Below are 54,395 nucleotides of genomic sequence, written 5' to 3'. Positions count from 1 at the left end.
TAGAGGTAGCCCCACATGATCGCGGCGATGACGCCGGGCACCGCGTACGGCGCGAAGAACGCCAGGCGGAAGAACCGCTTGCCGCGCAGCAGCGGGGAGTCGAGCAGCAGGGCGAACAGGAGCGCGAGCCCGAGCATCACCGGCACCTGCACGACGCCGAACAGCAGCACGCGGAGCACGGAGCTCCAGAACTCGCCGTCCTGGAACACCAGGGCGTACTGGCTCAGGCCGCCGAAGACCTGCGTCGGGGCGCCGAACGTGCCCTGCCGCTCGATCTTCTGCAGCGACTCCCACACGGCGTAGAGGATGGGGACCAGGTAGAACGCCGTGAACAGGACGGCGAACGGCAGGACGAAGATCGCGATGGCGCGGCGGTAGCGGAACCCGCCGCCCCGGCGTCGTCGGGTCGCGCTGGGCGACTGTGCGGTGGTGGTCATGAGCGGTTCCTGTCGGTGCGGATGATCTGGGTCCCGCCGGGGGCGATGGCGGTGGTCCCGGTGACGGGGCGGTCGGCGACGAGCTCGTGGCCGGCCTCGTGGTGCTCGACGGGGCGGTCGGAGTGGTTCAGCAGGAAGACCCACTCGTGGGTGTCGTCCCGGCGACGCACGACCTCGAGTCCGGGGCGGACTGCGGGGTCGGCGCGCACCCCGGCCTCGTCGAGGACGCGGTGGACGAAGCCGCCCAGCGCCCCGGCGTCGAGCACCGTGGACGTGTACCAGGCGGTCCCGGCGCCGTGCTCGTTGCGGGTCACCGCGGGGCGCCCGGCGAGCGAGCCCTCGGCGTAGTCGACGATGCTCGTCGCACCGCGCAGCTCGACCGGCTCCGACCAGACGCTGCCGGTCGTGCCGTCGGACAGCGCGATCGTGGCGTCGGCGGCGAGCGGGAGGAACTCGTCCACCCGCACGCCGAGCAGGTCACGGAAGGCGCCGGGGTAGCCGCCGGTGCGGACCCGGTCGCGCTCGTCGACGATGCCGCTGAAGCAGCTGACGATCGCGTGCCCGCCGCCGGCGACGTGGTCGGCGATGACGGCCGCGTGCTCGTCGCGCACCAGGTACAGCTCGGGGACGACGACGAGCGCGTACCCGTCGAGCGGTGCCCCGGGGGCGACGACGTCGACGGTCACGCCGAGGTCCCAGAGCGCGGCGTGGAAGGCGTGGACCTGCTCCAGGTAGCGGAGCGCGGTGCTGGGGTGGGCCTCCAGGTCGGCCGCCCACTGGTTCTCCCAGCTGAAGACGAGCGCGACGTCGGCGACCACGCGGGAGCCGCGCAGCTCGCCGAGCCGCTCGACCAGGGCGCCGAGCGCGACCACGTCGTGCCACGTCCCCGACTCGGTGCCGGCGTGCGGCAGCAGCGCGGAGTGGAACTTCTCGCTGCCCTGCACGGACGCGCGCCACTGGAAGAAGCAGACCCCGTCGGCGCCGCGGGCGATGTGCGCCGCGGTGTTCCGGAGCATCTCCCCCGGGGCCTTCGCGACGTTGTGCGGCTGCCAGTTGACGGCACCCGTCGAGTGCTCCATCAGCAGCCAGGGGGCACCGCCGGCCAGGCCACGGGTGGTGTCGGCGGCGAAGGCGAGCTCGACGTGCGGCCGGGGCAGGCGGTGGTCCAGGTAGTGGTCGTTCGCGATGACGTCCATGTCGCCGGCCCACGACCAGTAGTCGAGTGCCGTGATGTGCGCGGCGACCATGAAGTTCGTCGTGACGGGCTTGTCGCTCAGCTCGCGCAGGACGGCGGCCTCGGCACGGTGATGGCCGAGGAGCTCGTCGGACGAGAACCGGTCGAAGTCGATGGTCTGCGCCGGGTTCGTGAACGACAGCGTCGCGCGGGGCGGCAGCACCTGCTCCCACGCCGAGTAGCGCTGGCTCCAGAACGAGGTGCCCCAGGCGGCGTTGAGCGCGTCGACCGTGCCGTACCGGGCCTGCAACCAACCGCGGAACGCCTGGGCGGAGACGTCGCAGTAGCAGTGCGCGTTGTGGCAGCCGAGCTCGTTCGACACGTGCCAGAGCCGCACGGCGGGATGGTCGCCGTAGCGCTCGGCGGTGGCGCGGACCAGGGCGAGGGCGTGCTCGCGGTAGATCGGGGAACTCGGGCAGAACGCCTGGCGGCCACCGGGCCAGCGGGTGGTGCCGTCGGCGACGACGGGCAGGACCTCGGGGTACCGGGTGGTGAGCCACGGTGGGGTCGACGCGGTGCCGGTGCCGAGGTCGACCCCGATGCCCGCGCCGTGCAGCAGCTCGATGACGGTGTCGAGCGCGGCGAAGTCGTACTCGCCCTGGCGGGGTTCGACGTGCGACCAGCCGAAGACGTTGATCGCGACGAGGTTCACGCCGGCCTCGCGCATGAGCCGGACGTCCTCGACCCACACCTCGGGGTCCCACTGCTCGGGGTTGTAGTCGCACCCGAACGCGAGGCCCGTCGAGCCGAGGCCGAGCGCGCCGGTGGCGGTCGTCGGCAGGGTGGTGGTCGTCACGGGGATCCTCGCTGATCGGGGCGACCCCGGCCGCCTCGGTCGCGTGCGACCCCTTCGACGGCGAAGGCCACCCAGTGTTCTGGGAGCGCTCCCAGTCCACACCGGCCGATCGGGACCGGATGTTTCTGGGAGCGCTCCCAGATCAAACACCAGCGGCTGCACCCTGTCAACTGCGAGGCGTTCCGAGGGCTCCTCAGCGGCGGATATGGTTGCCCCATGTCCGAGGTCCGATCCGCTCGTCAGCGCGCCACGATCCAGGACGTCGCCGACGAAGCGGGGATGTCCCGCGGCACCGTCTCACGGGTGCTCAACGACGAGCCGTACGTGTCACCGAAGGCGCGCGAGGCCGTGCAGGACGCCGTCCGACGTGTCGGCTACGTGCGCAGTGCCGCCGCCCGCAGCCTGGTCACCCGGCGGTCCGGGGCGATCGCGCTCATCGTCCACGAACCCTCGGTCGTGGTGCTCGACGACCCCAACATCGGCAACATCCTGATCGGCACGAACGCCGTGCTGTCCGACGCCGACCAGCAGCTCGTCACGATCATGGTCGACTCCGCCCGCGACAGCGAGCGCGTGGTCGAGTACCTGCGCGGCGGGTTCGTCGACGGCGCCATCGTGCTGTCCGCCCGCGACGGCGACCCGATCACCGGCGCGATCGAGGAGATCGGCATGCCCGCGTGCTTCGTCGGGCACCCGTCCGACGCCGCGAACATCTCGTACATCGGCATCGACAACCGCGCCGCCGCCGAGCAGATCACCCGGCGCCTGGTCGACACCGGTCGACGCCGGATCGGGATGCTCGCGTCCGGGCTCGACCGCGACTCCGGCCAGGACCGTCTGGCGGGGTTCACCGCGGCACTCGGCGAGCGCTTCGACCCCGATCTCGTCGCCCGGAACCCCCTGTTCAGCTACACCGCCGGCGCCGAGGGCATGCGCGAACTGCTCGAGCGAGCCCCGGACATCGACGGGGTGTTCGCCGCGTCGGACGCGGTCGCCGCCGGTGCGATGGACGTCCTGCAGCGCAGCGGCCGGAGCGTGCCGGGTGACGTCGGTGTGGTCGGGTTCGACGACAGTGCCTGGGCCCTGCGGTGCGACCCGCAGCTGTCGACGGTGCGGCAGCCGGCGCGCCTGCTCGGCGAGCAGGCGGCGCACCAGGTGCTCGAGCAGATCGGCGGCACCGACGACGGTCCACGCGGTCTGCTGTTGCCGACGGAGGTCGTCTGGCGCGGGTCCGCGTAGCCGGCCGCGGACGGACGGGAGGCCCGTGGCGGCGTCGCCACGGGCCTCCCGTCCGTCCATGGGTGCGTCCCGCACCCGGGCGGGTCAGCCCTGCGGCGGCGAGTAGAGCTGCAGGTCGTTGCCCTCGCTGTCCTTGAAGGGGATGATCTTGCCCCACGGGTGCTCGCTGATCTCGCCCTGGATGTCCGCGCCGCGCTCCTTGAGCGCGGCGACCTCGTCCTCGATGCTGCCGTCCGGCTGGAACGACACGACGGCGCCGCCGTCGCTCGCCTGGCTGGCGGACTCGCGCCCGTTCAGGCCGATCATCAGGCCACCGGCATCGATCTCGCTCCAGTCGTCGGACTGGTCCTTGACGGTGAGACCGAGCGTGTCGCGGTAGAACGCGACGGCGCGTTCCATGTCGCTGACCGGGACCCAGACTGCTGCGACTCCACTTGCCATGGTGTTTCCTCTCGTCGTGGTGTGCCGTGGACGGTAGGCAGCGCTCGTGCACGCCGGTACAGGGTCCGTGTCCCCCGAACCCGCGCAGTCGGCACGCTGCAAACCGACCGGGGATCCGCTCCGAATGTCATGTGTGCCGCACACTGCGGCGCGTACAGAAAAGAGGGCTGATCATGACCAGCAGCGCAGCAACCGCACGCACCGCCTCCGGTTCGACGTGGACCCAGCGGGGCGCGTTCGTCTTCGGTGTCGTCTTCCTGATCGTCGGCATCGCCGGGTTCATCCCCGGACTCACCATGGACATGGGCTCGATGTCCATGGCCGGCCACGGCTCCATGGCCCTGCTCCTGGGCCTGTTCCAGGTGTCCGTCCTGCACAACATCGTGCACCTGCTCTTCGGCATCGTCGGGCTGCTCGCCGCCCGCCGTGCAGCCTCCGCACGCCTGTACCTGGTCGCCGGCGGCATCGTCTACGCGGTGCTCTTCGTCTACGGGCTCTTCACCGCGGGCATGGCCGGTGGCGCGAACTTCGTGCCGCTGAACAGCGCGGACAACGTGCTGCACGCCTTCCTGGCCGTCGCGATGATCGTGCTCGGCTTCGTCCTGCCGCGGATCGGGACGCGCACCGCGCGCTGAACCGCACCACATGACGGACGGGAGGCCCGTGGCGACACCGCCACGGGCCTCCCGTCCGTCATCAGGGGCGTCCGTCGTCCGCGTCGACGACGCCCGGGGTCGGGGTCGTGCCCGTGAAGGCGTCGCGCATCGTGCCGACACCGCGCTGCGGGTGGGCGCGGTCCAGGTACTTGGCCCGCGACTCCTTGCGCGGTTCCGGATCGGTGCGCATCGCGTGGTTCCGGTCCTGCTGCAGCGCGCTGTCCACCTCACCCTCGCGGTTGAACGACCACATGAGCATCGGGTCGCCGACCGGCAGGTCGTGTGCGGGCTGCGAACCCATCGGGGTGCTGTGCCAGGTGTGCCAGGTCTTGCCGTACGAGTTCACCAGGTGCCCCATCAGCTCGGTCTCCACCGCGATCGGCAGGCCCGGAGCGACGAGTTCACCGGAGAACACCTCGTGGTTGTGCGGGTGCCACGACGCCTGCTCGTCCTCGGGCAGGGAGTCGAAGAGCCGCTCGGACACGATGTACTCGATGCCGATCAGGTTCGCGTCGGCGGTGTTGCCGTCGAAGAGCACGCACTGCAGCATCTCGGCGTTCACCACCTTGCAGAAGTGGTGCGCCTCCATCTGCACGTCGGGCTCGCCCTTCACGCAGTGGAACCCGACCACGTAGACGTCGAAGCCCCGCAGCGGCGCCGAGGTCTGCAACACGGCGGCGCCGCGGTCGAGCAGGGCGAGCTCGAAGCCGCCGGGCTCTCCGGGCGGGGTGACACCGGTCTTCCGGTCGTGCACGGTGGGGTTCAGGGGCATGGGGGCGTCCTTCCGTCCGTTCGAGGGTGGGCGCCATGCAACCCGGAACACCCTCCCTGTCGTCGGAGGCCAGGTAACGACTTCGCATCGAAGTTTGATGTTCTACATATTCCGCCGGTTCTCCGCCAGGCTCACCGTTCATGAAGACCTCCGTCAAGAGCGCCCTCGTAGCTGCCGCCACCATCTCCCTGCTGCTCGCCAGCGGCACCGCAGCCGAAGCGAAGCAACCGCGCGAACCTCGAGCTGCGTGGGGGTACTACAACGAAGTGGTCAACAAGTCGAAGAAGTCCCACCACACCGGTTCGCAAATCCTCGCATCCTGCGGGTCCCGCACGTCCTCGATGAACTGCGGCCTCACGAAGGGCCGGGCAGCAACACGAACGATCGGTCTGGAGTTCGGTGCGACGAGGAAGTGGGCCGCGGGCAAGCTCAAGTTCAGCGCTTCCCGCACACAGAGCGTCTCGGTGACCTGCAGCAGGCAGCGTGTCCCCAAGGGACGGATGCTCGTCGCCTACCCGGTCGGCAACCGCTACAAGTACAAGATCGAGAAGCACATGACCGGCGTTGGGAAGGACTACGTCACAGGTCGTTCCGGCTGGTTGTACGCCTTCAACCCGGGCAGTGCAGGCGTGACGTGCGACATCATCCGGTACCGCTGAACATGTCCGCCCTGCGCCTGAGTATCAGCGCGGTCAGCATTGCCGTCGGCGCCTTGCTGCTGGCGGGATGTTCCACAGCAGGTCACCCGGCCCGTGTGGACGTCACGGTCGGGATGACGGTCACCGAAGCCGGTGCCCTCGTCCCGGACGGTGACGCGTTCGTCTGGTACGACCTGTCTCCACAGGTGCTCCATCGCCCAGCGACACTGTCTCAGGCCGACGGAGCGGACGGCGTCATCGTCGCCGTCTGCGATGGGAGTGGCCACGGGGACGTCGCGGTCGGGGTTGTTCCGGAGACCGACTTCGACGGCGCAGTGAGCACCGCTGCCCGCAAGGAGGAGTACCGGCGCTTCCTCCCCGAGTGCGCGCAAGCCCAAGGACACCCGCGTTCCGCACCGTGACCGTGGCTGAACCCGACCGGCGTACTGTCCGCTGCATGCCCGCACTCATCGACACGTTCACCCTGTCCAACGGTCTGCACATCCCGAAGATCGGCTTCGGCACCTGGCAGATCCCGTCCGGCTCCGACGCGTACGACGCCACGAAGACCGCGCTCGACCTCGGCTACCGCCACATCGACACCGCCCTGGCGTACGGCAACGAGGCGAGCGTCGGCGAGGCCGTCCGCGACAGCGGTATCCCCCGCGACGAACTCTTCATCACCACGAAGCTTCCGGCCGAGATCAAGACGGCCTCGGGCGCCCGCGACGCCTTCGAGGAGTCGAGCCGCAACCTCGACCTCGGACACGTCGACCTGTACCTGATCCACGCGCCGTGGCCCTGGAGCGACATGGGCTCCGACCACCGCGACGGGAACGTCGAGGTGTGGAAGGTCTTCGAGGAGCTCTACGACGCCGGCCGCACCAAGAGCATCGGTGTCTCGAACTTCGCCGTCGCCGACCTCGAGGACCTGCTCGGCCGCACGGACGTCGTCCCGCACGCCAACCAGATCCGCTGGTTCATCGGCAACACCCAGGACGAGACGACCGCCTTCGACCGCGAGCACGACATCCTGACCGAGGGCTACTCCCCGCTCGCCACCGGAGGCCTGCTCGAGAACGAGCAGATCGCCGAGATCGCGGCGAAGTACGACAAGACCGTCGCCCAGGTCGCGATCCGCTACCTGCTCGAGAAGGACGTCCTGCCCCTGCCGAAGTCCACGACCCCGTCGCGCATCGCCGAGAACGCCGACGTCGACTTCGTGCTCGCCGCCGAGGACGTGGCCGCGCTCGACGCGCTCGAGGACACTGCGAGCTGACGCGGCCCCACCCCGGACTGGAGGCGCGGTGCCAGCTGGCACGGCGCCTCCGGTCGGTACACGGCCGAGTCACGGGCGAGGCTCCGCCACCGTGCGGACGCACCGTGATTTCGCTACGAAGTTCCGGCCCTCGTGCTCAAGGTTGTCGTCGGGGCGCGTCCGCGACCGTCACGGCCATGCCGGTGTCGAGAAGGATGTTGGCGCGGGTTCCTTGGCCTTCGTCGCCCGGGGTGGCGTGGAGCGTTTGGTACCCCTTCACCGGGCATTTTTGCGGGACAGGTATACGGGAATACCCCTGGTCAGACGGCAGTAGGCAACGGAAGGTGTCGAAGGTGACAGCTGTCGTGTAGCGGTGATCCACCGGCTACCGGGACTCCATGGTTCGATCAGTCGTGCGCTCGCAAGTGCGCGAAGTTCGAGGATGGGAACGCGTCGGATGGCCAAGTTCTTCAACTCGCCTCATCCAGTCGCAGAGATGGGGCTCGGGGCGGTTTTCGTCATCATGGGCGTCGTCGTCGGACCGGTGGTTGCCGCTCCGGAAGATCGCGTGAATCAAGGGCCTCTGAACATGATTCCGACGCCGGTGCTGGTCGGTGTGCTCGTCGTGTGTGGGGTCGTCGTGTTCGCGCAAGGGCTCGGCACTTGGATCAAGCGGAAGCGCGAGAGGACCGAGGCAAGATCACAAGAACCTGAGAACTGATTGCCTTTTCGGGCCTGAGTAGACGCACAGGTCTACCGTCTTGAAAGAGGGCCGAGGGAGTCCGAGATCGGGGGATCAGACCATGCAGGAGACGTACGGTCAGCAGTTCGCGGCGATCTACGATGACGTGTTCCCGCCCGATCCGGACCTCGTCGGCTTGCTGACGCAGTCCCAGCCGACCACGGCACTCGAGCTCGGGGTGGGGACCGGTCGTATCGCTGTTCCGCTTGCTCATGCCGGAGTTGCGGTCACCGGGGTGGACCTGTCGCCGGAGATGCTCGAACGGTGCCGCCGAGGTGCGCAGGACGCCGTCGTCGACGTCGAGCTCATCCAGGGGTCATGACGGATGTGCGTCTCGAGCGGCGTTTCGATCTGGTCTTCAGCGTGTGTGCGTCGCTCTCGATGCTGTTGAGCCGCGACGAACAGCGGGCCACCTTCGCGACCGCGCGTGAACACCTCGCAGACGATGGTCGGCTGGTGGTTGAGACGCACAATCCCGAGGTGGTGCTGGGACTACACGAAGGCCGCCGCCGAGCGAGCTGGTTCGTTCCCTATCCGGGCAGAGGACGGGGCCTGCAGACCTACTCGATGCTCGACGAGGAGGCCGGGCTGTGGCAGGTGAGCCATCTGTGGCACGACTGTGGACGGACGATCATCGGGACCGAGACGAGTCTCCTGACTCCGGTTGACGTCCTGACTGACATGGCAGCCGAGGTCGGTCTCGATGTCCGTTCGGTGACCGGAGACCGGGCCGGTGGTCCGGTCACCGCGGAGTCGCCCACCTACACAATCGAGTTCGAGGTGGCGCGGTGATGCGCATCGTCGATCGCGTCGTGCGCGGCGTACTGGATCGCGCAACCGACCGCACCGCTGTGGTCGAGGCGACCGAACGCGCCTCAGCGCTCGTGGTGCTGCTCGGCAGCCTGGAACACCTCGCGAACGCGGAGAACCGACGATGGGGCGGCTTGAACGACTGGGCTGTCTTGCGAGGGTCGGCGCTGGTCCGGAACGAACCACTCAAGCGCGTGCTCGATCAGGTGTACCGGCCACGAGTAGTGACCGCGATGCATGTGATGCGAGTGGCTGCTGCGCTGGTCCACCTCTCGCCGATCAAGGACAACCGCGTCCGCGCTGCCGCGTCCGCTGTGACGGTGGTCACCGGTTACGCACTCGGCCCGTTGCACCACAACGGTGGCGACGGCAGCGACCAAGCCGCATTCTTCACGCAGGCACTCTCTGGCGTGGCCCGGAGCTCGGGACGGGTCGCCACCGTCGACACGGCGCTGTGGGCGATCGCGAGCCAAGCGACGCTGTCGTACCTCGTGTCCGGATGGGTGAAGTTGCTCGGAGCGCCCTGGCGGAACGGGTCCGCGCTCCTGGGAGTCATGCGGACGAGGACGTACGGCTCGGAAGTCCAGGCGATCGCGCGGCAGGTCATCGACGCTCGGCGGAGCCGGCGTCCGAGAGCCCAGCAAGAGCTGGTCGAGACAGCGGCGGGGTCGAAGCTGGCCGTCCGGTACCGTCCGGCGGCGGCGGCGAGGGCAGGTGCACCACTGGTGGTGTTCGAGAACTCGCTCGTCGCCGTCCAGGAGTACTGGGAACCACTCATCGCGGAACTCGGCGATGACATCGCGACACTCACCTACGACCGGCCCGGGACGGGGGCGAGCACGAGTCCCACCGCGCCCCTGAGCAGCTATGCGGACGACCTGCGTGAACTCGTGCACCGATACGCCGGAGACGGGCCAATCTGGTTCATCGGACACTCCTTCGGCGGGTACCTCCTCCGGCAGCACGTCACCTCCCTCGGACGCGAAGTCGCCGGAGTCGTGTTGCTCGACCCGACCACGGGATTCATCGACCAGCCCGACCACGATGTCTTGTCGGCGGTCCGGTCGCTCACCGAGGGGTTCCCGCTGATGGAGTGGTCGCTGCGGACGGGCTGGGGCTGGTTGCTCGATGCGTCCACGTGGGCGATACCAGCCCGAGGTGCGCCCACTAAGGACCTCAGCGCCGTGTACCGGAACGCCCGACTGTGGCGCACCGGCCGCGCGGAGTGGCAGGCGGCGGAGGTGGATCTCCTCGACGACCGACCCGGTCCCCGATTCCCGAAAGCGACGCAGGTCCTGGTCGTGACTGCCAGCACGAGTGACGAACTCCAGCCAGCGGTGAGCGCAGCCCATCAGCGAGTAGCGCGCGAGCACGCCGGGCAGCGAGCCATCGTCCGTTCGACCCACGACGGGTTGCTCATCCACTCCGGCCCGGTCCGACGCGTCGGCGAACTGGTTCGCGACATGATCGGAACGAAGCAGTGATGGGCCGGCGGAACAGCAGAGGCCACCTGCCGCTGGCCGCAGGACTTGCACTGTGGTTGATCGCCACGGTCATCGGGCAACACCCCAACCGTCGATTCGACCGGGTTCGCCAGGTGGACACAGCTGCCCTGCTGATCCCCAACTGGAGGTTCTTCGCACCGGTACCGGCGTCCATGGACTTCGAGCTGCTGCACCGATTCCGAGTGGACGGCGAGGTGAGCGAGTGGGGCCGGACGAAGGAGACCGCCGCGCGCCGCCTCGCGCACATGGCCTGGTTCCCCGGCCGCCGGATCGACAAGGGCCTCTTCGACGTCATCGGCCGCTTCCTGGTCGCCGCTGAGCAACAGCCAGACGGCTACGAAGCCGGAGCAGATTACCGGGCGCTGCTCGCCTTCGTGCGCCGAACCGTGGCTGCCGAGACGAGTGGTCGCGCAGACGCCGTGCAGTTCGCGATCGTGCGCACCGGTGGCCACGACGACGACGTACCCGTCGAGGAGCTCTTCGCCTCTCGTCGGGAACCCATGACCGACGGGCACGAGCCCCGTCGAGCCGCGGCTCCGCCGACGGCGTCCGCTCGATCGAAGGAGGAGACCTGATGAACGTCAACTCGCGCGCCACGCTCTGGTTCGCAGCCCCCATCGTGCTCATCGCACTCGTCGTGGCGATACTCCTGTTCGACCTGCCGGGCCTGGTGTGGCTCTCGGTACCGGTCGTCCTCGCCATCGCCGCCGCAGTCTTCGTCGTCTCAGTCCGACGAGAGTGACCCCGGTCCGCAGGACCGGCGGCCGGACCACCGTGGTCCGGCCATCAACGCAATGCAACGGAAGGACACCAGCATGACGACCATCGCCGACATCGCCTTCGACAGCGACCGCGGGCAGCGGTTCGCGCCGGAGCAGCCCCTCGCAGCGACCCCGCTCGCAGCACTCGCTGCGACCTCCGTGTTCACCGGGGCTGTCGCCGCGTACGCGGTCGAAGAGACCGTGGGCAACTGAACCCCCGACCCACGAGAAAGGACCAGCACCATGCAGCAGATCCCACAGCTCAACGACATCCCGTTCGACACCGATGACGCAACCGCATTCCGCGGGCTCCGCCCCGTGGCGGCCACCCCGGCCGCCGTGGCGTGGGCAGCAGCTGTGGTCGCGGCCGGCGGCGTGGGTGCCGCCATCGGCGACGCGGTGGACTGAGCAACGTACTCGGGAACCACACGAGAGGCGCGGTGCCAGCTGGTACCGCGCCTTCCGTGTGCATTAACAGAGGACGGCCCCAGCGCGAGGGCCACCTTCTTCCAATAGAACAGGCAAGAGCCCCGCCGCAACACCTGTGCCCGGACTTCTCTGCGTCTCGACAGCCGATCGTCAAGAAGACGGCGGGGAACAAGGGCACCTCCGTCTTCACGCAGGGCTCGGGTAGAAACAAGATTCGGGTGATCGTTGACAACAAGACCGGCAACGTCATCACTGTCACGAAGGGCTAGACCATGCGCATCACCTACGACCAGACCGTGGAGGCGGCGTACAGCTCCGTCGACGAGATCGCAGACGGAGCTGGTGCACGGCAGCTGCACTCCGTGGCTACTCCCGGCGAGCTCGGGGAGGTGACGCTCGACTTCGACGAGAACGGGCTGCTCCTCGGGATCGAGGTTCTGGGTGCCACCAAGGTGCTGCCGAAGGAAGTCCTCGCGGCCGCTCAGGCCTGACGCGATCCGAAGGGGCCGCGACAACCTCCTGTCGTGGCCCCTTCGGTGTTTCAACTGAGCGTGTGAGCCCCGACGGGCGTGCTGCTGAACGACCGGCTGTCTCTCATGGTGGATGGTTGAGGAGCTTCGTCTCAACCCAGGCCCGCGCAGGAGCTGGTGAGACCCTGCGCGACAGTAGCCCCGCAGCCGCGACAACAGCGGCAGTACGTCGCGCCTCCAGGTCGGTGTCCGGAACCGGTCGATCGTTCGCCGGGTGCGGGGCCGCGAGCATCGGATGCTGTCCCGCGTCAGGGACTCGCCACCCCATGACACGTTCGCCCGCTCAGCGCTCTGCGGTGTCGTACTCGATGAGTCCGTCGTCTTCCAGCCGCTGCAACCGGTCCGCGAACTGGTCGGCGGCCGCATCCCCTCGGATCGCTACTCCTGTGATCGAGCCCCACGTCTCGACGGCGCCGCCGAATTCGTGGATGACCTGGTGAGCGATGCGGAAGGCGCTTGCATCACGAGGGCTGATCCTGAAAACCCACGACTGTCCCCGTTCGACACGACCTCCGTACTCAAGCTGTCCGGTCGAAGTGTCCTCGACCGTGTCGATGATGTCTCCGAGATGGACGTCCTTCGCGAACAAGGGGACGCAGCTGACGACGTTGCGGCCGTCGTCGAGGACGATGATCGTCAGGTCTTCGTAGCGGATCGGGTCCCACGACGGATCAAGCTCCACACGGACGACCTTCTCGACTCCGAGCACTGGGTTGTCGTGCGTGACGACGGTGTCATCCGGCATTCCTACGGTTCCTTTCGCAAGCGCGGCGCGCTTCATCCGATCTTCCGCAGCCCGAGCGCAGCCTTCTTCCGCACCCACGGGCGGTCGTCGGTCAACTTCTCCTCGAAGGCCTCGCGCGCTTGCGGGTTCGGCCGCTTGCTCAGCGCGAACACCGCATGCCCGCTGATGTCGTGGTCGTCCATGAGCTGCAGGAGGACATCGACCGCTTCGGGCCGCTTCGACTTCCCGAGCGCGAGGGCCACCATCTGCCGTGCGTGTCCGTACTGCGGATCGAGCGCGAGCGCTGCCACGTCGTCGAAGTACGTGTCCACGTACGCGGTCTCGATCGAGTTCCCCACCGCCCAGCGCGTGCCCGCTTCGTCAGTGAAGTTCCGGAACGCCTCGACCAGCGCGGGCATAGCTGCGCCCTTTGCCGACGGGTTCGTCAGCGTACGAGCGACTGCCCGCTGCATCATCGGCGTCCGCGCCTTCCCTAGCCACTCGATCAGCGTCGGTACCGCGTCCTTGTACCGGATACCCGACTGGGCGAAGGCGGACAGGTTCGAGAAGTCGTACCCCAGCGCTCGGAGGTCGGCCAGGATCGCCGACTGCTCGGCGGCTTCTTCGGGAGTGAACGGCATCAGGTCCTCCGGAGCGCAGGGCGGCGAGTTCGGTTCAGGAACGGCTGTGCCGCCTCATGCATGCGAGAACTCGATGCGGAAGCGGAAGTCCTCGAAGTCGACGTCGCCCAGTCCGTTGCTGCACCGAACGACCATCGCGTCGACCTCCTGCTCGACGATCATGCCGAAGTTCCCCGTCCATGCATCCTCCGAGCCGTACGGGGAGCGCCAGACGTTCCACACCCGCATCCGCTCGAGGCGTGACGGGTCGTCGACCGCGAACTCGATGACCGGCGGTGCCGTATCCGTCCAGAGCCGGAAGCCGCGCCCGCTCAGATGGTTGATCGTCACCGTCGACCCCTTGGCGTCGAGCGCCATTCCTTGGTCTCGATCACCACGGGCCGCCTCGAACACAATCCTTCCCCGTGCGATCCCGGGCGGAAGGTCGAGGATCGCCCAGACCGTCGTGCCCCGCAGATCGATCGACGCTGCTCCGGCTTGCCGGAAGCGCTCCTCCATGAAGATCGACACGAAGAGCAGTCTCCTGCAACGAGCGGGGTCAGAGCCAGCCGGTCTCGTAGGACAGAAAGTCCGGACGCTGCAGAGCTTCCAGTGCTTCTCGAACAGCAGCGAGTCTCTGGGTGCCCTCGACCGCGAACGCGACCAGACGCCCGCGCGTTTCCACGAGCGCGTCATATCGCTGCAACAGCTCCAGGAGTGCTGCGGCTGCGTCATCACGCTCAACGAATGCTCGGAGAACCCAGAATGCGCTTCGTTCGAGAACTGCAGTCGGCGTGGGACCGACTCCGTCACGCTCCTCGAGACGCACTCTGTCACCGAGCGACCAGCCGTACGTGAAGAACGGGATGCAGCAGAGCTGGTGGGTGCCGTCACCGAGGTCCCGGAAGAGGAGCTGCTCGAACTGCAGAGGACTCATCGGATCTTCAGCGATCGTCGCGTCCGCGACGAAGTCGACTCGGCCAGCCCACACCGGGTTCGGGTGCAACGCCCATCGAGCTGGATCGGGTGCAGTCAAGCGACCTTCTCCAGCGAGACGCCACGAACAGACGGGCGCTGACCCTCGTCGTGGATGGATGACCGCTTCACGCGGCCTGACCGTATCACCCGATCTTCCGCAGCCCGAGCGCAGCCTTCTTCCGCACCCACGGGCGGTCGTCGGTCAACTTCTCCTCGAAGGCCTCGCGCGCTTGCGGGTTCGGCCGCTTGCTCAGCGCGAACACCGCATGCCCGCTGATGTCGTGGTCGTCCATGAGCTGCAGGAGGACATCGACCGCTTCGGGCCGCTTCGACTTCCCCAGCGCGAGGGCCACCATCTGGCGAGCGCCTCCGTACTGCGGATCGAGCGCGAGCGCTGCCACGTCATCGAAGTACGTGTCCACGTACGCTGATTCGATCGAGGCCCCCACCGCCCAGCGCGTATCCGCTTCGTCGGTGAAGTTCCGGAACGCCTCGACCAGCGCGGGCATAGCTGCGCCCTTTGCCGACGGGTTCGTCAGCGTGTGAGCGACTGCCCGCTGCATCATCGGCGTCCGCGCCTTCCGCAGCCACTCGATCAGCAGGGGGATCGCGTCCTCGTAACGAATCCCGGCCTGGGCGAAGGCGGACAGGTTCGAGAAGTCGTACCCCAGCGCTCGGAGGTCGGCCAGGATCGCCGACTGCTCGGCGGCTTCTTCGGGAGTGAACGGCATCAGGTCCTCGGGAGCGTGATGGCGTCGAGCGCCATTCCTTGGTCTCGATCACCGCAGGTCGATCGACGCCGCTTCGGCTTGCTGGAAGCGCTCCTCGACGAGAATCGACGCGAAGAGCAGTCTCCCGCAACGAGCGGGGTCAGAACGACCCGATCTTCCGCAGCCCGAGCGCGGCCTTCTTCCGCACCCAGGGGCGGTCGTCGGTCAACTTCTCTTCCAACGCCTCGCGCGCTCGCGGGTTCGGCCGCTTGCTCAGTGCGAAGACCGCATGCCCGCTGATGTCGTGGTCGTCCATGAGCTGCAGGAGGACATCGACCGTTTCCGGCCGCTTCGACTTCCCCAGCGCGAGGGCCACCATCTGCCGTGCTCCTCCGTACTGCGGATCGAGCGCGAGCGCTGCCACGTCGTCGAAGTACGTGTCCACGTACGCGGTCTCGATCGAGTTCCCCACCGCCCAGCGCGTGCCCGCTTCGTCAGTGAAGTTCCGGAACGCTTCGATCAGCGCCGGCATCGCGGTCCCCTTCGCGGATGGATTGCTCAACGCCCGAGCGAGGTCCTGTTGCATCGCTGGCGTCGTCGCTTTCCGCAGCCATTCGATCAGCAGGGGAACCGCGTCCTTGTACCGGACACCGGCCTGGGCGAAGACGGACAGGTTCGAGAAGTCGTACCCCAGCGCGCGGAGGTCCGCCAGGATCGCCGACTGCTCGGCGGCTTCTTCTGCAGTGAACGGCATCAGGTCCTCCGGAGCGTGTGGCGGCGAGTTCGCTTGACGACCGTCATCGGATCGACAGATTGACCGCGACGACACCGAGCACGAAGGTCAGGACGATGACCACGAGGCCGATCGCCGGCGTCAGCACCCGTCGCCGTACCGTGGGGGCACCGGACGCCCCGATGACCCACGTCGTGATCGCGACGATGAACGCGGCCAGCGGCACGAGGATCTGTGCGGTCTCCCCGACGGCGTACGAACACCGCATCGTCTCGTCGGAGCCACACGGGGTGTACTGCAGCTGCGCGGCGAGCATCCCCGGCAGGGAGCCGATCGCCACGAAGACTTCGAGGAACACGAGGAAACAGAACGCGAGTCCGAGCAGCCACCAACCGCGTGGACGGCGTTGGACCTCGTCGTGCATGGATGACCCCTTCATGTGAGCCCGACCGTACCGCAGGGGTGACACGGAGCACGGACTCGTAGGGTCGAGTCGTACCGACCGCACACCCGGGTGGGTCCGTGCCCCACAGCGGACCTGACGACGGGAACAGATCGTCCCTGTTGCCGGTTGCACCACACGGTGTCGCAGCCAGTGACACGAGAGCCCAGGAGGCCACCATGACCACCACCGAGACCGCCATCCTCGCCGGCGGATGCTTCTGGGGAGCGCAGCAGCTCCTCCGTCGTCGTCCCGGCATCGTCAGCACCCGCGTCGGCTACTCCGGCGGCGACGTGCCGAACGCGACGTACCGCAACCACGGCGACCACGCCGAGTCGGTCGAGATCGTCTTCGACCCGTCCCAGATCTCGTACCGGGACCTGCTGGAGTTCTTCTTCCAGATCCACGACCCGTCGACGAAGGACCGCCAGGGCAACGACATCGGTCGCAGCTACCGTTCGGCCATCTTCACCACCTCGGACGAGCAGAAGCAGGTCGCGCTCGACACCATCGCGGACGTCGACGCGTCGGGCATCTGGCCCGGCAAGGTCGTCACCGAGGTCACCGCGGCCGGCCCGTTCTGGGAGGCCGAGGACGAGCACCAGGACTACCTCGAGAAGAACCCGCACGGCTACACCTGCCACTTCGTGCGTCCGGGCTGGAAGCTCCCGCACCGCGATGAGGCGACCGCGGCCGTCTGACCTGACGACCGCCGCGGATCAGCGTGATCCGCCGAGCAGTTCCAACCAGTCCCCGGGAAGGCGATCCGCCGGCCCGGGGACTGCCTGCGTCACGGGGTGGCTGGTGGGGGCTGCGAGCTCGAGCCCCTCGGAGCGGGTGTCGTCGCGGTAGTCCCACGCCCAGGTCTCGCCGGGCTCGTAGCTCTGGATGACCGCGTGCCCGGTCTCCTCCCAGTGCCGCGTCGCGTGGGTGTTGAGGGAGTCGTCGCAGCAGCCGACGTGGCCGCACGCCGCGCAGCGGCGCAGGTGCACCCACCACGAGCCGGTCGCGTCGCACTCGACGCACCCGTCTCCGCTCGGTGCGATCTCGGGGTGGATCATCTCGGCCTGGTCCGTCATGGCCCCATCATGCCTGTGAAGGGCCACATGCGGTCGGGAGGCACGGGGCGGGCCCGCACCGCGCCTCCAGGCCGTCATCGGGTCGCGTCCAGGGCGAGGCGTGGGGCGGTCGTGCGGGTGGCCGGGCCAGGATGGCCCTGGGGCCGACAGCCGATCGGCTCGCAGAGGGAGGACACCGTGGACACAGCGCCGTACTCGCAGCCGTTGCGGGAGTACATCGAACAGCTGCGAACCGAGGGGTACAGCGTCGCGGACGGTCAGACGGCCGACCCGGAGCTGATCGACCCGCACGGCAACCCGGTGCTCACCTGGCAGGACGACTACCCCTACTCGGAGCGCCTGCCGCGGGACGAGTACGAGTACCAGAAGTACCTGCTGCAGATCGAGCTACTGAAGTGCCAGTACTGGCTCGAGGACACCGGCCAGAAGGTCGTCGTGCTCTTCGAGGGTCGTGACGCCGCGGGCAAGGGCGGCACGATCAAGCGGTTCACGGAGCACCTCAACCCCCGGACCTCGCGGGTCGTCGCGCTGAGCAAGCCGACCGAGCGCGAGCGTGGTGAGTGGTACTTCCAGCGGTACGTGCAGCACCTGCCGGCCGCGGGTGAGATGGTCCTGTTCGACCGCTCCTGGTACAACCGTGCCGGCGTCGAACGGGTGATGGGCTTCTGCAGCGACGACGAGTACGAGTCGTTCATGACCCAGGTGCCGCAGTTCGAGCGGATGCTCGTCGACTCCGGCATCCACCTGACGAAGTTCTGGTTCTCGGTGACCCGGCGCGAGCAGCGGACCCGGTTCGCGATGCGCCAGCTCGACCCGGTGCGGCGGTGGAAGCTGTCCGACATCGACCTGCTCTCGCTCGACCGGTGGGAGGACTACACCGAGGCGAAGACGGCGATGTTCACCCGGACGAGCAAGCGCTACGCGCCGTGGACGATCGTGCGGTCGAACGACAAGAAGCGCGCGCGGCTCAACGCCATGCGGTACTTCCTGACGCAGTTCGACTACCCGGACAAGGCCGCCGACGTCATCGGCAAGCCGGACCCGCTCATCGTCCGCCGCGGCAAGCGGGACGTGGACGTCGAGTGATCCCCCACCGGTGATCCCCCGCCGCTGATCCGCCCGCCGACTCGGAACGTTTACACGCCGAGGCCTGCCGTCACGCACTCGAAACAGACGGGCAACGGCGACGACACAGGGCCGCAAGACACTTGTCGCACTACCTGTCACCCGACAGGTACTCCGCGAAAGGTCTGCAGTCATGCGTTCTCCGCAAGCACCGCTCCACGCACCGCGCGCCACGTCCGACGTCGACACCCAGGGGCTCGCCCGCCTCGGCTACGAGCAGGAACTCCACCGCGGAGTCGGCTCGTTCTCCTCCTTCGCGGCGGGCTTCTCCTTCGTCTCGATCCTCACCACGGTCTTCCAGCTGTTCGGACTCGGCTTCGGGCTCGGCGGTGCTGCGTTCTTCTGGGCGTGGCCGCTCGTCTTCGGCGGCCAGCTGCTCGTCGCGCTGAACTTCGCGCAGCTCGCGGCCCGCTGGCCCATCTCCGGCGCGATCTTCCAGTGGTCGAGTCGCCTGGCCGGAGCCCGGTTCGGGTGGTTCACCGGCTGGACGATGATCATCGGCCAGATCCTCACCGTCGCGGTGGCGGCCATCGCCGTGCAGGCCGTGCTCCCCGCGATCTGGGACGGGTTCCAGGTCGTCGGCGGTCCGGGCGCGGACCCGTCCGTCGCGTCGCCGACCGGTGCCGCGAACGCGGTGGTCCTCGGGCTGGTGATGCTCGCCGTGACGACGATCGTGAACATCACGAGCGTCCGGCTGATGGCCCGCGTGACGAGCTTCGGCGTGCTCATCGAGATCATCGGCGTGGTCGTGCTCATCGGCGCCCTGTTCCTGCTGCCGCACCGCAGCGCGTCCGTGGTGTTCACAACCGCCGGGTCGACGAGCACCGAGCCGTACGTGTGGGCGTTCCTGGCCTCCTCGCTGATGGCCGCGTACGTGATGGTCGGCTTCGACTCGGCTGGTGAGCTCGCGGAGGAGACCCACAACCCGCGTCGGACCACCCCGAAGACGATCGTCCGGGCGCTCACGGTCTCCGGCCTCGGTGGTGGGCTGCTCATCATCGGCGCCCTCGTCGCTGCCCCGAGCCTGACCGACGGCAAGCTCGCCACGCAGGGCCTCGCCTGGGTGATCACCTCGACCCTCGGCGACGTCTTCGGTCGCCTCCTGCTCTGCACCGTCGCCGTCGCCGTCTTCGCCTGCACCCTCGCCGTGCAGACCGCCGGAGCCCGGATGGTCTACTCGATGGCCCGCGAGAAGGCGCTGCCCTTCCACCGCACCCTCGCACGGGTCTCGCCCCGCACCGGCACCCCGATCGCCGCGTCGATCGTCGTCGGGGTCGGCGCCGGGCTGGCCCTCGCCGTCAACATCGGGCAGTCCGCGATCTTCACCGCCCTGTCGAGCCTGTGCATCGCGATGCTCTACCTGGCCTACCTCGGGGTCACCGGCCCGCTGCTGGTCCAGCGGATCAAGCTCCGTCGCACGGGGCTGCCGACCGGGGTGGACGAGGACGGCAAGCCGCTGTTCACCCTCGGTCGCTGGGGCATCCCGCTGAACGCCCTGGCCGTGGCGTTCCAGATCGGCATGGCGATCAACCTCATCTGGCCCCGGCCGGAGATCTACGACCTGACCGGCACCTCGTGGTGGCTGCAGTACAGCGCCCTGCTGTTCATCGGCGGCGTGCTGCTCGTCGGCTGGGCGTGGTCGAGCTGGCGGCACCGCACGCACGGGCCGATCACCCTGGCCGAGGTGCCCACCACCGCGGCGGTGCCCGTCCCCGCAGCCGCGACTGCGGCGAGCCCGACCGCCGCCTCCGTCGAAGCCTGATCCGGAAGGAACCCCATGCGCGACCTCCACCAGACCGACAGCGTGCTCGCCTCCCGGTCCGACGCACGCGCCCAGGCCGGCTCGCAGTCCGAGTACATGCCGTACCTGCCGGCGTCGTCGTCACCGTTCGCCCCCGAGGGCGTCGACCCCGCTCAGCTCGTCTGGGCCGAGACGGTGGCGCCGGGCGGGTACACGCACAAGGTGCTGGCCCGCGGGTCACGGCTGCGGTTCGACGACCCGACGGGTCAGGCCTGCGCCAACGTCCTGGTGTTCAACGCGCTCGAACCGTGGGAGCGGCTCAACGTCGCCGACACCCAGAAGATCCCGTGGCAGGCGTACCTGGGCCAGGGTTCGCCGCTGCTGAGCGGGGACGGTCGGGCGCTGGCGACCGTGCTCGAGGACACCTCGGGGCACCACGACGCGTTCTGCGGCACCTCGACGGACGCCTGGAACGAGCGGAAGTACGGCGACGCAGCACCCGAGGGGCGCACCCCGAGCGGTCGGTCGCTGTTCGCGAAGGCCGCCGCGAAGCACGGGCTCACCAAGCGAGACCTGCCGCCGAGCATCTCGTTCTTCCAGGGCGTGCGGATCGACGCCGAGGGGGCGATGACCTTCACCGGTTCGGCGGGCGCGGGCACCCACGTCACGCTCGTCGCCGAGCTGCCGCTGCTCGTGCTGGTCGCCAACGTCGCGCACCCGATCGACCCCCGCCCGGACTACCTCGTCGGACCACTGCGGGTGCACGCCTGGCGCGGGGCCCCGACGACCGCGGCCGACGAGCGGTTCACCGCGACGCCGGAGCTCACCCGCGCCTACCTGAACTCGATCGACCACGCGGAAGCCCGAGGCCTGTGATGACCGACACGACGACCCACACCCCCACCTCCACCGTCCCGGTCGGAGCCGTCCACGACCCGGACGTCGCCCTCGACTGGAGCGAGTCCCTGGTGCCGGGCACCGTGGTCCGCGACGACCGGGTCGCCCCGCTGGCGCCGTGGTCTGCCGTGGTCCGCGCCGGCGAGGTGCTCACCATCGTCGACGTCGGCGGCAACCAGAGCGCCGACTGCCTGCTCTACGACGCCCACGACCCCGACGAGCGGTACAGCGTGCCGGACACCCTCGCCGCACAGGGCAACGCGTACGTCCGGACCGGCACCGTCCTGATGTCGAACGAGGGCCACCCGCTGATGACCGTCGTCGCGAACGAGATCGACCGGCAGGACACCATCGGCGGCGCGTGCTCGAAGGAGTCGAACACCCTGCGGTACGGGCACCACACCCGGTACCAGCACGGCTGCCGCGAGAACTTCCTGGCCGAGGCAGGCCGCCACGGACTCGGTGCCCGCGACATCGTGTCGAACCTCAACTGGTTCATGAACGTGCCGGTCGAGGCCGACGGTGCCCTCGGGATCGTCGACGGCATGAGCGCCCCCGGCAAGCGGGTCGCGATCCGGGCCGAGCGGGACGTGCTCGTCGTCGTCTCGAACTGCCCGCAGATGAACAACCCCTGCAACGACTTCTCCTGCACACCGCTGCGCATGATCGTGGTCCAGCCGTGACCGCCGCGCCCGACCCCACCGGGACCGCCACCGTGAACCAGACCCCTGCCCTCAGCCCCGACACCGTCCTCGTCGCGAACCGCGGTGAGATCGCCCGTCGCATCATCCGGTCCGCCAAGGCGCTCGGCATGCGCACCGTCGCCGTCTACTCGGACGCCGACCGCGCGGCACCCCACGTGCGCGAGGCCGACACCGCCGTCCGGCTCGGCCCCGCACCCGCCCGCGACTCGTACCTGCGCATCGACGCGGTGGTGCAGGCTGCGAAGGACACCGGCGCCGGGCTCGTGCACCCCGGCTACGGGTTCCTGTCCGAGAACACCGACTTCGCCCAGGCCTGCGAAGACGCCGGCATCCGGTTCGTCGGGCCGACCGCCGACCAGATCGTCCGGTTCGGCGCGAAGCACACCGCCCGCGAGCTGGCCGCCGCAGCAGGGGTCCCGATGCTCGCCGGCACCGGACTGCTCGCCAGCGTCGACGACGCCGTGGCCGAGGCCGAGCGCATCGGGCTGCCCGTCATGCTCAAGGCCACCGGGGGTGGCGGCGGGATCGGCATGCAGGCGTGCTCCACCCTCGACGAGGTCCGCGAGGCCTACACGAGCGTCGTCCGCCTGGCGACCGCGAACTTCGGGTCGGCCGGCATCTTCCTCGAACGACTCGTGCGGCCGGCCCGGCACGTCGAGGTCCAGCTCTTCGCCGACGGCGAAGGCCGTGTCGCGGTGATCGGCGACCGCGACTGCTCCCTGCAGCGCCGCAACCAGAAGGTCATCGAGGAGGCCCCGGCACCGGCACTCCCCGAGCACGTCCGTGCCGAGCTGCACGCGTCCGCCCGCCGCCTGGCCGAGAGCGTCGGGTACCGCAGCGCCGGTACCGTCGAGTTCGTCTACGACCCGGTGCGCGAAGAGGCGTCGTTCCTCGAGGTGAACACCCGCCTGCAGGTCGAGCACCCCGTCACCGAGGAAGTGTTCGGCGTCGACCTCGTCGAGCTCATGCTCCGCCTGGCCCGCGACGGTGCCGCCGGCATCGACCCCGACGTCTTCGACCGCACCTGGACCCCGAACGGCCACGCCGTCGAGGCCCGCGTCTACGCCGAGGACCCGGCGAAGGGCTCGCTGCCCTCCAGCGGCCTCGTCACCCAGGCCCTGTTCCCGAGCGCGACCACGGCATCCGGCGAGCGCACCGGCATCCGCGTCGACGGCTGGGTCGAGACCGGCTCCGAGGTGTCCGCGTTCTACGACCCGATGCTCGCCAAGGTGATCGCCACCGGGGAGACCCGCGACGACGCGCTCGACCTGCTGCGCGACGGGCTCGCGGCCACCCGCATCGACGGCATCGTCACGAACGCCGGGCTGCTCCGCGCGCTGACCGACGACCTCGAGCTCCGCACCGCCACGCACTCCACCTCGACGCTCGACGCGACCGAGGACCCGGACCCGCGCATCGACGTCGTCGCCCCGGGCACCATGACGATGATCCAGGACCTGCCCGGACGGGTCGGGTACTGGCAGGTGGGCGTCCCGCCGAGCGGCCCGTTCGACGCGGCGTCCTTCGCCGAGGCGAACCGGGCCGTGGGCAACCCGGACGGCGCCCCCGCGCTCGAGGTCACCGCCACCGGCCCGACGCTCCGCTTCTCGGCCGCCGCGGTGGTCGCGCTCACGGGTGCGCCGGCACCGGTCACCCTCGACGGCGAACCCGTGGCGCTGTGGGAGCCGGTCGAGGTCGGCGCCGGGCAGACCCTGGCGATCGGCACGGTGCCCGGTCCGGGCCTCCGCACCTACCTGGCGGTCCGCGGCGGCTTCGACGTGCCGACGTACCTCGGCTCCACCGCGACCTTCACGCTCGGTGGCTTCGGCGGCCACGCCGGTCGGGCCCTGCTCGCCGGCGACGTCCTGCGCCCGGGCTCCCCGGACTCGGACGCCCCGCACCCGGCGTTCCCGTCGGGGACCCGTCTGGGCCTGGTGGGCGGTCCGACCCCGGCCGACCGCCGCACCGCGCTCACCGACGCGTGGGAGATCGCCGTCACCGAGGGGCCGCACGCCGCACCGGACTTCTTCACCCGCGCCGACCTCGACGTCTTCTACGCCACCGACTACGCCGTGCACCACAACTCGGCGCGCACGGGCATCCGGCTCATCGGGCCGCGGCCGGAGTGGGCGCGGACCGACGGCGGCGAGGCCGGCCTGCACCCGTCGAACATCCACGACACCCCGTACGCGGTCGGTGCGATCGACTTCACCGGGGACACCCCGATCATCCTGGGGCCGGACGGGCCGTCGCTCGGCGGTTTCGTCTGCCCCGCCGTGGTCGCCAGCGGCGACCTGTGGAAGCTGGGCCAGCTCCGACCGGGTGACACGGTCCGGTTCGTCCCCGTCCGCGAAGCCGACGCCGCCTCGCTCGACGCACGCCGGGCCTCCAGGACGGTGCCGCGCACCGGGGGTGACGGCGACGACGGCGTGATCGCCCGCCTGGACGCGACCGACGTGCGGCCGAGCGTCGCGTACCGACGCGACGGCGACGACAACGTGCTCGTCGAGTACGGCGACATGACGCTCGACATCGCGCTGCGGATGCGCGTGCACGCGCTCATGACGAAGCTGCAGGAGCACACGCCGAAGGGGATCCTCGACATCACGCCGGGCATCCGCTCGCTGCAGGTGCACACCGACGCGTCCGTGCTCAAGGCGCGCGACGTGGCGGGGCTGCTCCGCGAGCTCGAGGACGAGATCCCGCCGACCGACCAGCTCGTCGTGCCGTCGCGCACCGTGAAGCTGCCGCTGTCGTGGGACGACCCGGCCACCCGCCTGGCGATCGAGCGGTACATGAACGGCGTCCGGAACGACGCCCCGTGGACCCCGTGGAACATCGAGTTCATCCGTCGCATCAACGGGCTGGAGAGCGTCGACGACGTCTTCCGCACCGTGTTCGACGCGAGCTACCTGGTGCTCGGCCTGGGCGACGTGTACCTCGGTGCCCCAGTCGCGACCCCGCTCGACCCCCGGCACCGCCTGGTCACGACGAAGTACAACCCGGCCCGCACCTGGACCGCCGAGAACTCCGTCGGGATCGGCGGCGCGTACCTGTGCATCTACGGCATGGAGGGTCCGGGCGGCTACCAGTTCGTCGGCCGCACCGTGCAGATCTGGAACCGGTTCCGCCGGGGCGGGCTGTTCCAGGAGAACCCGTGGGCGCTGCGGTTCTTCGACCGGATCGAGTGGTACCCGGTCGGCGCCGACGAGCTGCTCGAGCTGCGCGCCGAGACGGACGCCGGACGGGGCTCGTTCGAGACCGTCGAGGGCGAGTTCTCGATCGCGTCGTACAACCGGTTCCTGGCCGACAACGCCGGGTCCATCGCCGACTTCCGGGCCCAGCAGGCGCAGGCGTTCGGCGAGGAGAAGGAGCGGTGGCGGGCATCGGGCGAGTTCGACGTCCGTGACGAGCCGGCCGCCGTGGTGGCCGACGCCGTGACCGTGCCCGAGGGGTCGACCGCCGTGTACGCCCCCTTCACCTCGACCGTGTGGCAGGTGGACGTCCGCCCGGGAGACCGCGTGGACGAGGGGCAGAAGCTGCTGGCCGTGGAGGCGATGAAGATGGAGTCGATGGTGCACGCACCGGTGCCGGGCCACGTGCTCGAGGTGTACATTAAGCCGGGCGACCAGGTCGCGCCGGGCCAGGTCCTCGCCGCGATCGGAGCGGCAGCGTGAGCGGGACGAGCGCGCCGGGCGGGACCGCCACTGCGGCCGCCACGACGTCCGCCGCGGCCCGCGTCCGCGACGCCTTCGCCCGCATCGACGCCGTCGACCGCCCCGAGGTCTGGATCACCCTGCGCGACCGTGCCGACGTGCTGGCGGAGGCCGAAGCCGTCGACCCGACGCTGCCCCTGGCCGGCCTGCTGTTCGCCGTGAAGGACAACATCGACGTCGCCGGGCTGCCCACCACCGCAGCCGCCCGCTCCTACGCCCACGACCCCACCGCCGACGCCACCGCCGTCGCCCGGCTCCGCGCCGCCGGAGCCGTCGTCGTCGGCAAGACGAACCTCGACCAGTTCGCCACCGGCCTGGTCGGCACCCGCTCGCCCTTCGGCGCGGTCCGGAACGCCTGGGACCCGACGCGGATCTCCGGCGGCTCGTCGAGCGGTTCCGCCACGGCGGTCGCCCTGGGCATCGTCGACTTCGCGCTCGGCACCGACACCGCCGGGTCCGGCCGGGTGCCCGCCGCGCTCGGCAACCTGGTCGGGGTGAAACCGACGAAGGGGCTCGTGCCGAACACCGGGGTCGTCCCCGCCTGCCGGTCGCAGGACTGCGTCACGGTGTTCGCCCGGTCGCTCGACCTGGCGCGCACGGCGGCCGAGCTGATGGCCGGTCCGGACGGCGTCGACCCGCTCGCGCGGCCCGACCTCGCCCTCGCCGACCTGCCCGCCGTCCCGCGCATCGCGGTGCCGCTGCCGTCGCAGCTCGCGGGGCTCGCACCCGGCTGGGCCGAGGCGTTCGCCGCGGCCGTCGACCGGTTCCGTGCGCTCGGACACCAGGTGGTCGAGGTCGACATCGCACCCCTGCTCGACGCCGCGTCGCTGCTCTACGACGGAGCGTTCGTCGCCGAGCGGTACGCGGCCGTCGGCGCCCACATCGAGGCCCACCGCGACGAGATCGGTGCCGACCTCGACCCGTCGGTCGCCGCGATCGTGCTCGGTGGCGCACGCCCGACCGCCGCGGAGCTCTTCGCCGACCAGGAACGGCTCGACGCGTTCGGGGCAGCGGGCCGAGCCGCACTCGAGGGCACCACGGCACTGCTCACCCCGACGACGACGTGGCACCCGACGCTCGACCAGGTCGCGGCCGACCCGATCGGCGCGAACAGCCGGATGGGTCGGTACACGAACTTCGCGAACCTGCTCGACCTGGCCTCGCTCGCCGTGCCTGCCGGGTTCGTCGACGGGCTCCCGTTCGGCGTGATGCTCACCGGCCCGGCGTTCAGTGACCGGCGCCTGGCGGCGCTGGCGTCCGCCTTCGCTGCTCCCACCGTCGACCTGCTGGTCGTCGGAGCGCACCTGCGCGGCCAGCCGCTGAACGGACAGCTGGTCGCGTCCGGCGGATCGTTCGTCCGGGAGGCCCGCACCGCGTCCGACTACCGGCTGTACGCCCTCGACACGGTGCCGCCCAAGCCCGGGGTGGTCCGCGTGGGTCCGGTCGCGCCCGGCGCCGCCGCGCCGGGCTCCGGCTCGGGCTCGGGCTCGGGCTCGGGCTCGGGCATCGTCGGGGAGGTCTGGCGCCTGCCAGCCGCCGGCTTCGGCACCTTCGTCGCGGCCCTGCCGGCACCGATGGCGATCGGCACCGTGGCGCTCGACGACGGCACCGAGGTCACCGGGTTCCTGGTCGAGCCGTTCGCGGTCGAGGGCGCCGAGGACATCACCCACCACGGCGGCTGGCGCGCGTACCGGGAGCAGTCGTGACGGACACCGGCTGTCAGGATGGGGGCATGACCCCCGACGACCGGCCCGTGCGCCCCGGCCGACCGCGGGTCGTGCCGAACGCCGACTCCGCGCTGAGCCCGCGCGACCAGATCCTCGACGCCGCCGCCGCGCTCTTCGTCGAGAACGGCATCAGCGCGACCTCGACCCGGGCGATCGCCGAACGGGTCGGGATCCGGCAGGCCTCGCTGTACTACCACTTCGCCGGCAAGGACGACATGCTCGTCGAGCTGCTCACGACCTCGGTGCGCCCGAGCCTCGAGCTGGTCCGCGGCCTCGAGCAGCTCGTGCCGCAGTCGGCCTCGGCAGCAGGGGCCCTCGCCGCGCTGGTCGTCGCCGACGTGGACACCCTCGCCCGCACGCCGCACAACATCGGCACGCTCTACCTGCTGCCCGAGGTGCAGGGCGAGCGCTACGACGGGTTCCGGGCCGAGCGCGTCGAACTGCAGGAGGCCTACGGGCGCCTCGGCTCGCGCGCTGCCACCCCGGACGTCGCCGCCGGTGTCTCGCCGTCGCGCCTCGGTGCGGTGCTCATCCAGATCACCGAGACCGTCATCCAGCTCCGCCGGTCCGGCCCCGTGCAGGACGCCGACCGCGACGCCCTCGTCGCGACCTGCCTGCGCGCCTGCGGCCTCGACACCGCCGCTGTGGCCGAGGCCCGGCGCGACGCCGAGTCCCTGCTGGCCGCCGTCGCGGTCTGACCCCTCCGTCTCCCCAGCTCCGTCTCCGCCAGCTCCTTCCCCCACAGCGAGGAACACCATGACCACGATCACCCCCGCCGCACACCGTCCGCTGGCCGACGCACTGCTCCCCCGCACCGCCGTCGTCAGCACCGCCCTGGTCCTCGGCGGCGCACTGCTGACCGCCGGTGCTGCGCAGGTGTCCGTGCCGATCTGGCCCGTCCCGATCACCGGGCAGACCCTGGCCGTGCTGCTCGTCGGCAGTGCCCTCGGTGCCCGTCGCGGTGCCCTGTCGATGCTCGTCTACGCGCTGCTCGGCGTCGTCGGGCTGCCGGTCTTCGCGGACGGTTCGGCCGGGGTCGGCGTGCTCGTCGGCCCCTCCGGCGGGTACATCGTCGGCTTCGTCGCCGCCGCGGCCCTGGTCGGCTGGGTCGCCGAGCGCTTCGGCGACCGCCCGCTGCGGAACGCGCTGCTGTCCTTCGCCCTCGGCACCGTCGTCACCTTCGTCACCGGGATGGCCTGGCTCGCGGTGGCACTCGGCCTCGACCTGCAGCAGACCCTGCAGTACGGGCTGTACCCGTTCGTCCTCGGTGGTGTGGTGAAGACCCTGATCGGCGCCGGCGTGATCTCCCTCGGGTGGACCGCAGCAGTGCGCTCGGCCACCCGCCGGTGAGCGCTCCGTCAGGACTCCGCCGCCGGCCGTAGGGGTTCCGTCAGGAGGCCTTCCGCGCCGTTCGAGCGCGCGGGAGCGTGTGGTCGTGACACTGACTGCGATCATGCCGACGCTCCGCGCGTCGCTCCCCGATCCGATGGACCCGTTCCTCTGGCCGGCCCGCACCACAGCGACCACCGACGACCTGCTGGTCTCGGCGATCTCGATGGTCCGGCTCGCCGACCTCACCGGCACCCCGACCGTGCACACCGCCGAGCAGTCCCCGCCCCGGTACCGCCCGCGCGGCTGGGCACCCCGTGACGTGAGCGTCGCCGTGGCGTCGGTCACCCGTGTGCGGCGACCGCGCACCGGGGTGGTGCTCCTGGAACTGGACGCGGTCCTGCCGACCTGTGCCGTGCTCGACCAGGTGCGCCTGATCGGACGCCGGAGCACCGCTCCCCTCTCCCCGATGTACGTCGTCACCCGCTGTGACGGTCAGGCCGACGGTCCGTTCCACCGCCTCCCGGCTCCGTTGCCCGCCGACGTCCGCGAAGGCGACCTGGTCTGCTTCCCGTGCCTGGCGACCGTCCGGCACCGCGACGTCGTCGAGCCGGTCCGGGCGGAACTCGCGCCGGTGCGCGCGGAACTCGCGCCGGTCGATCGATGACCACTGCGCTGCCGGTCCGCACCCGGCTGCTCGACGGCACCCACCTGTGGGGCCGGTACACGATCCGACCCGTCGGGCGGACGCTGTGGAGCTCGCGGACCCTCGTCGTGTTCCCGCCCGGCACGACCACCGGCGAGCGCCTGCTGCTGCGTGCCTGGCACGTCTGGCCGACCGTCGGGGCGGTCCTCGCCCTCGCTGCCCTGGTGCTCGCCGTCTCGGTCCCCGCCGTCGGCACGACCACCGCGCTGCTCCTCTACGGCGGCGGCTTCGCGGTCCTCGCCCGCGCCACCCGCGCGCTGCGACCACGGGTGCGGTCCGTCACCGTGACGACGTTCCTGGGCGACGGCCGCCGCGAGGTCCACGGCGACGAGCGTCTGCTCACCGGCTCCCTGGACGCGCTGTCGATCCTGGAGCAGGCGCTCCGGGCCGACCGCATCCGCCCCGTCGACTTCGAGCTGATCTGGGCGGACGTGTGGAACGCCCTGGAGTCGCCGGACCCGGACCACCGCGTGCAGCGGTCAACCTGAAGCCCGCTCTCGCGCCGCGCGTTTGTATGGGTTCGGGAAGGAGCACGCGATGAAACACATCCACTACGACGGCACCACGATCCTGGTCGGTGACGACGTCGCCGATGCCGTGATCGAGTACGCCGCGGCCCTCGCAGGCGGGGACCGAGCGGACACCGTCGACGTGCCAGCCGTGGCCGACGACGGGACGATGACCACCACGAAGATCCTCATCGGACCCTCGAGCGAGATCGTCATCGAGGACGCGGAAGAGGACGAACTCGAGATGGACAACGGGGAGTTCGTCGGACGGCTGCGCGCCGCCGCGAAGACCTTCGGGCACAGCGAGCCGATCCACGCGAACACGCGGTCGGACCTGGCGGACGCGGCGGAGGCTGCCGAGGAGTCCTGACGCCCGGGCATCGCGCTGCAAACGAAACGGAGAGGGTCTCCTGTATTGTGGTGATTCCGGAGAGCCTCTCCGGTACTCGACGCCACAGCCTGGAGGCCCGCCATGCCCGAGCAGACCGCTCCCGCCGGGCGCGCACCGCGCGCCGACGCGCTCCGGAACCGGGACCACATCCTGCGGGTCGCCGAGCGCGCGTTCACCGAGCACGGCGTGACCGGCTCGCTCGACGCGATCGCCAAGCAGGCCGGTGTCGGCGCCGGCACCCTGTACCGGCACTTCCCCACGCGCGAGGCCCTGCTCGCCGAGCTCCTCGCTGCCCGCGACGAACACCTGGTGGCCCGTCGCGAAGCACTGCGCGACGGCTCCGTGGACACCGGCGACGCCCTGCACGGCTGGCTCGACGCGGTCACCGAGTGGGCCGGCACGTTCGACGGACTGCCCGAACCGCTCCGTGCCGCCGCGTCGTCCGACTCGTCGCCGCTCGCCCTGACGTGCCAGGGGTTCATCACCACCACGGACGAGTTCCTCCGCGCCGCCCAGCGTTCCGGTCGTGCGCGTGCCGACGTCCGCGCGCGGGACCTGTTCCTCGCCGCCCTGGCGACCAGCTGGGTCCGGGGTGCCGCGATGGCCGACGGCTCGTCGTCCGCGGCACTCTCCGCCCTGTCTCGGCGGGGCTGGGAAGCCCCGCTTCTTCCTTGAGATCCACCTCCCTGAAAGGGCACACCATGAACCGCATCGGCATCATCGGCAGCGGCGCCATCGGCACCGCGATCGCACGCCTGGCCATCGCCGCCGACCTCGACGTCCTCATCGCGAACTCGCGCGGCCCCGAGTCGCTGCAGGACCTCGTCGCGGAGCTCGGCCCGCGGGCCCAGGCCGGCACCGTGCGACAGGCCGTCGAGTTCGGCGACGTGCCCGTGCTCGCGATCCCGCTCACCGCCTACCCGGCACTCGCCCCCGACCTCGACGCCTTCGCCGGGCGGACCGTGCTGTCGACGGGCAACTACTACCCCGGTCGCGACGGCCGGATCGAGCAGCTCGACACCCTCGCGACGACCACGGCGGAGTACGAGCAGACGCTCCTGCCCGGCACGCGGATCGTCAAGGCGTTCAACAACATCGTCGCGCACCACATCCCGAACCTCGCCGGCTCCACGCCCCGCACCGCACTGCCGATCGCGGGCGACGACGAGCAGGCCAAGGCCGTGGTCGCCGAGCTCGTGCAGCTGCTCGGGTTCGACACCGTGGACGCCGGCACACTGGCCGACTCGTGGCGCTTCGAGCCGGAGTCCGGGGCGTACACGGGGATCTACGCGGCGAGTGCCGAGGGCTTCGCGGCGGACTACTTGGCGGACCAGGGAGCACCGTTGCCCGCCGAGCGGCTGCGGGACGTACTGGCGGTGTCGCACCGGGCGGATGTGGCGAACCGGCAGTTCTGAGTCGTCACCCCTGCGCATGACCGCGTGCAGCGGCCTCGCGCACAGGGGGTGTACGCGAGGCCGTCCGCCTGCCTGATCCGATCAGGCGGTCTCTCCGTCAGGGCTACGCCGTGACGCGCGCCTGCACGAGTTCGGTCAGCGTGATGAAGTTACCGGCCTCGACGACCTCTTCTTCGCCGAGCGGGACACCGTAGGTCTGCCCGACGATGGTCGCGATCTCGACCATCGAGAGCGAGTCGAGGTCGAGTTCTTCGAACGTCTTGTCGACGCCGCTGACGTGGGACAGTTCCTCGACACTCGTTCGGATGAGTTCGACGAGGGTCTCGGCAGAGGGGACGGTTGCGGTCATGACTGTGGCCTTCCTGGTCGGGTGAGCCGGCCCCCGCTGCGCGAGGAGCCGATGGGGTGGAACGTCGTGGTCGGACCCCTCAAACGAGGTCGATGACCGGCGCGGTGAGGGTCGGCCACGTGAGTGTGCCGGCACCCCAGGTCGCCCCACCGCCGAACGCGGTCAGCAGGACCCGGGCCCCGTCCGCATCTCGGTCGCATGCGCGGCGAGGGCGAGTGGGATCGACGCGGCCGAGGTGTTGCCGACGCGGTCGAGGTGCAGGACGGCTCGGTCGGCGGCAACGCCGATCGAAGCGGCGACCATGGTCAGGATCCTCCGGTTCGCCTGGTGCGCCACGAGGTGGTCGACGTCGTCCACGGCCCATCCGGCGGCGTCGAGGACAGAGCGGCACGAGTCCGCCATCGCGGTCACGGCGGCAGCGAACACCGCACGGCCCTGCATCGCGAACCACGCCGTCGGGTCCCCCCGGTCAACGACGGGCTGGCGTGATCCGCCGGCCTCCACCCGGATCAGATCGAGTCCGGTGCCGTCCGAGCCGAGGGTGACGGACCCGAGCGCGCCGGCGTCCGATGCCTGACCGGCACCCAGCACGACCGCACCGGCGCCGTCCCCGAAGATGACGGCGTTGACCCGGTCACCCGGGTCGACCAGGGTCGTGAACGTGTCCGCTCCGATGAGCAGGACCCGCCTGGCCGCGCCGGATCGGATCAGGGCGTCGGCCTGCGCGAGCCCGTACACGAAGCCCGAGCACACGGCGGCGAGGTCGAACGCCGGCACCGTGCCCAGGCCGAGGCGTGCCGCGACGTCAGGTGCGGTGGCGGGACACCGATGGTCAGGGGTCGACGTCGCGACGATCACCATGTCCACGGAGTCGACGCCGGCGTTCTCCAGGGCCCGTCGGCCGGCGGCGACCGCGAGGTCGCTCGTCGAGGTACCCGGGTCGACCTGGTGCCGCGCGCCGATACCGGTTCGCGACCGGATCCACTCGTCGGTCGTGTCGAGCGTGGCGGCGAGGTCGTCGTTCGTCACCACCCGGCGCGGGAGAGCACCTCCGAGGCCCTGCAGCACCGTTCGCGTCGTCGTCGCGTGGGGGTCACGCTCCGGCGTCGCGTCGACGACGATCTCGTCGAGGGCGGTCATGCGGCACCGACCACGTGCGCGACGGAGCACGACACGCGCACACCGGTGTCGAAGGTCCCGACGATGTCGGCGAGGCGCCAGGAGCGGCCATCCTGCTCGAGCGTGCGTGCGCGGTCCAGCCGGACACGCGCGTCGCTCCGCACCGAGGGGTGCGGCGACCCCGGGACCGTGATCACCGTCCGGCGCATCCAGAGCGTGTCGCTCTCAGCTCGGGCGAGCGTGTCCAGTCGGTAGAGCAGCACCTGTCCGAGCTGGAGAGTCGCGACGAACGTGTCGACGAGGTTGAGGCCGGGCTGGAACGCCGCCTCGAAGCCGCACAGCTCCTCGGCGGGACGTCGGCCGAGCGGAGGCACGACGACGGTCGCGCGCGCCTCGTCCCAGGCGAGCTCGACCTCCTCGACCAACGGGGAGCGGCTGCGGTACACGCCGCAGTACACGCCGTCGCCCGGGCGGTCCTCGACCCGCGCCTGGCCCGCGACGGGTTGCACGGTGCATGACCGGCGCACGACGAGTGCGATCGTGAAACCGGCGACGTCAACCGTGATCGGCACGTCCCCGCCGGTTGCCGCCGCGCCCCGGGGTGCATGTCCCGTCACCGGGAGCACCGCGAGGTCCCCCTCGATCGGGCGACGCGGGGACCGGATGTCGATGCTGGCGATCGAGCACGCGGTCATCGACTCCGCATCGAGCTCCTGAGCGATGAGTTCGTAGGCGCTCGCGATGCCCAACACCATCAGGTCTGTGGTGCTGAGGTGTGGTTCCTGCACGTCGTCGCCCTTGCGCGACCAGGCCGCGCCGGCGGTCGCGTCGGCGGTGGCGGAGAGCCGCCACGTCGTGTCGTCCGCCCGCACCACGGCGCCGCGGAGTCGTGGGTCCGTGAGTCGGTAGCCGAGTCCGAAGAACCGTCCGGCTGCCGGGCCGAGGAGGTCGTCGATGGATTCGTGGCGTTCGATGGTGTCGGGTGTCACGGTTCGGTCTCCTGTCGGTGGAGGAGTGGCGTCCTGCAGGACCACGATCCACCGTGACGGAAGACGTGACCAGGCGTCGGTTATGGTGGGAGCAACACCACCAGTCATGCGGTCGCCGCGTCCCGACCGATCAGCCTGACTCGGCGACCGGGACCCATCGCCGGTGCTCGACCCGTCCGAACACGACGTCGGCGAAGTGGTTGCCGTAGGCCAGAGCATCGTGACGCTCCAGCTCGTCGAGCAGCGCGGCCCTCGTGGTGATCGCCATGACGGGGTCGTGCTCGACGAAGGCGTTGATCGTGGGGTCACCGACCTGCAGCGGGCTGTGCAGCGCGTCACCGAAGGCGATCAGGACCCTGCCCCGTGACTCGATCCGCAGCCCGATGTGCCCCGGCGTGTGGCCGGGCATCGGGACGACGGTCACACCGGGTGCCAACTGCTCGCCGCCGTCCGCCGGCTGCCACCGGTCAGATCGCTCCGCCAGGGCACTCCGTTCGAGGTCGAGGCGACCGGCCGTGGTCGGGAGGCTCCGGAGACGGGTACCGAACGGAGCATCGCTGCTCCACCAGCCGCTGTGGTCTTCGTGCAGGTGGGTGATGACCACCTGCGTCGGCTCGGGCAAGCCAGCGGCCTGCCACTCGACGGGCAGTGTCCCGCCGGTCATCCGGCCGATCGCTGGGCGCCCTCGGCCACGCGGCACGTCGACGGGGCCGAGTCCGGTGTCGAGCGCGATGACCTGGTCGCCGGACTCGATGACGAGCGACCCGACGGATGCGACCAGGTACCCGTCGACGTCGAGGAGTGGTCGGACCTCGGCGGCCGGCCTCGGCGGCTCCGATCGCCCGTACCAGCCGGCGGGGTGCAACTGGATGCGGCCGTCCGGCACCGAGGTCACCCGGACGTCACCGACCTCCAGCGAGCGCATCCGGGCCGGGGCCCGGCGCCGCTCGTCGATCATCGGATCTGTTCGAGCACGGCCATCGTCGCCGGCGCGGTGGCCGGTGACGGCGAGTACAGGAAGAGCATCAGGTCGTCTCCACCCACAGCGGGTGTGAGCACCACGGTCTCGAAGGACATCCGGCCGAGCGAATGGTCGAACACCGTCGCGACGTGGGGTTCCTGCCCGACGGAGTGCTCCCCCCAGTGCCGTCGGAACTCCGGCGAGCGCTCGGAGAGGTCGGTGGCGATCGACTCGAACATCGGATCGGTGGCGAAGGCCGTCGCCTGCCGACGGAACTGCGAGACCATCATCCGGGCCGCGAGGTCACGATGCGGGTAGTGCGTCGCGTAGTCCTCGTCGGTGAAGTACCGGATGAGGCAGTTGGTGCCGACCTGCGTCTGGAAGGTCTTCGCCGCGAGCTCGTTCGTCGCGAACACGTTCCAGTACCGGTCGGCGGCGTAGGCAGGCATGTCCTGGATGCTCGACAGCATGCGCTCGAGCGAGCCCTTCAGGTCGTCGGCCGCGGCTCGGCGTGACGCCGGCACCTTGCCGGTGAGTTCGTAGAAGTACTCGAGGTCGGCGCCCTCGAGCCGGAGCGCGTTGGCGATCGCATCGACGACGACCGTCGAGACACCGATGTCCCGCCCCTGCTCGAGCCACGTGTACCAACTCACACCGACGTTCGCGAGCACGGCGACCTCCTCGCGGCGCAGTCCGGGAGTCCGACGGCGGGCCGAGCGCGGGAGCCCGACGTCCTCCGGCTGCAGTGCCTCTCGTCGAGCGCGAAGGAACTCCCCCAACCACGCCCGTCGCCCCTGCCCGTGTTCACTCTCCGCGACGATCACGCCCGCGTCATCCTGCATGAAGACCCCCCTGATGGTCGACGAATGGTGTTGCGACGGGCAACTCTAACCGGATCGGGCGATCGCGACGAGGACCTCGGTGAGTTGCTCGTGCGCGGCTTGATGGAACAGGTGGGCGCCGTCGATCGCGTGCACGGCGAGCGTCTCACATCCCAGATCCGACCACCGTTCCATGGCTTCCGGCGTCACGATCTCGTCGTCCCTCCCACAGACCACGTGCACCGCGACGCCGATCGGTACGGGCCGTGGTGCGTAGGCGCGGGACCGGTCGATGCCGGCTCGGGTCCGGACGCTGGCCGCGCGACCGGACGACTCGGTCCCGAGGATCGAGCACGTGTCCTTCGTCGCGGGGAGCACGCCAGGCGGTGCGGTCGCGCCGAGCACGAGCGCGGACGGCATCGGTGACCCGACCGCGGCGAGTTGCCGACAGACCTCGAACGCGATCAGGCCGCCCATGCTGTGGCCGTACAGGAGGGCGCCGGGAAGCGCCTCCTGCACAGCGCGGACCGAGAGCGCCGCCAGCATCTCGATCGTCGCCCAGGTCGTGCCGAGGGCAGCACGCTCGAACCCGACCGCGGTGACCTGCTCGAGTCCGGCGGCGGTCGCCGCTGCCCGGACTCCCTTCGGCACGGTGGCCAGACCGCCGGCGTGGTGGAAGTACAGCAGCGAACGGCCCGACGCAGCCCCCACGTGCGGACGTCCTCAGCTGGTGGCCGCGGGTCCACCCGCGGTCACCGGAGAAGCCGCGATGCCGTCCGCGGCTGCGTCCTCCGCCGCGACCACGGACCGTCGACGTGACGCCGTCAGCGACACGAGCACACCGATCACCAGCCCGGCGGCGATGAGGAAGGTAGCGACCACGATCTGCCCCATCAGGTCTCCGTCGGCCACGGCCGACGACCCGAGGACGAGGAGCGCGAGTCCGACGGCGCCGCCGACCTGCTGCCCAGCCGTGGCGATTCCGGACGCAGTGCCCTGGTGTTCCCCGGGCACGCCGCTCGTCGCGAGGGTGAACATGGTGGTGAAGACGACGCCCTGGGCGATGCTGAGCACGACCAGTGGCACCACGAGCACGTACGGGGACAGCCCCGCAGCGAACCCGGCAGCCAGCGCCGCAGTCCCGACGGCACCGACTGTGAAGGACACGGCGAGGACGGACCGGGGGGCATGGGAGTTGCCGAGCCGACCAGCCCACGTCGCCCCGATCAGCACGCACGCCGAAGGGATGATGAACGCCAGCCCAGTCACAAGCGGCGAGAAACCGAGCTGCTGCTGCAGGTAGATCGTCAGGAAGAACGGGATGGCACCGAAGGTGGCCATGAACAGGAACGTCACCCACGTTCCGACGCCGAGGTTGCCCGAGTGGAACAGCGTCAGGGGCACCAGCGGCTCACGCGTCGAACGCTGCACCAGTACGAACGCCACGAGGAACACGATGCCGACCACGCCCGGCACGAAGGTCACCGGCGCCGCCCACCCGGACTCGGGTGCCTGCACAAGCGCGAAGACGACGGCGAGGACACCGATCGTCCCGGTGACGGCACCCGGGACGTCCAGTCGAGGCCGACCAGCGGCCACCGATCGCCGATCGGCGGGGATGAGCAGGAACGCACCGACGATCGCGACCGCGGCCAGGACCACGTTGACCGTGAAGACCGATTCCCAACCGAGGCTGCCGGTCAGGACACCGCCGAGCAGCGAGCCGAGGACCATGCCGGTGCTGCCGGCGGCGGCCCAGACGGACATCGCAGTGTTCCTGGAGCGCCCTTCCGGGAAGCTGGTCGTCACCAGGGACAGCGTGGCCGGGGACAGGAACGCCCCGCCGAGTCCTTGGAACGCGCGCGCGATGACGAGGACGAGCGGATCGGATGCGACGGCACCCACCAACGACGCCACGGCGTAGAGCGCGAGGCCGATCACGAACGCCCGCCGCTTCCCGATGAGGTCCGCGAGACGGCCCCCCAGAAGCAGGAACCCCCCGAAGGCGACGGCGTACGCGCTCACCACCCACTGCAGGGCGGACTCCGAGAAGTGCAGTCCCTCTCCGATGACGGGCAGGGCGACGAACACGATGTTGTAGTCGAGCGCGATGATGAGCTGAGCGAAGGCGAGGAGTGCGAGCAGCAGTGCCGGGCTCGTCACCCGTGCGCCGTTCCGGACGGTTTCCGCGGTCGTGAGCATGGTCGGTCCTTTCGAGGGGTGCGAGCTGGTGGCGGTGTCAGTAGCGGAGGGCGTACTTGAGCTGGCGGCCGAAGGTCTTCTGCCGCTGTGCCTCGTGGAAGCGCGCGTCCTGCTCCAGCACGTCGGTCGCCGCGCGGACCCGGGCCTGAGCGAGCTCGATCGCCTCGGCCGTCGGAACCACCTGCGGCATGTCGAAGAGCTCGATGATCCGGTCCACCCGCTCCGGGATCGGACCACCGACCACGTGGTACGGGATCCCGAGGTCCTGCAGGGCCTCGATGAGCAGATCGTCGGAGAGTCGACGGAAGGGTTCGGAGACGGGGCGGTGACCGTCCTTGTGCATGTCGAACTCGACGGGCAGGTGCACGTACGCGTCGTAGATCCGCTTCGCCCGGGAGCGGGTGACGTCCCCGAGGGTGTCGGTGTACCGCTGGTAGAAGTGCTTGACGGGCAGGCCGGTGACCTTCTTCACCGCCTGGAACCACTTCGGTGCGCCGGGGTTGATGCCGACACGCATGCGTGCCTCGAAGTAGACCCACTCGTGGAACACCCCACCGTCGGAGATGAACGGGCCGGGTCCGGATTCGTTGTGGACCCGCTCCTCGAACCGCCGGAGCCCGAGCTTGATGAGTTCCATGGCGTTGAGGTCCATCACGGTCTTGCCCGGGATGAGGTCGATCAGGATCTCCCGGGACGTCATCGCATGGGTCCTCGGCAGCCCCGTCGCGATGGACAGGGCCTCGGTCGTCGTGCTCTTCCCGGTCGAGTAGGTGCCGGAGATGGCGAGCTTCAGGTTCTCTTGCATGAGGGTTCCGTTCGGTGAGGGGTGGATGCGGACTAGGCGGCGGTGGCGGTGGGCACGGCGACGAGCGCCGCGATCTGCTCGAGGCGGTCCTCGACGGAGCCGGTCACGGTCTTCGGTCGCAGCCCCGCAAGAGCAAGCTCCTCGGCCAGGTACTCCTCCGACCGTGTCCGGAACGACTCGGACACCGGAGGTGCCGTCTCGGTCATGGCGAACTCGATCGGCAGGTGCACCACGACGTCGTAACGATCGTGCAGCGAGGACCGCACGGCTCGCCGGGACGGCTCGAGGAGCCCGTTGACGAGACCGCGACCCGCGATCGTCGGGCGCGGTGCTGCATCCGGGTCGACCCCGTGCAGGAGCAGCGTCTTCGCGAAGACCCAGTCGTGCACCAGCGACCCGTCGGAGACCCAGAGGTCACCGGACTCGCGTGCGCTGCGCTCGATCAGGCGTCGCACCACCAGCTCGACGAGCTGTGCCGGGCTGCAGCCGGTCGCCGCCTTGCGGGAGCCGAACGGGTCCTGCATCGGGGGCAGTGCCTCGGCCTGGAGCCCGAAGCGCTCCGCGGCGGCCTTGGCCAGGGTGGACTTGCCCGAGCCGTACGCACCGGTGATCGCGAGTCGCATGCACTTCCTGTCGTCGAGGTCGAATCGTCGTGGGTGCGGACCGGCCCCCTCGCCGGTCCGCACTCCGATGGTCAACGACCTCCGCGCTCCCCCGACAGGGCTGCGTTATCCGGGGTGTGCAACCACCCGGTTGGTGCGCCCCGGACCGCGTGGGCTGGTGGTGAGAGCACCTGGTTCGGAGCGGCTTCCCCGGGTTGGATGGACACATGAAGCTCGTCGGCACCACTTCCTTTGGCGGACCAGAGGTCCTCGGACTGCACGAGGTCCCCTGTCCGGACCCCGCAGCAGACGAAGTGCGCATCCGCGTGCACGGGGCCGCCGTCAACCCCACGGACCTCGCGTTCCGGGCAGGTTTCTACCGCGCGGTCCTCCGGGAACGCACGCCGCCGTTCGTCCCCGGCATGGACGCAGCCGGCATCATCGATGCGGTCGGCAAGTCCGTCGTGGGTTGGAAGACCGGAGACCGCGTCATGGCCGTCGTCGATGCCCCGCTGGTCTCGGGCGCCTACGCCGAGTTCGTCGTCGTCCCCGCACGGTCGGTCACGCGGTGCCCGGAACGGCTCAGCCTGCACGAAGCGGCGGCCGTCCCGATGAACGCCCTGACGGCACGACTCGCGCTGGACTCGCTGCCGGAGCTGCGGCACGGAACCCTCGCGGTGACCGGCGCGGCTGGTGCGGCCGGTGGCTTCACGGTGCAGCTCGCGAAGCACGAGGGCTTCACCGTGATCGCGGACGCCCGCGGCGAGGACGTCGAGCTGGTCAAGTCCCTCGGCGCGGACTACGTCGTCCCCCGCGGCGAGGAGTTCGCTTCTGAGGTGCGAACACTCGTCCCCCAGGGTGTGGACGCCGTCGTCGACGCCGCGGTCCAGACGAGCGCGGTGTTCCCCGCGATCCGCGACGGCGGACACTTCGTCCCGCTCCGGGGATGGGACGAAGCGATCCCGCGCGGGATCGTCGCCCACCCCATCATGGTGTCGGACTACACGCAAGAGTCGGAAAAGCTGCGGCAGATCGCGGAACACATCGACGCCGGCGTGCTCACCGCGCGCATCGCCGACGTCGTCCCGGCTGACCAAGCGCACGACGCGCACACGCGGCTCGGACTGGGCGGGGTGCGCGGGCGCATCGTCCTCGACTTCGCCGCCCTGGCGTGACCGAAGGGGTCCTGCGTCGAGCCGCGTTCTTCGACGTCGACGGCACGCTCACGCGCACCACCACGATGTTCGACCTCCTGCACTTCGACGCCATCGAGCAGGGCAGCGGCGAGCGCGGTGAGGAGTTCATCGATGATCTCCGGCGAATGCAGATCGAGGACGGCGTCCCCCGCGAAGCGGCGAACCGCCACTACTTCTCATGGTGGCGCGGCCGCTCCCGCGACCAGCTCTCGGCCCTCATCGCGCGCTGGTGTGCGCAACGGGCGGCCGGGTACTTCCACCTGTCGACGCTCGAGCAGCTGCACCGGCACCGTGAGCGAGGCGACCTCGTCGTCTTCGTCAGCGGCTCCGTACCGCTGTTGCTCGACGACCTCGCCGAGGAGCTCGGGGCGGGTCACGTGCTCGCCACCAGCATGGTCGTGTCCGGCAGCGTCTTCACCGGCGAGGTGGACGTGCCGATGATCGGCAGCCGGAAGACGGATGCGATCCGGCAGCTCGCGGACGAGGAGCACATCGACCTGACCGCGTCGGCGGCCTACGGCGACCACCTGTCGGACGTGCCGTTCCTGGAACTCGTCGGCGAGCCGGTGATCTGCGGGGTGCCCCGAAGCACCGAGTGGTGCTTGGCACAGCGAAGGGGTTGGGCGACTTTGCTCCTGGACGGCTGACGGATCACGCCCGACGCGTTCGACGGCTGAGCGGCTCGGAAGAAGATCCCCGAGAACCAACCGCACCGAGCTGCCCGCCCAGGGAGCCGAGGAGCGCGACGACGAAACCGACGACCTGCAGCGGCGACAGCGTCTGGCCGAGGACGACCCACCCGAGCACCGCAGCGGTCAACGGACTGAGGACGCCCAACAACGCGACACGCGCCGACGGCAGCGCACGCGCGCCTCGGAACCAGACGCTGTAGGCCAGGGCCCCACCGACCAGCGTGAGCCAGGCGTACCCCGCGTACCCGGCGGCGGTCGGCTGCCACGGCCCGCTGTCGACGATCGGGATGAGCGGGGCGATCACCACGCCCCCGACGATGAGTTGCCATGCGGTCGAGGTCAGGGGGTGCGTGCCCTCCGGGGTGCCCCACCGACGAGTGAGCAGGAGCCCCAAGGCCATGGACACCGTCCCGAGCGCCGCGGCCGCGAGCCCGAGCACGTCGAACACGGCACCTCCGCTGAGGGAGACGAGCGCGACGCCCACCAGGGCCACGACTCCCCACGCCACGTGGGTGATCGCGGGCCGTCCCCACCGCAGCGCCAGGGTGAGGGCCACGACGACGAGCGGCTGGAGCGCACCGACGATGGCCGCCAGTCCACCCGGCAACCGGTCGGCCGCGACGAAGAGCAGCGGGAAGAAGCACCCGATGTTGAGCATGCCGAGCACGAACGTCCGGAGGCGCCAGCCCCGCGGTGGGACTCCCGGCCGGAGCGCGAGCAGCAGCAGGCCTGCGGGGAGCGCACGCAGGACACTTGCCGTCATCGGGTGATCGGCGGGCAGGAGCTCGGTGGTGACCACGTAGGTCGACCCCCACACGATCGGCGCCAATGCCGCGCTGAGCGTGAGGCCGGCCGCCGCCGACGTGGACAGCGAGCGATCGGTCATCGGAGCCTCGTTTCCTTCATGCTGAACTTCTCAACGTTGAGACATTATGGCCCCGATAGGCTCGCGTCAAACAGTTCAGCGTGAAGGAGTGGTCCGATGGAGGATGCCGTCGATCGAGTCCTGGCCCAGTGGGGCCGGGAACGACCAGACCTCGACGTCCGCGCGATGGCCGTCATCGGGCGCATCGGGCGCGCCGAAGCGATCCTCGACCGGAGGGTCGGTGCCGTCCTCGCTGAGCACGACCTGCTGCCGGGTGAGTTCGACCTGCTCGCGACCCTCCGACGTTCGGGATCACCACATCGGCTGACCGTCGGGCAGATGCTCGCCGCCACGATGGTGACCTCGGGCGCCGTCACGAACCGCTTGAACCGGCTCGTCGCGAAGGGCTACGTCACGCGGGAGACCGACCCCGCGAACCGACGGAGCGTGCTGGTCACGTTGACCGATCACGGCCTGACGGTGGTGGACTCGGCGCTGGCCCGGCACGTCGAGAACGAACGGGAGCTCCTCGGCACCCTGAGCAGCGACGAGGAGCAGCAGCTGGCCGGGCTCCTCCGGAAGCTGCTGCTCGGCCTCGGTGACGGGGCGCCCTGAGCACAGCCCGTCGTGCCGGCCGCACTCGGAGCCGACCTGACGCGCTCCGCTTCAGGCGGCGCCGTGGCCCCGGCCGTGGCCGTGCTTCGTCGCGTTGGCGTTGACGAGGTGCAGTTCGTTGCCGTGGCGCTCCACCACGGGCTCGTACCCGGCGGGCAGGCCGGCGACGCGGACCCGGCTGAAACTCGAGCCCTTCGCGATCCGGTCAGCCGTGATCAGGACCAGGTCGTTCGCCACGGCCGTGCCCTTGGCGACGTGCACCCGCAGCGTTCCGCCGAACGACGCCGTGCCCTCGATGCGCAGGGCAGGACGGGGTCCGGAGACACTCAGCGACAGTGCGGCGTGCGAGCGCTGCGTCAGGTTGCCGCCGATTCGGATCACCCTCGTGCTGGCCTCGGCGAGCGTGCCGGAGACCGTGGTCACCGACCCCCTGCCCAGGGCAGCAGCGGAGTCCGCGATCAGCGTCCCACCGCGGACGACGGTGCCGCCGGTGTAGCGGTTCGAGCCGGTGAGGGTGAGGGTGCCGGTCCCCCGCTTGGTCAGTGACCCGTTCCCGCCGATGTCGTTGCGCCAGGTGTCGGCGGCGTCCAGGCCCTTCTCGGCGGCGTCCATCGAGACGGTCACCGCGCTGTCGAACGCTCCGTAGCCGGACGCTGCCGAGAAGAGGTCGAGTCGCCCCCACCCTTCCGCGTCGTCCAGCAGGGGGTAGCCCGACGGCAGCGCGGTCGTCCGGAGCACCTCTCGGATCTGGGCGTCGCTGAGGTACGGCAGGCGGGTCCGCAGGAGCGCTTCAGCGCCCTTCGGCACGGTGGCGGGGATCGTCTTCGTGCCGGTCCGCGTGAACCCGTACGTCAGACGCCCGCGGTAGTCCTTCTTGTCCGACGCGTAGTCCGCGTCCCGATCGACGGCGCTCGGGCCGGCAGCGGCGAGCACCTTCTCCGCCTGCTGGTGCGCCTGCTGCTCGAGCTGCGTGTTGGCCGGGTCGTTCAGGATCGCTGCCGCCAGCGCAGTCGCCAAGACTCGTCCCCCCATGACGTCGAGCGGCGAGTGCATCCCCGCGACGATCCGACTGTTGCCGATCTCCGAGCCGTTGGCGAGGAGCTCGGTGTACTTCTCCGGGTACGCGTACGCGAACGCCAGGGAAGCCAGGTAGCCGGCGTTGGTGTGTCCGCTGGGGAACCCGCCGTCGGTGGCGGGCGTCGGCGACTTCTCGGGGACGAGCTGCGGCAGGACCTGCACGTCCTGGCTCTGCCGGTACGGCCGCGCGTACTGGTAGTACTTCTTCGCGTTGCTGGCAGAGGAGTAGTCGCCACGCAGCGTGTTCACCAGCTGGACGACGTCGCCGAGTTCCGAATCGGTGTCCGCCCACGACCCCTTCGCGTTGCCCTGGTCGACGTACTGCTTCGTCGTGGCATCCGCCGGGATCTCGTCGGGGATCGTCGTGCCCGCGTTCGTCGCGGTCCGCACCGCGTCGGACAGGTCACCGAAACCCGCGATGGCCGAGTAGCTCTGGTTCCGTCGGTCGATCAGGTACGCCTCGTGCCCCTGCGCATCCGTGCGGGTCTGCGTGGTCCGCGCTGCCTGCGCGATGTTCGAGTCCAGGATCCGCTGCGCTGCAGCACTGGTGGCGACCCCGTTGTCCCACGACGATCCCGGGCGCCACAGGGTGCCGAACTGCGACAGCACCCCGGTCGCAGCGTTCGTCTCCGGCGTCGTGGCAGCAGGGGTGTTCGTCTTGTAGGTGTCCACGAAGTACCCGTAGGCCCCTGGACGCGGCGCGGTCCCCGATGTCGCCGCGGACGCTCCCGCCGGAGCGATCAAGGACACGGCGCACGCCACCACCAGGACCCCCAGCACCGTGCGGGCCCGACGTCTGGGAACAGCGATCTGGAACCGGCGCATGGCGTTCTCTCCACTCGGGGCGTGGTCACACGACTCGGTGACACAGAGCAGAAGCGTGGCGCAGGCCCGTGAACCGGAAGTGGCACCTGCGTGAACCGCTGCCGTACTCGCTGCTGTTGCTCACCACGGACCCCGCCGGGTGCAACAGCGACGCCACGAGAGCGCGGCCTTCGCCTCTCCCGAGGGGCCGGTCACGTGCCTGAGACGGCTGACGAGACGGACTGGAGGCGCGGTGCGGGCTGGCACCGCGCCTCCAGTCCGTCGGTCGACCGTCACGGGCGGGAGGGGCGGGGTACCCGATCCCGCCCCTCCCGCCCGTCGATCAGCCCGCGCCGTGCGGCGCAGGGCGCTCCACCAGACCCGGAACTGGTGAAGTCCTCAACGGCGCAGGGTGTCGCGCGCCAGGACGGCGAAGTCGCGCAGGAGGTCGAGTTCCACGGTGCCCGCATCGCGTGGAGCGGGGTCGAACACGCAGACCGCACCGACGCGGGTGCCGTCCAGGTCCTCCAACGGATGCCCCGCGTAGAAGCGGATCCGTCCCCGCCGTGCCACCTGCGGACGGCTCCGGTCCCATGCGTCCTCGATGACCGTCGGTCCCGAGTGCAGCACGGTCGAACGGCAGAAGGAGTCCTGCAGCGCTCCCGTCCCGCGTGGGAACCACACACTCGCAGCGGACCACTGCCGTCCCAGCGGCAGGAACGTGATCGCAGCCCCCCTCGTGCGGAAGAGTTCCGTCATCTGCTGCACCATCCGGTCGAGGGCGGCGTCGGCCGGCGCGTCGACGACACCCAGGCGACGGATCGCGTCGTACCGGTCCTGCACACGCTGCGGCGTCGAACGGAGCCACTGCGGGCTGCCGGCTCGGGCACGTTGCTGCTCGATCAGCAGGTGCACGACCTCGACGAACAGCGGCGGGGTGCACGTGATCACGTCCGTGTCCACGCCGAGCACGACCAGGTCCCGTCGCGCCTGCTGCAGTGCGGTGACGAGCGCGGACTGGTCCTCCTCGTGCGCCAACGCGAGCACGATCTCCGTGGTCGGCGCGAGGAGCGGTCGGAGCTGATCGACCAGGACGAGCGCTTCCTCGGCGGCACCGACGACCGCGGTGGTCGTCGTGCGGCTGTGGACGACGCTGCCGGACAGGCAGACCACCACCACGTCGTAGTTGGCGACGTGGAGACCGGTCCCGGCCGAGACCAGCGTCTGGCCGGACCAGCTCGACCACGGCACCGCGGTGACGTCGACACCACGTCCGGACCGTGCAGCCACGTTCTCCGCCATCGTCCGCGCGGCGTCGGGCAACGACGCTCCGGGCGCGAAGACCGCATCGCCGAACACGAGGATCCGGTCCGAGTCCGCGCCGCTCGCCGACCCGGTGACGATGCGCGGCGCGGACGAACGGTCGGGCAGTCGTGGGGCTTCCAGCATGGTCATCGTCAACCTCCTTGTTCGACGCAGCTGCTCCTGGACTGCTCTGGTTTCCGGGAGCCCGACGGGTGCGCGCCGGCTGGACACGACCGTAGACAGGCCGGAAGACCACACGCCATCCGTTGCGCGCGGAGTCACCGTCGATCCGCGCGGGATCGTGTCCGGTGGACGTGGACGCGGCCGGTAGAGTCGCGCCATGACCGGGGCAGCGACGGAGATGTTCGCCTCGCATCGACTCGCCGACAGCACCACCGTCGACGAGGCCGCGGCCGTGCTCAGTGAAGTGTTCCTCCCGGTGCAGGTCACCCCGTCCGAACCCGTCCCGGGTCTGCGCATGCACCTGAACGCGCTCACGGCCGGTCGGATCACGTTCGGCTACATGCGCTTCCGCGAGGCCGTCCTGATACGCACCGCGGAGCCCGTCGACTACCACCTCGACATCCCCGTACGGTCGCAGATGACGATGCGTGCTGCCCGGGGCGCGCAGTTCCGGGGGACCGAGCAGACCGCCGGGGTCTTCATGCCGGGCAGACCGGTGGAACTCGACTGCAGCGACTGGTTCGCGCAGGTCGCCATCATGATCCCGCATCGCGACCTGCAGACCGAGCTGGAGCTCCTGCTGGACGCACCGACCTCGACACCGCTCGAGTTCCAGACCGAGTTCGACCTCACCACTGAGAGAGGCCATGCCGTCTTGCAGGCCGTCCGGCTCGTCGACGAGAGTTCTCGGCGGACGCCAGGCGTCCTCGCACACCCACTCGCGATCCGCAGCCTCGAGCAGGTGTTCCTGCACAGCCTGCTGCTCGGGCAGCCGCACAACTACTCCACGGCGCTCCACACGCCGCAAGGAAGATCCGGCGCCCGGTCGGTCTCCCGCGCCGTTGAACTCCTCCGCCACGACCCGGCGCGGCCGTGGACGGTGGGAACGCTCGCGTCCGCCGTCTCGACGAGCGTCCGCAGCCTCCAGGAAGCCTTCCGACGAGAACTCGACACCACGCCGACGGCCTACCTGCGGCGGCTCCGGTTGGAGCGGGCCCGCGAGGACCTCATCACCGCCCGCTCGGACAGCGTCACCGTGTCCGAGGTCGCCGCTCGCTGGGGCTTCCTGCACGTCAGTCGCTTCGCCAGCGCCTACGCCGAACGGTTCGGCGAGCTGCCATCCGCCACGATGCGGCGTACAAGACGCCCGGAAGGGCAACTGGAGCCGACGCAGGAACCGACGGGCTGACGCTCCGCTGGCTGGGCACGATCCTCGCTCGGCAGCCAGGCAGCAACGGGGCGGAGTCGTGCGCTCAGGAGAGTGCACCGCATCTGCGCCGAGGCCACTCCCCCCGAACGAAGAAAACCCCCGCATGCACGGGGGTTTTCTGTGGCGGGTCATTTGCAGGTCTCGGCGTTCCGCGTAACGGCGCCGTTCTCGGGCAGCCGGTTCGGCCAATCTAGCTGGGTTTCCCCTGGGCCTGGTTCACGTTTCCCCCTCTTGCAAGAAAGCCCCGGTCAGGCTGGAGGCGCTGTGGGTCATACGCACCGCTCAGCGACTACTCGGATGATGACGACATGCGAGAGCGCGCTTCCCTCGGGGCGCGGCCGCCGACCGGTGTACGTGACGTGATCCCGGCGAAGACTCGACTCGAAGGGGTCCGAGCCTGTCGCCCGTCCGGGGCGCAGACAGTGCGGCCACGGCTAGTTACCGTGTCCGCATGGTGTTCGCGCTCGTGCTGCTCCTCGTTGTTTTCATCATCAGCGGACGCCTGTTGGTTCAGCACTTCACCCGTCAGCGCGGCGCTGAGCCCCTTGCGACGTGCCCGATCGTGACCGCCACAGAGACCAGCCCGGAAGTTACGCAGCAGGCCGGGGCCATCGCCAGGAGCTCCAGCGAAGCTGTTGCGGAAGCGGACGAGCGGAAGCGCCGAGCAACTTCGCGTAATGCTTCGAGGATCGTTCCGGCTTACCTTGACGAGCGACTTCCCCGGATCGACTTGCGTGAGCTGCCGTCGTCGCGATTCCGCATTGTCGGTACGGCGTACTGGCTGCGCGACGACGAACGGGCTCGGTACGGGGGTCAGGAATACGAACTCGTACGTGAACCCGAGAACGAGCATGACGAGAACGCGGTCGCTGTCTACGGCCGAGGACGGAAGGTTGGACATCTCAGCGCCGCGAAGGCCGCAGCGCTCGCTTCAGATCTCGACCGTCTCGGACCCGCATCCTTCGTCGTATCCGGCGACACCGTCTCGCAAGCGAGCATCAAGATGTGGGTCGACATCCCCCGAGTGCCCGCGCTCCGCACCTTCAAGCGAAACTAGCTTTCACCGCTAAGTAGCGCTCGGTCCTACTGGTGGACCGCCTGCCGTTTGGTGTGTTCGACCCCGAGGCCGCCGCGGTCCATCGCCTCGCGAAAGTTCGCAGCGGTGATCCCGAGATGCGACTGCGCCTCCTCGAGGCTTGGCATCACAACGCGCATGCTCGCCTTGGTAGCTCCACCACTCCTCGATGCGCGCAACCGCCAATGCGAGGGTCGGCGCCGGAGTTACCGGTCTCGTCCGGAAGGCTGCGTTTGTCAGCGCGACGTGCTGAACTGGGCCTATGGCTGCCCGAGATTCCCTGACCGTCGACCTGCTCGCCGCTGAGGTTCCGCCTGCTCCAGGCGACGTTGCGCAGTGGGCGGCGGAGCAATCGGTGTTCGTGTCGAGCCTGATTCGAGACATGCCCGACGAACGCGCTGCAGCTCGGGCAGCGATCACCTCGTTCGGCGCGCAGCCAGTCATGTTCGAGGACGACCTCGGGGCGCAGGATGTGCCAGCGGAAGCCGCGTACTTGGACGGCCTTGCTCGATCGAGCATCTATCTCGGTATCTACGGGCGCCGCTACGGCGTTCCGTTGTCGAGTCGGTACTCGGCGACGCACGAAGAGTTCCAGCATGCCGATGTCGCGAACCTGCGCATGGCGTTGTTCGTCTCAGATCCCTTCGATGATGCAGAGGGCCAGCAGCGGGACTTCGTCGCTGGCGTGCGCACCCGCTACACCACCGCGTCGTACACCGACTCATCCCAACTGCAGGAGCGCATCGAGAAGCGTCTGCAAACGATCGCCCGTGAGGAACTCACCCCGTGGGTGATCGTCGGGGAAACCGCGTTCCGAGCAACATCCATCGCGCGCAACGGCACCGACATCACAGTCCGTGCGACTGTGCGGAGCAGTCGGGTCGCAGAGCTGCTCGACAGCTACGCGGAGCGGCGCGACACGATCTCGTTCGCAAGCCCGCACGATTCCGGTTCGATGCGCGTGACGGCCGTCAACACGCACACCACATCCGCCAACAGCCGAGTTGTCGAGATGACGTTGTCCGCATCCCAGTCCGGTGCGAACAGCTCATCCATGTTCGCCGCCATGAACGGCGTCTCCGCTGAGGATGCATTCGCGAGCGCGTTGCAGGATGCCTTGTGCCACACCGGACAGCCAGCGCCGTTCGGCATGACACCGCTGCAGGACCCGCTCGCCGTTCTGCGCGTTGCGGGACCTCCCGATGCCGTTGTCCGATCACTTGCGAGAGTGCTTGTCAGCGAAACGCTCCGCGAGAACAACGTCCCCGGCGGCGCATCCCGGTTCGTCCTCAGCCCGCAGCGGCCCGAAGGTCGACTCCTCGAAGTGTCCTGGTTCCCGAAGAAGCAGTACGTCAACGTGCCGGCGCCGGCGGAACGGACGATCACAGGAACGGTTTCGGCCATCTGACCTCGTGACGGCGGCGTCCAGGATTCGCCGTCCGGTGCGCCTCGATCTCCGTCCCAGCGTGCAGCAGTTACGGGGGCGCAAGTTCCTGAAGACGACGGCGGACACCATCACGAAGAACAACCTCGACAACCTGCCGCCGTTCTGATTCACTCTGGACCGCCACGTCGTGGCGGTATCTCGGCTGCGGAACCTCGACGACGCCGTAGCGCAGCCTCCGGTCAGAACCACCCCCAGTCCGCTTGAGCGTTGCCGATAGTCCGAGGTGTGGCGTCACGATGACGCCCCGACCTCAGGAGACAAACATGCCCGTCCGCCTTGCCAGCATCATCTACGAACGCCACATCCGCATCTGGCGTCTCCGTCTCGAACCTGACGCGACCGGCGCGGGCGACAAGGCTGGCGATCTCGTCGGGTTTGGCGGGAACATCCACGACCCGGACGATGAACTGCGAGTGACGATGCACCTCGCCGGTTGGGGTGTGCGTCCGGAACTCGGCGGCTGGCGGGACGAAGCCGGGACGTGGGTCGTACCGGTGGTGCGGCTATCGTGAGCTGCATTGAGAGTTCTTTCTGCGTTGGCTGAACGTGAGGATCTTCAACCCACTAGGGGTGGACTCCACGACTGTGTGCCAGTCTTGCGACCGAGCATGCTTCGCGCTTTGGGTCACTCCAAATGCCCAGATCCTGCATCGTGGCGCTGCTTCGTCTGGATCGCGCTATCCGTCGTCGACACAGGAGGCGACGAGGAAGTCGACGGAACCTCCGCGCCGACGGCTCGCGCTGACGACGATGTGCTCGAGCACACGAGACGGAAGCCTCCTGGTCGCAAGCCCCCGAGCTGAAGTGTCCGGCTTCTGATGCTCGCAACGCGTCGACTTCTTCGATACCTTCGACGAATGTCGCTCATTGTCGCCGACAACCTGGTCAAGGAGTTCTCTCGCCCGGTTCGGGTGGAGGGGGCGTTCTCCGGGATCCGGAACCTCTTCACGACGAAGACGGTCACGAACCGTGCGGTGGACGGGGTCTCGCTGACGATCGAGCCGGGGGAGATCGTCGGCTACCTCGGTGCGAACGGCGCTGGGAAGTCGACGACGATCAAGATGCTCACGGGCGTGCTCGTCCCGACCAGCGGCGAGGTCCGGGTGAACGGCGTCGTACCGTGGCGCGACCGCTCTGCGAACGCGCGGACGATCGGCGCCGTGTTCGGGCAGCGGACCCAGCTCTGGTTCGATCTGCCGCTCCGGGATTCCTTCGACGTTCTCGCGAAGCTCTACGGCGTCGCACCGTCGGCGTACCGGCGGACGCTCGCCGAGTTCGTCGACCTGCTCGACCTCGGCTCTTTTATCGACCGGCCGGTCCGGACGCTGAGCCTTGGGCAGCGTATGCGTGGCGACCTCGTGGCCGCGATGCTGCACGAGCCCCCGGTGCTCTACCTCGACGAGCCGACCGTGGGCCTCGACGTCGTCGCGAAGTCCCGGATCCGGGACTTCGTCCGCGAGCGGAACCGGAGCTCGGGCACGACGATCATGCTGACCACACACGACATCGGTGACGTCGAGCAGCTCTGCCGACGAGTGGTGATCATCGACGAGGGGCGCACCCTGTTCGACGGCGAGATCGATGCGTTGCGCCGGGCGTATCTGCCGCACCGGACGCTCCGTGTAGAACTGTCCGGCCCGGAACCACGCGACTGGTCGGTCGACGGCGTGCACCGCGCCGGCATCCGGTCACACGGCGCTGCGCAGCTGCTCGACCTGCGCTTCGACCCGGCCAAGGTGTCGACCTCTGCGGCGATCGCCCGCACGACGGCTGCACTCCCGGTGGCGGACCTGACGGTCCGGGAGCCCGAGCTCGAGGACGTCATCACCGAGATCTACACTGCGCGGAGGGTGCGTGGTGACGGCTGATGGCGTGCTGAGGGAGGGGCGAGACCGGCCCGCAGGTCCGTTCGCGATCCGCCTAGCGCTCGTCGGGCACGGGATGCGGCAGGTGCTCGTCTTCCGCGCCGACGTTATCGTCGGAACGGTGAGCACGGTGAGCCGGGTCGTCCTCGTAATGCTCGTCTGGAACGCCGTGTACGGAGCGCGCGGGACCGTGAGTGGTGTCGACCGGGAGGACGCCGTCGGCTACGCGGCGCTCGGCGCGCTGTTCGCGGTTGTGTTCCAGCCGTGGCACTTCTCGAACCTCAACAGCCGGGTGCGCGACGGAAACGTCGTCTTCGACATCATGCGGCCGGTGGGTCTGCTTACTCAGACCCTCGCGGCGCAGATCGGCAGCTCGCTGGCGAATGTGCCGAAGGCGGCGGTCGGGCTGGCGCTGGCGCTCTTGCTCGGCGCGATCCCGGGGCCGAGCACGTGGTGGCAGACGGCGGCGTTTGTGCTGAGCGCCTGCCTCGGCCTGGTCATCGCCGTGCAGTGCAACCTCATCGTCGGTCTCACCGCGTTCTGGACCACCGACGTCGGCGGCGCCTACATGATCTACAGCATGGCGGCGGCGTTCTGCTCCGGGTCGCTCATCCCGCTCTGGTTCATGCCCGACGGGTTGGCAGGGGCTCTGCGTGCCTTGCCCTTCAGCGCGCAGATCTTCACACCACTCTCGATTTGGTTCGACCGCGCTCCAGGATGGACCGTCCTCGGCGAACTCGCGCTGCAGGTCGGGTGGATCGCCGTGCTGACGGTGATCGCGCGCGCGGTCTGGTCGCACGCCCTGCGCAGGACGGTGATCAACGGTGGCTGACGTCGGACGCGAGGTTCTCCCGGGCACCGCCACCGCGCTTCCCGGCTGGTTCCGCCAGTGGCAGATCCTGCTCGCCGCAGCGTTCCGCCAATCCCTCATCTACCGAGGTAACCTCATCCTGATGATGGCGGGCAGCGCCGCACTCCAGGGAACGCAGCTGCTGTTCATCGGGGTACTGCTCGATCGGTTCGGGGTGATCGCGGGCTGGTCGACGGCGCAGATCGCGTTCCTGTACGGGCTCCGGCTGACGGCGCACGGCGTCGGGACGGTCTTTTTCGGGCAACACCTCGCAATCGATCAGGTCATCCGCCAGGGCGACTACGACCGGTTCCTGCTCCGACCGGCCCCGCCGCTCGTCCAGCTGTTGACACGCTGGTTCAACCTCGGAACACTCGGGGACCTCGCCCTCGGGCTGGGCATCCTCATCGCCACGATCACCCTCGCACCGATCGCGTGGACCCCCTGGCTGGTGGTCCTCACTGTCGCCGCTGCGATCGGCGGCGGACTCCTTGAGGCCGGGCTGCAAATCGGGCTCGCCGGCCTCTCGTTCCGGCTCGGCTCGACCCGCGACCTCAAGGTCACCGTCGACAACACGTTCACCGACTTCGGCGCGTACCCGCTGCCGGTCTTCGGTCCGGCCGGCGTCTACGCCCTGACATTCGCATTGCCGCTGGGATTCGTCGCGTACCTGCCAGCCACCGTCGTGCTTGGCAAGACGGGCGAACTGCTCGTGCCTGTGTCGCTCGCCCACGCCGCACCACTCGCCGGCCCGGCGATGCTCGCGCTCGGGTGGTGGTTCTTCATGCGGCAGTCGCGGTACTACACGAGCCCCGGCGCCTGACTCCTCCCTCTATCTCGCATGGACTGCACGTCTGCCGAGAGCGCTACCGCGTTTTGTTCGAATCGCCGGGGAAATTCGGCCCGACCCCTAGACGGGGGTCGGAACCGCGCCTAGCGTGGTGGGACTCGATGATGAGGACCTTGGGGGGAACCATGGCTGCGAACGCATGTGCCGTCGGCTACACGCCGGATCGGTGCTCGTCGGTCGAGGCAGTGCTCGACTGGCTCGATGACGCGGCACACTGGGGTCCACTTCACGTGATGCCTGTGCCGGTGCAACAGTTACGCGACTGGTCGATGTCCGGCAGCACTGGCGACCTGGCGCACGACCGAGGAGCTTTCTTCTCCATCACCGGCATCGAGGTGGCGGACGGCGACGATATCCTCTGGCAGCAGCCCATCATCGATCAGCCCGAGATCGGCATCCTCGGGTTCATCGCTCGGCAGGGCCCCACTGGCTACGAGTTGCTGACGCAGGCGAAGATCGAACCCGGCAACCCACACGGCGTGCAAATAGCTCCAACTGTCCAGGCGACGGAAAGCAACTTCACCCGCCGACACGGTGGACTCCCGACGCCGTTTCTCGAGCATTTCGACGGCTCGCGCCCCTCCCGCGTCCTCGTCGACACTCTCCAGTCGGAACAGGGCGGTCGGTTCCTCGGGAAACGGAATCGCAACGTCGTCGTCGAGTGCAACGAGGAAGTTGATCGCCCGAGAACCCACCGCTGGGTACCAATAGAGGTTCTC

65 protein-coding genes (2 of these 65 only partly in view) are annotated in these 54,395 nt (G+C 69.7%); 40 read left to right on the top strand and 25 right to left on the bottom strand.

Annotated features, from left to right (window positions below; genetic code table 11):
• Window positions 1–437, bottom strand: partial view of a carbohydrate ABC transporter permease gene (locus DEJ29_RS01395; RefSeq protein WP_027467229.1) — the start only. The gene continues 478 nt to the left of window position 1, outside the view; the window shows 437 of its 915 coding nt (coding positions 1–437); it begins with the start codon at window positions 435–437; its stop codon lies off the left edge, out of view.
• On the bottom strand, window positions 434–2,467 hold the full coding sequence (locus tag DEJ29_RS01390; protein ID WP_111094398.1) for a beta-galactosidase: 2,034 nt from the start codon (window positions 2,465–2,467) through the stop codon (window positions 434–436). The genes DEJ29_RS01395 and DEJ29_RS01390 overlap by 4 nt, the downstream gene beginning before the upstream one ends.
• A gap of 216 nt (window positions 2,468–2,683) precedes the next feature.
• Between DEJ29_RS01390 and DEJ29_RS01385 the strand changes: the two genes are divergently transcribed.
• A complete protein-coding gene (locus DEJ29_RS01385) occupies window positions 2,684–3,706 on the top strand; it encodes a LacI family DNA-binding transcriptional regulator (protein ID WP_071245173.1) in 1,023 nt (340 codons plus the stop codon).
• 84 nt (window positions 3,707–3,790) lie between these two features.
• On the opposite strand, the gene DEJ29_RS01380 is transcribed toward DEJ29_RS01385, so the two are convergent.
• Entirely contained in the window at window positions 3,791–4,147 is a 357-nt protein-coding gene (locus tag DEJ29_RS01380; RefSeq protein ID WP_027467232.1) for a VOC family protein, read from the bottom strand.
• 173 nt (window positions 4,148–4,320) lie between these two features.
• Between DEJ29_RS01380 and DEJ29_RS01375 the strand changes: the two genes are divergently transcribed.
• Entirely contained in the window at window positions 4,321–4,782 is a 462-nt protein-coding gene (locus tag DEJ29_RS01375; protein WP_111088312.1) for a DUF4383 domain-containing protein, read from the top strand.
• Window positions 4,783–4,843: 61 nt separating this feature from the next.
• On the opposite strand, the gene DEJ29_RS01370 is transcribed toward DEJ29_RS01375, so the two are convergent.
• A complete protein-coding gene (locus DEJ29_RS01370; protein ID WP_111094399.1) occupies window positions 4,844–5,575 on the bottom strand; it encodes an OBAP family protein in 732 nt (243 codons plus the stop codon).
• Window positions 5,576–5,715: 140 nt separating this feature from the next.
• Here DEJ29_RS01370 and DEJ29_RS01365 point away from each other — a divergent pair, with 140 nt between their 5' ends.
• The 12 genes from DEJ29_RS01365 to DEJ29_RS01310 all read left to right on the top strand — a co-directional run bounded on the left by DEJ29_RS01365 (window position 5,716) and on the right by DEJ29_RS01310 (window position 12,209).
• Window positions 5,716–6,234 carry a hypothetical protein gene (locus DEJ29_RS01365; RefSeq protein ID WP_111094400.1) on the top strand — a complete coding sequence of 173 codons (519 nt, stop codon included), beginning with the start codon at window positions 5,716–5,718 and terminating at the stop codon, window positions 6,232–6,234.
• Window positions 6,235–6,236: 2 nt separating this feature from the next.
• Window positions 6,237–6,635: a hypothetical protein gene (locus tag DEJ29_RS01360; protein ID WP_111094401.1), complete on the top strand. Its 399-nt coding sequence runs from the start codon at window positions 6,237–6,239 to the stop codon at window positions 6,633–6,635.
• Window positions 6,636–6,670: 35 nt separating this feature from the next.
• Window positions 6,671–7,492 (top strand): aldo/keto reductase, encoded by an 822-nt coding sequence (locus DEJ29_RS01355; protein ID WP_111047553.1) that lies wholly within the window; start codon window positions 6,671–6,673, stop codon window positions 7,490–7,492.
• Window positions 7,493–7,928: 436 nt separating this feature from the next.
• A complete protein-coding gene (locus DEJ29_RS01350) occupies window positions 7,929–8,192 on the top strand; it encodes a hypothetical protein (RefSeq protein ID WP_111094402.1) in 264 nt (87 codons plus the stop codon).
• An 82-nt stretch (window positions 8,193–8,274) separates the two neighbouring features.
• Entirely contained in the window at window positions 8,275–8,535 is a 261-nt protein-coding gene (locus tag DEJ29_RS01345) for a class I SAM-dependent methyltransferase (RefSeq protein ID WP_111094403.1), read from the top strand.
• A complete protein-coding gene (locus DEJ29_RS01340) occupies window positions 8,532–9,005 on the top strand; it encodes a class I SAM-dependent methyltransferase (protein WP_111094404.1) in 474 nt (157 codons plus the stop codon). The genes DEJ29_RS01345 and DEJ29_RS01340 overlap by 4 nt, the downstream gene beginning before the upstream one ends.
• Window positions 9,005–10,507, top strand: coding sequence for an alpha/beta fold hydrolase (locus tag DEJ29_RS01335; RefSeq protein ID WP_111094405.1), 1,503 nt, complete (start codon window positions 9,005–9,007; stop codon window positions 10,505–10,507). The genes DEJ29_RS01340 and DEJ29_RS01335 overlap by 1 nt, the downstream gene beginning before the upstream one ends.
• A 173-nt stretch (window positions 10,508–10,680) precedes the next feature.
• On the top strand, window positions 10,681–11,103 hold the full coding sequence (locus DEJ29_RS01330) for a hypothetical protein (RefSeq protein WP_110863537.1): 423 nt from the start codon (window positions 10,681–10,683) through the stop codon (window positions 11,101–11,103).
• Window positions 11,103–11,270: a DUF4175 domain-containing protein gene (locus DEJ29_RS01325; RefSeq protein ID WP_146248290.1), complete on the top strand. Its 168-nt coding sequence runs from the start codon at window positions 11,103–11,105 to the stop codon at window positions 11,268–11,270. Before DEJ29_RS01330 ends, DEJ29_RS01325 begins: the two co-directional genes overlap by 1 nt.
• A gap of 73 nt (window positions 11,271–11,343) precedes the next feature.
• Window positions 11,344–11,502 carry a hypothetical protein gene (locus DEJ29_RS01320; protein ID WP_181422589.1) on the top strand — a complete coding sequence of 53 codons (159 nt, stop codon included), beginning with the start codon at window positions 11,344–11,346 and terminating at the stop codon, window positions 11,500–11,502.
• 30 nt (window positions 11,503–11,532) lie between these two features.
• Window positions 11,533–11,697, top strand: a complete 165-nt coding sequence (locus DEJ29_RS01315) for a hypothetical protein (protein WP_181422590.1) — start codon at window positions 11,533–11,535, stop codon at window positions 11,695–11,697.
• Between the two features lie 293 nt (window positions 11,698–11,990).
• Window positions 11,991–12,209: a DUF2283 domain-containing protein gene (locus DEJ29_RS01310; protein ID WP_111094406.1), complete on the top strand. Its 219-nt coding sequence runs from the start codon at window positions 11,991–11,993 to the stop codon at window positions 12,207–12,209.
• Window positions 12,210–12,531: 322 nt separating this feature from the next.
• Here the strand turns inward: DEJ29_RS01310 and DEJ29_RS01305 are convergent, their stop codons facing one another.
• The 7 genes from DEJ29_RS01305 to DEJ29_RS01275 all read right to left on the bottom strand — a co-directional run bounded on the left by DEJ29_RS01305 (window position 12,532) and on the right by DEJ29_RS01275 (window position 16,437).
• Window positions 12,532–12,993, bottom strand: a complete 462-nt coding sequence (locus DEJ29_RS01305) for a DUF4265 domain-containing protein (RefSeq protein ID WP_181422591.1) — start codon at window positions 12,991–12,993, stop codon at window positions 12,532–12,534.
• 32 nt (window positions 12,994–13,025) lie between these two features.
• Window positions 13,026–13,613, bottom strand: coding sequence for a HEAT repeat domain-containing protein (locus tag DEJ29_RS01300; RefSeq protein WP_111094407.1), 588 nt, complete (start codon window positions 13,611–13,613; stop codon window positions 13,026–13,028).
• A gap of 54 nt (window positions 13,614–13,667) precedes the next feature.
• On the bottom strand, window positions 13,668–14,123 hold the full coding sequence (locus DEJ29_RS01295; RefSeq protein WP_146248291.1) for a hypothetical protein: 456 nt from the start codon (window positions 14,121–14,123) through the stop codon (window positions 13,668–13,670).
• 28 nt (window positions 14,124–14,151) lie between these two features.
• Window positions 14,152–14,628 carry a DUF4265 domain-containing protein gene (locus DEJ29_RS01290; protein ID WP_146248292.1) on the bottom strand — a complete coding sequence of 159 codons (477 nt, stop codon included), beginning with the start codon at window positions 14,626–14,628 and terminating at the stop codon, window positions 14,152–14,154.
• Between the two features lie 85 nt (window positions 14,629–14,713).
• Entirely contained in the window at window positions 14,714–15,301 is a 588-nt protein-coding gene (locus DEJ29_RS01285; protein ID WP_111094410.1) for a HEAT repeat domain-containing protein, read from the bottom strand.
• Between the two features lie 139 nt (window positions 15,302–15,440).
• A complete protein-coding gene (locus tag DEJ29_RS01280; RefSeq protein WP_111094411.1) occupies window positions 15,441–16,034 on the bottom strand; it encodes a HEAT repeat domain-containing protein in 594 nt (197 codons plus the stop codon).
• Window positions 16,035–16,077: 43 nt separating this feature from the next.
• The gene (locus tag DEJ29_RS01275; RefSeq protein WP_111094412.1) at window positions 16,078–16,437 is read right to left on the bottom strand and encodes a hypothetical protein; all 360 of its coding nucleotides are present in this window, start codon (window positions 16,435–16,437) and stop codon (window positions 16,078–16,080) included.
• 197 nt (window positions 16,438–16,634) lie between these two features.
• Here DEJ29_RS01275 and msrA point away from each other — a divergent pair, with 197 nt between their 5' ends.
• Window positions 16,635–17,156: a peptide-methionine (S)-S-oxide reductase MsrA gene (gene msrA, locus DEJ29_RS01270; RefSeq protein ID WP_110858541.1), complete on the top strand. Its 522-nt coding sequence runs from the start codon at window positions 16,635–16,637 to the stop codon at window positions 17,154–17,156.
• Window positions 17,157–17,174: 18 nt separating this feature from the next.
• Here msrA and DEJ29_RS01265 read toward each other — a convergent pair whose 3' ends face one another.
• Entirely contained in the window at window positions 17,175–17,534 is a 360-nt protein-coding gene (locus DEJ29_RS01265) for a UBP-type zinc finger domain-containing protein (protein WP_071404761.1), read from the bottom strand.
• A 177-nt stretch (window positions 17,535–17,711) separates the two neighbouring features.
• On the opposite strand from DEJ29_RS01265, the gene ppk2 reads away from it, so the two are divergent.
• The 13 genes from ppk2 (at window position 17,712) to DEJ29_RS01200 (ending at window position 31,794) form a co-directional block, all read left to right on the top strand.
• Window positions 17,712–18,620 (top strand): polyphosphate kinase 2, encoded by a 909-nt coding sequence (gene ppk2 / locus DEJ29_RS01260; RefSeq protein ID WP_027467245.1) that lies wholly within the window; start codon window positions 17,712–17,714, stop codon window positions 18,618–18,620.
• Between the two features lie 172 nt (window positions 18,621–18,792).
• Complete coding sequence (locus DEJ29_RS01255) at window positions 18,793–20,421, top strand: APC family permease (protein ID WP_110863544.1); 1,629 nt, start codon at window positions 18,793–18,795, stop codon at window positions 20,419–20,421.
• A gap of 15 nt (window positions 20,422–20,436) precedes the next feature.
• Window positions 20,437–21,276 carry an urea amidolyase associated protein UAAP1 gene (locus DEJ29_RS01250; protein WP_111032603.1) on the top strand — a complete coding sequence of 280 codons (840 nt, stop codon included), beginning with the start codon at window positions 20,437–20,439 and terminating at the stop codon, window positions 21,274–21,276.
• The gene (locus tag DEJ29_RS01245) at window positions 21,276–21,980 is read left to right on the top strand and encodes an urea amidolyase associated protein UAAP2 (protein ID WP_111094413.1); all 705 of its coding nucleotides are present in this window, start codon (window positions 21,276–21,278) and stop codon (window positions 21,978–21,980) included. The genes DEJ29_RS01250 and DEJ29_RS01245 overlap by 1 nt, the downstream gene beginning before the upstream one ends.
• Window positions 21,977–25,678 (top strand): urea carboxylase, encoded by a 3,702-nt coding sequence (uca, locus tag DEJ29_RS01240; RefSeq protein WP_502866886.1) that lies wholly within the window; start codon window positions 21,977–21,979, stop codon window positions 25,676–25,678. The genes DEJ29_RS01245 and uca overlap by 4 nt, the downstream gene beginning before the upstream one ends.
• Complete coding sequence (locus DEJ29_RS01235; RefSeq protein ID WP_111094414.1) at window positions 25,675–27,423, top strand: allophanate hydrolase; 1,749 nt, start codon at window positions 25,675–25,677, stop codon at window positions 27,421–27,423. The genes uca and DEJ29_RS01235 overlap by 4 nt, the downstream gene beginning before the upstream one ends.
• Window positions 27,424–27,449: 26 nt before the next feature.
• On the top strand, window positions 27,450–28,142 hold the full coding sequence (locus DEJ29_RS01230; protein ID WP_111094415.1) for a TetR/AcrR family transcriptional regulator: 693 nt from the start codon (window positions 27,450–27,452) through the stop codon (window positions 28,140–28,142).
• 58 nt (window positions 28,143–28,200) lie between these two features.
• On the top strand, window positions 28,201–28,794 hold the full coding sequence (locus DEJ29_RS01225) for a biotin transporter BioY (RefSeq protein WP_111094416.1): 594 nt from the start codon (window positions 28,201–28,203) through the stop codon (window positions 28,792–28,794).
• An 85-nt stretch (window positions 28,795–28,879) separates the two neighbouring features.
• A complete protein-coding gene (locus tag DEJ29_RS01220; protein ID WP_146248293.1) occupies window positions 28,880–29,440 on the top strand; it encodes a hypothetical protein in 561 nt (186 codons plus the stop codon).
• Entirely contained in the window at window positions 29,437–29,967 is a 531-nt protein-coding gene (locus DEJ29_RS01215; protein ID WP_111094418.1) for a DUF6611 family protein, read from the top strand. The genes DEJ29_RS01220 and DEJ29_RS01215 overlap by 4 nt, the downstream gene beginning before the upstream one ends.
• 49 nt (window positions 29,968–30,016) lie before the next feature.
• A complete protein-coding gene (locus tag DEJ29_RS01210; RefSeq protein WP_111094419.1) occupies window positions 30,017–30,358 on the top strand; it encodes a hypothetical protein in 342 nt (113 codons plus the stop codon).
• Window positions 30,359–30,460: 102 nt separating this feature from the next.
• Window positions 30,461–31,054 (top strand): TetR/AcrR family transcriptional regulator, encoded by a 594-nt coding sequence (locus DEJ29_RS01205; protein WP_111094420.1) that lies wholly within the window; start codon window positions 30,461–30,463, stop codon window positions 31,052–31,054.
• Window positions 31,055–31,080: 26 nt separating this feature from the next.
• Window positions 31,081–31,794, top strand: a complete 714-nt coding sequence (locus tag DEJ29_RS01200; RefSeq protein ID WP_111094421.1) for an NADPH-dependent F420 reductase — start codon at window positions 31,081–31,083, stop codon at window positions 31,792–31,794.
• 103 nt (window positions 31,795–31,897) lie between these two features.
• Here DEJ29_RS01200 and DEJ29_RS01195 read toward each other — a convergent pair whose 3' ends face one another.
• From DEJ29_RS01195 to DEJ29_RS01155, 9 genes are all read right to left on the bottom strand, one after another.
• Entirely contained in the window at window positions 31,898–32,143 is a 246-nt protein-coding gene (locus tag DEJ29_RS01195; RefSeq protein ID WP_071404749.1) for an acyl carrier protein, read from the bottom strand.
• A gap of 162 nt (window positions 32,144–32,305) precedes the next feature.
• The gene (locus DEJ29_RS01190) at window positions 32,306–33,283 is read right to left on the bottom strand and encodes a beta-ketoacyl-ACP synthase III (protein WP_220037318.1); all 978 of its coding nucleotides are present in this window, start codon (window positions 33,281–33,283) and stop codon (window positions 32,306–32,308) included.
• Entirely contained in the window at window positions 33,280–34,251 is a 972-nt protein-coding gene (locus tag DEJ29_RS01185; protein WP_163343088.1) for an AvrD family protein, read from the bottom strand. Before DEJ29_RS01185 ends, DEJ29_RS01190 begins: the two co-directional genes overlap by 4 nt.
• A 130-nt stretch (window positions 34,252–34,381) precedes the next feature.
• Window positions 34,382–35,209 carry an MBL fold metallo-hydrolase gene (locus DEJ29_RS01180; protein WP_111094423.1) on the bottom strand — a complete coding sequence of 276 codons (828 nt, stop codon included), beginning with the start codon at window positions 35,207–35,209 and terminating at the stop codon, window positions 34,382–34,384.
• Entirely contained in the window at window positions 35,206–36,054 is an 849-nt protein-coding gene (locus DEJ29_RS01175; protein ID WP_071404746.1) for a helix-turn-helix transcriptional regulator, read from the bottom strand. Before DEJ29_RS01175 ends, DEJ29_RS01180 begins: the two co-directional genes overlap by 4 nt.
• A 45-nt stretch (window positions 36,055–36,099) precedes the next feature.
• Window positions 36,100–36,744, bottom strand: a complete 645-nt coding sequence (locus tag DEJ29_RS01170) for a thioesterase II family protein (protein WP_071404745.1) — start codon at window positions 36,742–36,744, stop codon at window positions 36,100–36,102.
• 12 nt (window positions 36,745–36,756) lie between these two features.
• On the bottom strand, window positions 36,757–38,235 hold the full coding sequence (locus tag DEJ29_RS01165; RefSeq protein ID WP_111094424.1) for an MFS transporter: 1,479 nt from the start codon (window positions 38,233–38,235) through the stop codon (window positions 36,757–36,759).
• Between the two features lie 37 nt (window positions 38,236–38,272).
• Window positions 38,273–39,040 (bottom strand): ATP/GTP-binding protein, encoded by a 768-nt coding sequence (locus DEJ29_RS01160; protein WP_071404743.1) that lies wholly within the window; start codon window positions 39,038–39,040, stop codon window positions 38,273–38,275.
• Window positions 39,041–39,072: 32 nt separating this feature from the next.
• A complete protein-coding gene (locus DEJ29_RS01155) occupies window positions 39,073–39,663 on the bottom strand; it encodes an AAA family ATPase (protein WP_111094425.1) in 591 nt (196 codons plus the stop codon).
• 206 nt (window positions 39,664–39,869) lie between these two features.
• Between DEJ29_RS01155 and DEJ29_RS01150 the strand changes: the two genes are divergently transcribed.
• A complete protein-coding gene (locus DEJ29_RS01150; protein WP_111094426.1) occupies window positions 39,870–40,817 on the top strand; it encodes an NADP-dependent oxidoreductase in 948 nt (315 codons plus the stop codon).
• A complete protein-coding gene (locus tag DEJ29_RS01145) occupies window positions 40,814–41,485 on the top strand; it encodes an HAD family hydrolase (protein WP_111094427.1) in 672 nt (223 codons plus the stop codon). Before DEJ29_RS01150 ends, DEJ29_RS01145 begins: the two co-directional genes overlap by 4 nt.
• Window positions 41,486–41,489: 4 nt before the next feature.
• Here DEJ29_RS01145 and DEJ29_RS01140 read toward each other — a convergent pair whose 3' ends face one another.
• A complete protein-coding gene (locus tag DEJ29_RS01140; protein WP_111094428.1) occupies window positions 41,490–42,416 on the bottom strand; it encodes an EamA family transporter in 927 nt (308 codons plus the stop codon).
• 96 nt (window positions 42,417–42,512) lie between these two features.
• Here DEJ29_RS01140 and DEJ29_RS01135 point away from each other — a divergent pair, with 96 nt between their 5' ends.
• On the top strand, window positions 42,513–43,010 hold the full coding sequence (locus DEJ29_RS01135) for a MarR family winged helix-turn-helix transcriptional regulator (RefSeq protein ID WP_111094429.1): 498 nt from the start codon (window positions 42,513–42,515) through the stop codon (window positions 43,008–43,010).
• 51 nt (window positions 43,011–43,061) lie between these two features.
• Here DEJ29_RS01135 and DEJ29_RS01130 read toward each other — a convergent pair whose 3' ends face one another.
• Both DEJ29_RS01130 and DEJ29_RS01125 read right to left on the bottom strand, forming a co-directional pair.
• On the bottom strand, window positions 43,062–44,759 hold the full coding sequence (locus tag DEJ29_RS01130) for an acid phosphatase (protein ID WP_111094430.1): 1,698 nt from the start codon (window positions 44,757–44,759) through the stop codon (window positions 43,062–43,064).
• Window positions 44,760–45,290: 531 nt separating this feature from the next.
• Window positions 45,291–46,346 carry a GAF domain-containing protein gene (locus DEJ29_RS01125; RefSeq protein WP_111095880.1) on the bottom strand — a complete coding sequence of 352 codons (1,056 nt, stop codon included), beginning with the start codon at window positions 46,344–46,346 and terminating at the stop codon, window positions 45,291–45,293.
• Between the two features lie 190 nt (window positions 46,347–46,536).
• Between DEJ29_RS01125 and DEJ29_RS01120 the strand changes: the two genes are divergently transcribed.
• Window positions 46,537–47,568, top strand: coding sequence for an AraC family transcriptional regulator (locus tag DEJ29_RS01120; protein ID WP_111095879.1), 1,032 nt, complete (start codon window positions 46,537–46,539; stop codon window positions 47,566–47,568).
• Window positions 47,569–48,040: 472 nt separating this feature from the next.
• Entirely contained in the window at window positions 48,041–48,646 is a 606-nt protein-coding gene (locus DEJ29_RS01115) for an HIRAN domain-containing protein (RefSeq protein WP_111095878.1), read from the top strand.
• 26 nt (window positions 48,647–48,672) lie between these two features.
• Here DEJ29_RS01115 and DEJ29_RS01110 read toward each other — a convergent pair whose 3' ends face one another.
• On the bottom strand, window positions 48,673–48,804 hold the full coding sequence (locus DEJ29_RS01110) for a hypothetical protein (RefSeq protein WP_258376022.1): 132 nt from the start codon (window positions 48,802–48,804) through the stop codon (window positions 48,673–48,675).
• A 122-nt stretch (window positions 48,805–48,926) separates the two neighbouring features.
• Here DEJ29_RS01110 and DEJ29_RS01105 point away from each other — a divergent pair, with 122 nt between their 5' ends.
• From DEJ29_RS01105 to DEJ29_RS01075, 7 genes are all read left to right on the top strand, one after another.
• Window positions 48,927–50,072: a DUF4062 domain-containing protein gene (locus DEJ29_RS01105; protein WP_111095877.1), complete on the top strand. Its 1,146-nt coding sequence runs from the start codon at window positions 48,927–48,929 to the stop codon at window positions 50,070–50,072.
• A 34-nt stretch (window positions 50,073–50,106) separates the two neighbouring features.
• Window positions 50,107–50,217, top strand: a complete 111-nt coding sequence (locus DEJ29_RS01100) for a DUF3892 domain-containing protein (RefSeq protein ID WP_181438277.1) — start codon at window positions 50,107–50,109, stop codon at window positions 50,215–50,217.
• A 157-nt stretch (window positions 50,218–50,374) separates the two neighbouring features.
• Window positions 50,375–50,623 (top strand): hypothetical protein, encoded by a 249-nt coding sequence (locus DEJ29_RS01095; RefSeq protein WP_111095875.1) that lies wholly within the window; start codon window positions 50,375–50,377, stop codon window positions 50,621–50,623.
• A 345-nt stretch (window positions 50,624–50,968) separates the two neighbouring features.
• Window positions 50,969–51,979: an ABC transporter ATP-binding protein gene (locus tag DEJ29_RS01090; protein WP_111095874.1), complete on the top strand. Its 1,011-nt coding sequence runs from the start codon at window positions 50,969–50,971 to the stop codon at window positions 51,977–51,979.
• A gap of 118 nt (window positions 51,980–52,097) precedes the next feature.
• The gene (locus tag DEJ29_RS01085) at window positions 52,098–52,808 is read left to right on the top strand and encodes an ABC transporter permease (RefSeq protein WP_181438276.1); all 711 of its coding nucleotides are present in this window, start codon (window positions 52,098–52,100) and stop codon (window positions 52,806–52,808) included.
• Window positions 52,801–53,649 (top strand): ABC transporter permease, encoded by an 849-nt coding sequence (locus DEJ29_RS01080; RefSeq protein WP_111095872.1) that lies wholly within the window; start codon window positions 52,801–52,803, stop codon window positions 53,647–53,649. Before DEJ29_RS01085 ends, DEJ29_RS01080 begins: the two co-directional genes overlap by 8 nt.
• A gap of 152 nt (window positions 53,650–53,801) precedes the next feature.
• Window positions 53,802–54,395, top strand: partial view of an NDP-hexose 2,3-dehydratase family protein gene (locus DEJ29_RS01075; protein ID WP_181438275.1) — the 5' portion only. The gene runs 741 nt beyond the window's last position; the window shows 594 of its 1,335 coding nt (coding positions 1–594); its start codon is at window positions 53,802–53,804; its stop codon lies beyond the right edge, outside the window.

It is taken from the genome of Curtobacterium sp. MCPF17_021, from assembly GCF_003234605.2.
In the GTDB taxonomy this organism is placed as follows: domain Bacteria; phylum Actinomycetota; class Actinomycetes; order Actinomycetales; family Microbacteriaceae; genus Curtobacterium; species Curtobacterium flaccumfaciens.
The sequence above is the reverse complement of the archived record's forward strand: the minus strand, read 5'-3'. Positions and strand labels throughout refer to the sequence as shown.

Bases quoted from the DNA above. Each gene is read 5' to 3' on its own strand.
- DEJ29_RS01385 (WP_071245173.1), top strand. From the start codon at position 2,684: ATGTCCGAGGTCCGATCCGCTCGTCAGCGCGCCACGATCCAGGACGTC.
- DEJ29_RS01380 (WP_027467232.1), bottom strand. From the start codon at position 4,147: ATGGCAAGTGGAGTCGCAGCAGTCTGGGTCCCGGTCAGCGACATGGAA.
- DEJ29_RS01375 (WP_111088312.1), top strand. From the start codon at position 4,321: ATGACCAGCAGCGCAGCAACCGCACGCACCGCCTCCGGTTCGACGTGG.
- DEJ29_RS01370 (WP_111094399.1), bottom strand. From the start codon at position 5,575: ATGCCCCTGAACCCCACCGTGCACGACCGGAAGACCGGTGTCACCCCG.
- DEJ29_RS01365 (WP_111094400.1), top strand. From the start codon at position 5,716: ATGAAGACCTCCGTCAAGAGCGCCCTCGTAGCTGCCGCCACCATCTCC.
- DEJ29_RS01360 (WP_111094401.1), top strand. From the start codon at position 6,237: ATGTCCGCCCTGCGCCTGAGTATCAGCGCGGTCAGCATTGCCGTCGGC.
- DEJ29_RS01355 (WP_111047553.1), top strand. From the start codon at position 6,671: ATGCCCGCACTCATCGACACGTTCACCCTGTCCAACGGTCTGCACATC.
- DEJ29_RS01350 (WP_111094402.1), top strand. From the start codon at position 7,929: ATGGCCAAGTTCTTCAACTCGCCTCATCCAGTCGCAGAGATGGGGCTC.
- DEJ29_RS01345 (WP_111094403.1), top strand. From the start codon at position 8,275: ATGCAGGAGACGTACGGTCAGCAGTTCGCGGCGATCTACGATGACGTG.
- DEJ29_RS01340 (WP_111094404.1), top strand. From the start codon at position 8,532: ATGACGGATGTGCGTCTCGAGCGGCGTTTCGATCTGGTCTTCAGCGTG.
- DEJ29_RS01335 (WP_111094405.1), top strand. From the start codon at position 9,005: ATGCGCATCGTCGATCGCGTCGTGCGCGGCGTACTGGATCGCGCAACC.
- DEJ29_RS01330 (WP_110863537.1), top strand. From the start codon at position 10,681: ATGGACTTCGAGCTGCTGCACCGATTCCGAGTGGACGGCGAGGTGAGC.
- DEJ29_RS01325 (WP_146248290.1), top strand. From the start codon at position 11,103: ATGAACGTCAACTCGCGCGCCACGCTCTGGTTCGCAGCCCCCATCGTG.
- DEJ29_RS01320 (WP_181422589.1), top strand. From the start codon at position 11,344: ATGACGACCATCGCCGACATCGCCTTCGACAGCGACCGCGGGCAGCGG.
- DEJ29_RS01315 (WP_181422590.1), top strand. From the start codon at position 11,533: ATGCAGCAGATCCCACAGCTCAACGACATCCCGTTCGACACCGATGAC.
- DEJ29_RS01310 (WP_111094406.1), top strand. From the start codon at position 11,991: ATGCGCATCACCTACGACCAGACCGTGGAGGCGGCGTACAGCTCCGTC.
- DEJ29_RS01305 (WP_181422591.1), bottom strand. From the start codon at position 12,993: ATGCCGGATGACACCGTCGTCACGCACGACAACCCAGTGCTCGGAGTC.
- DEJ29_RS01300 (WP_111094407.1), bottom strand. From the start codon at position 13,613: ATGCCGTTCACTCCCGAAGAAGCCGCCGAGCAGTCGGCGATCCTGGCC.
- DEJ29_RS01285 (WP_111094410.1), bottom strand. From the start codon at position 15,301: ATGCCGTTCACTCCCGAAGAAGCCGCCGAGCAGTCGGCGATCCTGGCC.
- DEJ29_RS01280 (WP_111094411.1), bottom strand. From the start codon at position 16,034: ATGCCGTTCACTGCAGAAGAAGCCGCCGAGCAGTCGGCGATCCTGGCG.
- DEJ29_RS01275 (WP_111094412.1), bottom strand. From the start codon at position 16,437: ATGCACGACGAGGTCCAACGCCGTCCACGCGGTTGGTGGCTGCTCGGA.
- msrA (WP_110858541.1), top strand. From the start codon at position 16,635: ATGACCACCACCGAGACCGCCATCCTCGCCGGCGGATGCTTCTGGGGA.
- DEJ29_RS01265 (WP_071404761.1), bottom strand. From the start codon at position 17,534: ATGACGGACCAGGCCGAGATGATCCACCCCGAGATCGCACCGAGCGGA.
- DEJ29_RS01255 (WP_110863544.1), top strand. From the start codon at position 18,793: ATGCGTTCTCCGCAAGCACCGCTCCACGCACCGCGCGCCACGTCCGAC.
- DEJ29_RS01250 (WP_111032603.1), top strand. From the start codon at position 20,437: ATGCGCGACCTCCACCAGACCGACAGCGTGCTCGCCTCCCGGTCCGAC.
- DEJ29_RS01245 (WP_111094413.1), top strand. From the start codon at position 21,276: ATGACCGACACGACGACCCACACCCCCACCTCCACCGTCCCGGTCGGA.
- DEJ29_RS01230 (WP_111094415.1), top strand. From the start codon at position 27,450: ATGACCCCCGACGACCGGCCCGTGCGCCCCGGCCGACCGCGGGTCGTG.
- DEJ29_RS01225 (WP_111094416.1), top strand. From the start codon at position 28,201: ATGACCACGATCACCCCCGCCGCACACCGTCCGCTGGCCGACGCACTG.
- DEJ29_RS01215 (WP_111094418.1), top strand. From the start codon at position 29,437: ATGACCACTGCGCTGCCGGTCCGCACCCGGCTGCTCGACGGCACCCAC.
- DEJ29_RS01210 (WP_111094419.1), top strand. From the start codon at position 30,017: ATGAAACACATCCACTACGACGGCACCACGATCCTGGTCGGTGACGAC.
- DEJ29_RS01205 (WP_111094420.1), top strand. From the start codon at position 30,461: ATGCCCGAGCAGACCGCTCCCGCCGGGCGCGCACCGCGCGCCGACGCG.
- DEJ29_RS01200 (WP_111094421.1), top strand. From the start codon at position 31,081: ATGAACCGCATCGGCATCATCGGCAGCGGCGCCATCGGCACCGCGATC.
- DEJ29_RS01195 (WP_071404749.1), bottom strand. From the start codon at position 32,143: ATGACCGCAACCGTCCCCTCTGCCGAGACCCTCGTCGAACTCATCCGA.
- DEJ29_RS01190 (WP_220037318.1), bottom strand. From the start codon at position 33,283: ATGACCGCCCTCGACGAGATCGTCGTCGACGCGACGCCGGAGCGTGAC.
- DEJ29_RS01180 (WP_111094423.1), bottom strand. From the start codon at position 35,209: ATGATCGACGAGCGGCGCCGGGCCCCGGCCCGGATGCGCTCGCTGGAG.
- DEJ29_RS01175 (WP_071404746.1), bottom strand. From the start codon at position 36,054: ATGCAGGATGACGCGGGCGTGATCGTCGCGGAGAGTGAACACGGGCAG.
- DEJ29_RS01165 (WP_111094424.1), bottom strand. From the start codon at position 38,235: ATGCTCACGACCGCGGAAACCGTCCGGAACGGCGCACGGGTGACGAGC.
- DEJ29_RS01160 (WP_071404743.1), bottom strand. From the start codon at position 39,040: ATGCAAGAGAACCTGAAGCTCGCCATCTCCGGCACCTACTCGACCGGG.
- DEJ29_RS01155 (WP_111094425.1), bottom strand. From the start codon at position 39,663: ATGCGACTCGCGATCACCGGTGCGTACGGCTCGGGCAAGTCCACCCTG.
- DEJ29_RS01150 (WP_111094426.1), top strand. From the start codon at position 39,870: ATGAAGCTCGTCGGCACCACTTCCTTTGGCGGACCAGAGGTCCTCGGA.
- DEJ29_RS01140 (WP_111094428.1), bottom strand. From the start codon at position 42,416: ATGACCGATCGCTCGCTGTCCACGTCGGCGGCGGCCGGCCTCACGCTC.
- DEJ29_RS01135 (WP_111094429.1), top strand. From the start codon at position 42,513: ATGGAGGATGCCGTCGATCGAGTCCTGGCCCAGTGGGGCCGGGAACGA.
- DEJ29_RS01125 (WP_111095880.1), bottom strand. From the start codon at position 46,346: ATGACCATGCTGGAAGCCCCACGACTGCCCGACCGTTCGTCCGCGCCG.
- DEJ29_RS01120 (WP_111095879.1), top strand. From the start codon at position 46,537: ATGACCGGGGCAGCGACGGAGATGTTCGCCTCGCATCGACTCGCCGAC.
- DEJ29_RS01115 (WP_111095878.1), top strand. From the start codon at position 48,041: ATGGTGTTCGCGCTCGTGCTGCTCCTCGTTGTTTTCATCATCAGCGGA.
- DEJ29_RS01110 (WP_258376022.1), bottom strand. From the start codon at position 48,804: ATGCGCGTTGTGATGCCAAGCCTCGAGGAGGCGCAGTCGCATCTCGGG.
- DEJ29_RS01105 (WP_111095877.1), top strand. From the start codon at position 48,927: ATGGCTGCCCGAGATTCCCTGACCGTCGACCTGCTCGCCGCTGAGGTT.
- DEJ29_RS01095 (WP_111095875.1), top strand. From the start codon at position 50,375: ATGCCCGTCCGCCTTGCCAGCATCATCTACGAACGCCACATCCGCATC.
- DEJ29_RS01090 (WP_111095874.1), top strand. From the start codon at position 50,969: ATGTCGCTCATTGTCGCCGACAACCTGGTCAAGGAGTTCTCTCGCCCG.